This window comes from Rhizobium mulingense (assembly GCF_029194105.1).
Lineage (GTDB): Bacteria > Pseudomonadota > Alphaproteobacteria > Rhizobiales > Rhizobiaceae > Rhizobium > Rhizobium mulingense.
The window spans coordinates 1-56,687 of record NZ_JARFVE010000011.1 but is presented as its reverse complement, the minus strand read 5'-3'; the positions used below and the strand labels follow the sequence as shown (position 1 = coordinate 56,687).

Annotated in this window: 51 protein-coding genes and 6 pseudogenes (1 of these 57 running past the window's edge); 28 read left to right on the top strand and 29 right to left on the bottom strand. The window is 60.8% G+C overall.

All coding sequences use genetic code 11. The features are described 5' to 3' along the window. Together PYR71_RS22540 and PYR71_RS22535 are read left to right on the top strand one after the other, a co-directional pair. A protein-coding gene (locus PYR71_RS22540) for a putative bifunctional diguanylate cyclase/phosphodiesterase (protein WP_416340304.1) crosses the window boundary here: on the top strand, window positions 1-1,230 show its 3' portion. It extends 501 nt beyond the left edge of the window; only the last 1,230 of its 1,731 coding nucleotides appear in the window; the start codon falls outside the window, past its left edge; the stop codon is at window positions 1,228-1,230. 98 nt (window positions 1,231-1,328) lie between these two features. Next, window positions 1,329-1,993: pseudogene (locus PYR71_RS22535) on the top strand (helix-turn-helix transcriptional regulator). Window positions 1,994-2,016: 23 nt separating this feature from the next. Here PYR71_RS22535 and PYR71_RS22530 read toward each other — a convergent pair. Next, complete coding sequence (locus PYR71_RS22530; protein WP_010033371.1) at window positions 2,017-2,481, bottom strand: Lrp/AsnC family transcriptional regulator; 465 nt, start codon at window positions 2,479-2,481, stop codon at window positions 2,017-2,019. 125 nt (window positions 2,482-2,606) lie between these two features. On the opposite strand from PYR71_RS22530, the gene alr reads away from it, so the two are divergent. The 3 genes from alr to PYR71_RS22515 all read left to right on the top strand — a co-directional run bounded on the left by alr (window position 2,607) and on the right by PYR71_RS22515 (window position 6,141). Next, complete coding sequence (gene alr, locus PYR71_RS22525; RefSeq protein ID WP_275620893.1) at window positions 2,607-3,740, top strand: alanine racemase; 1,134 nt, start codon at window positions 2,607-2,609, stop codon at window positions 3,738-3,740. 29 nt (window positions 3,741-3,769) lie between these two features. Beyond that, window positions 3,770-5,038 (top strand): D-amino acid dehydrogenase, encoded by a 1,269-nt coding sequence (locus PYR71_RS22520; protein ID WP_275620892.1) that lies wholly within the window; start codon window positions 3,770-3,772, stop codon window positions 5,036-5,038. A gap of 83 nt (window positions 5,039-5,121) precedes the next feature. Then, window positions 5,122-6,141 (top strand): helix-turn-helix transcriptional regulator, encoded by a 1,020-nt coding sequence (locus tag PYR71_RS22515; protein ID WP_275620891.1) that lies wholly within the window; start codon window positions 5,122-5,124, stop codon window positions 6,139-6,141. A gap of 82 nt (window positions 6,142-6,223) precedes the next feature. On the opposite strand, the gene aptA is transcribed toward PYR71_RS22515, so the two are convergent. Beyond that, window positions 6,224-7,558, bottom strand: a complete 1,335-nt coding sequence (gene aptA / locus PYR71_RS22510) for an omega-aminotransferase AptA (RefSeq protein ID WP_275620890.1) — start codon at window positions 7,556-7,558, stop codon at window positions 6,224-6,226. A gap of 142 nt (window positions 7,559-7,700) precedes the next feature. Between aptA and PYR71_RS22505 the strand changes: the two genes are divergently transcribed. Beyond that, window positions 7,701-8,249: a cupin domain-containing protein gene (locus PYR71_RS22505; protein WP_085862028.1), complete on the top strand. Its 549-nt coding sequence runs from the start codon at window positions 7,701-7,703 to the stop codon at window positions 8,247-8,249. 89 nt (window positions 8,250-8,338) lie between these two features. On the opposite strand, the gene PYR71_RS22500 is transcribed toward PYR71_RS22505, so the two are convergent. The 4 genes from PYR71_RS22500 to PYR71_RS22485 form a co-directional block, all read right to left on the bottom strand. Then, window positions 8,339-9,526 (bottom strand): hypothetical protein, encoded by a 1,188-nt coding sequence (locus PYR71_RS22500; RefSeq protein WP_275620889.1) that lies wholly within the window; start codon window positions 9,524-9,526, stop codon window positions 8,339-8,341. A gap of 285 nt (window positions 9,527-9,811) precedes the next feature. After that, window positions 9,812-10,258 carry a DUF5086 family protein gene (locus PYR71_RS22495; RefSeq protein ID WP_275620888.1) on the bottom strand — a complete coding sequence of 149 codons (447 nt, stop codon included), beginning with the start codon at window positions 10,256-10,258 and terminating at the stop codon, window positions 9,812-9,814. 5 nt (window positions 10,259-10,263) lie between these two features. Continuing rightward, the gene (locus PYR71_RS22490; protein WP_275620887.1) at window positions 10,264-11,049 is read right to left on the bottom strand and encodes a pyrroline-5-carboxylate reductase; all 786 of its coding nucleotides are present in this window, start codon (window positions 11,047-11,049) and stop codon (window positions 10,264-10,266) included. Between the two features lie 4 nt (window positions 11,050-11,053). Continuing rightward, window positions 11,054-11,773, bottom strand: coding sequence for a GntR family transcriptional regulator (locus tag PYR71_RS22485; protein WP_275620886.1), 720 nt, complete (start codon window positions 11,771-11,773; stop codon window positions 11,054-11,056). A 202-nt stretch (window positions 11,774-11,975) separates the two neighbouring features. Between PYR71_RS22485 and PYR71_RS22480 the strand changes: the two genes are divergently transcribed. The 10 genes and pseudogenes from PYR71_RS22480 (at window position 11,976) to PYR71_RS22435 (ending at window position 21,338) form a co-directional block, all read left to right on the top strand. Continuing rightward, the gene (locus PYR71_RS22480) at window positions 11,976-12,806 is read left to right on the top strand and encodes a substrate-binding periplasmic protein (protein WP_275620885.1); all 831 of its coding nucleotides are present in this window, start codon (window positions 11,976-11,978) and stop codon (window positions 12,804-12,806) included. Between the two features lie 64 nt (window positions 12,807-12,870). Beyond that, window positions 12,871-13,653, top strand: coding sequence for an amino acid ABC transporter ATP-binding protein (locus PYR71_RS22475; protein ID WP_275620884.1), 783 nt, complete (start codon window positions 12,871-12,873; stop codon window positions 13,651-13,653). 9 nt (window positions 13,654-13,662) lie between these two features. Continuing rightward, complete coding sequence (locus PYR71_RS22470) at window positions 13,663-14,325, top strand: amino acid ABC transporter permease (protein WP_275620883.1); 663 nt, start codon at window positions 13,663-13,665, stop codon at window positions 14,323-14,325. Window positions 14,326-14,337: 12 nt separating this feature from the next. Then, entirely contained in the window at window positions 14,338-15,003 is a 666-nt protein-coding gene (locus PYR71_RS22465) for an amino acid ABC transporter permease (RefSeq protein ID WP_097664682.1), read from the top strand. Window positions 15,004-15,034: 31 nt separating this feature from the next. Further along, complete coding sequence (locus tag PYR71_RS22460) at window positions 15,035-15,913, top strand: dihydrodipicolinate synthase family protein (protein ID WP_275620882.1); 879 nt, start codon at window positions 15,035-15,037, stop codon at window positions 15,911-15,913. A 58-nt stretch (window positions 15,914-15,971) separates the two neighbouring features. Beyond that, a complete protein-coding gene (locus PYR71_RS22455; protein ID WP_275620881.1) occupies window positions 15,972-17,210 on the top strand; it encodes an NAD(P)/FAD-dependent oxidoreductase in 1,239 nt (412 codons plus the stop codon). 34 nt (window positions 17,211-17,244) lie between these two features. Continuing rightward, entirely contained in the window at window positions 17,245-18,735 is a 1,491-nt protein-coding gene (locus PYR71_RS22450) for an aldehyde dehydrogenase family protein (RefSeq protein ID WP_275621040.1), read from the top strand. After that, the gene (locus PYR71_RS22445) at window positions 18,732-19,745 is read left to right on the top strand and encodes a proline racemase family protein (RefSeq protein WP_275620880.1); all 1,014 of its coding nucleotides are present in this window, start codon (window positions 18,732-18,734) and stop codon (window positions 19,743-19,745) included. Before PYR71_RS22450 ends, PYR71_RS22445 begins: the two co-directional genes overlap by 4 nt. Before the next feature lie 9 nt (window positions 19,746-19,754). Further along, window positions 19,755-20,518 (top strand): annotated as a pseudogene (locus PYR71_RS22440) (SDR family NAD(P)-dependent oxidoreductase). Window positions 20,519-20,588: 70 nt separating this feature from the next. Continuing rightward, complete coding sequence (locus tag PYR71_RS22435; protein WP_275620879.1) at window positions 20,589-21,338, top strand: SDR family NAD(P)-dependent oxidoreductase; 750 nt, start codon at window positions 20,589-20,591, stop codon at window positions 21,336-21,338. Between the two features lie 108 nt (window positions 21,339-21,446). Here PYR71_RS22435 and PYR71_RS31035 read toward each other — a convergent pair whose 3' ends face one another. The 3 genes and pseudogenes from PYR71_RS31035 to PYR71_RS22425 all read right to left on the bottom strand — a co-directional run bounded on the left by PYR71_RS31035 (window position 21,447) and on the right by PYR71_RS22425 (window position 22,673). Beyond that, the gene (locus PYR71_RS31035; protein ID WP_416340303.1) at window positions 21,447-21,644 is read right to left on the bottom strand and encodes a hypothetical protein; all 198 of its coding nucleotides are present in this window, start codon (window positions 21,642-21,644) and stop codon (window positions 21,447-21,449) included. After that, window positions 21,641-22,404: pseudogene (locus PYR71_RS22430) on the bottom strand (Ldh family oxidoreductase). The gene PYR71_RS31035 and the pseudogene PYR71_RS22430 overlap by 4 nt, the downstream one beginning before the upstream one ends. Window positions 22,405-22,448: 44 nt before the next feature. Then, window positions 22,449-22,673, bottom strand: coding sequence for a hypothetical protein (locus tag PYR71_RS22425; RefSeq protein WP_275620878.1), 225 nt, complete (start codon window positions 22,671-22,673; stop codon window positions 22,449-22,451). An 89-nt stretch (window positions 22,674-22,762) separates the two neighbouring features. On the opposite strand from PYR71_RS22425, the gene PYR71_RS22420 reads away from it, so the two are divergent. Beyond that, entirely contained in the window at window positions 22,763-23,602 is an 840-nt protein-coding gene (locus tag PYR71_RS22420; RefSeq protein WP_275620877.1) for a hypothetical protein, read from the top strand. A gap of 135 nt (window positions 23,603-23,737) precedes the next feature. On the opposite strand, the gene PYR71_RS22415 is transcribed toward PYR71_RS22420, so the two are convergent. The 4 genes and pseudogenes from PYR71_RS22415 to PYR71_RS22400 all read right to left on the bottom strand — a co-directional run. After that, window positions 23,738-24,322 (bottom strand): TadE/TadG family type IV pilus assembly protein, encoded by a 585-nt coding sequence (locus PYR71_RS22415; protein WP_275620876.1) that lies wholly within the window; start codon window positions 24,320-24,322, stop codon window positions 23,738-23,740. 1 nt (window position 24,323) lies between these two features. After that, window positions 24,324-24,854, bottom strand: coding sequence for a TadE/TadG family type IV pilus assembly protein (locus PYR71_RS22410; RefSeq protein WP_183934486.1), 531 nt, complete (start codon window positions 24,852-24,854; stop codon window positions 24,324-24,326). Further along, window positions 24,851-26,206, bottom strand: coding sequence for a TadE/TadG family type IV pilus assembly protein (locus PYR71_RS22405; protein WP_275620875.1), 1,356 nt, complete (start codon window positions 26,204-26,206; stop codon window positions 24,851-24,853). The genes PYR71_RS22410 and PYR71_RS22405 overlap by 4 nt, the downstream gene beginning before the upstream one ends. Window positions 26,207-26,392: 186 nt before the next feature. Next, window positions 26,393-26,684 (bottom strand): annotated as a pseudogene (locus PYR71_RS22400) (carbohydrate ABC transporter substrate-binding protein); the annotation flags it as partial. 300 nt (window positions 26,685-26,984) lie between these two features. Here PYR71_RS22400 and PYR71_RS22395 point away from each other — a divergent pair. Then, the gene (locus PYR71_RS22395) at window positions 26,985-29,516 is read left to right on the top strand and encodes a sensor domain-containing protein (RefSeq protein ID WP_416340307.1); all 2,532 of its coding nucleotides are present in this window, start codon (window positions 26,985-26,987) and stop codon (window positions 29,514-29,516) included. A gap of 543 nt (window positions 29,517-30,059) precedes the next feature. Continuing rightward, a pseudogene (locus tag PYR71_RS22390) lies at window positions 30,060-30,240 on the top strand (HpcH/HpaI aldolase family protein); the annotation flags it as partial. A 45-nt stretch (window positions 30,241-30,285) separates the two neighbouring features. On the opposite strand, the gene PYR71_RS22385 reads toward PYR71_RS22390, so the two are convergent. From PYR71_RS22385 to PYR71_RS22370, 4 genes are all read right to left on the bottom strand, one after another. Continuing rightward, a complete protein-coding gene (locus PYR71_RS22385) occupies window positions 30,286-30,990 on the bottom strand; it encodes an RNA polymerase sigma factor (protein WP_275620873.1) in 705 nt (234 codons plus the stop codon). Between the two features lie 37 nt (window positions 30,991-31,027). Beyond that, entirely contained in the window at window positions 31,028-31,348 is a 321-nt protein-coding gene (locus PYR71_RS22380; protein ID WP_275620872.1) for a cupredoxin domain-containing protein, read from the bottom strand. Between the two features lie 7 nt (window positions 31,349-31,355). After that, window positions 31,356-31,877, bottom strand: a complete 522-nt coding sequence (locus PYR71_RS22375; protein WP_275620871.1) for a DUF4142 domain-containing protein — start codon at window positions 31,875-31,877, stop codon at window positions 31,356-31,358. A gap of 126 nt (window positions 31,878-32,003) precedes the next feature. Next, window positions 32,004-32,351, bottom strand: a complete 348-nt coding sequence (locus PYR71_RS22370; protein ID WP_275620870.1) for a DUF488 domain-containing protein — start codon at window positions 32,349-32,351, stop codon at window positions 32,004-32,006. A 623-nt stretch (window positions 32,352-32,974) separates the two neighbouring features. On the opposite strand from PYR71_RS22370, the gene PYR71_RS22365 reads away from it, so the two are divergent. Beyond that, window positions 32,975-33,997, top strand: coding sequence for a class I SAM-dependent methyltransferase (locus PYR71_RS22365; protein ID WP_275620869.1), 1,023 nt, complete (start codon window positions 32,975-32,977; stop codon window positions 33,995-33,997). A 259-nt stretch (window positions 33,998-34,256) separates the two neighbouring features. Continuing rightward, window positions 34,257-35,096, top strand: a complete 840-nt coding sequence (locus PYR71_RS22360; protein ID WP_275620868.1) for a PA3715 family protein — start codon at window positions 34,257-34,259, stop codon at window positions 35,094-35,096. A gap of 146 nt (window positions 35,097-35,242) precedes the next feature. Here the strand turns inward: PYR71_RS22360 and PYR71_RS22355 are convergent, their stop codons facing one another. Together PYR71_RS22355 and PYR71_RS22350 are read right to left on the bottom strand one after the other, a co-directional pair. Next, window positions 35,243-36,811: a PQQ-dependent sugar dehydrogenase gene (locus tag PYR71_RS22355; protein WP_275620867.1), complete on the bottom strand. Its 1,569-nt coding sequence runs from the start codon at window positions 36,809-36,811 to the stop codon at window positions 35,243-35,245. Then, window positions 36,811-37,248, bottom strand: a complete 438-nt coding sequence (locus tag PYR71_RS22350; RefSeq protein WP_183934479.1) for a DUF2231 domain-containing protein — start codon at window positions 37,246-37,248, stop codon at window positions 36,811-36,813. Before PYR71_RS22350 ends, PYR71_RS22355 begins: the two co-directional genes overlap by 1 nt. A 262-nt stretch (window positions 37,249-37,510) precedes the next feature. Here PYR71_RS22350 and htpG point away from each other — a divergent pair, with 262 nt between their 5' ends. After that, window positions 37,511-39,397 carry a molecular chaperone HtpG gene (gene htpG, locus PYR71_RS22345; protein ID WP_275620866.1) on the top strand — a complete coding sequence of 629 codons (1,887 nt, stop codon included), beginning with the start codon at window positions 37,511-37,513 and terminating at the stop codon, window positions 39,395-39,397. A 132-nt stretch (window positions 39,398-39,529) separates the two neighbouring features. Here htpG and PYR71_RS22340 read toward each other — a convergent pair whose 3' ends face one another. The 3 genes from PYR71_RS22340 to PYR71_RS22330 all read right to left on the bottom strand — a co-directional run bounded on the left by PYR71_RS22340 (window position 39,530) and on the right by PYR71_RS22330 (window position 41,688). Further along, window positions 39,530-39,865: a hypothetical protein gene (locus tag PYR71_RS22340; protein ID WP_275620865.1), complete on the bottom strand. Its 336-nt coding sequence runs from the start codon at window positions 39,863-39,865 to the stop codon at window positions 39,530-39,532. 225 nt (window positions 39,866-40,090) lie between these two features. Next, the gene (locus tag PYR71_RS22335) at window positions 40,091-40,477 is read right to left on the bottom strand and encodes a DUF1236 domain-containing protein (RefSeq protein WP_210314472.1); all 387 of its coding nucleotides are present in this window, start codon (window positions 40,475-40,477) and stop codon (window positions 40,091-40,093) included. Window positions 40,478-40,650: 173 nt separating this feature from the next. Beyond that, window positions 40,651-41,688: an aldo/keto reductase gene (locus PYR71_RS22330; RefSeq protein ID WP_275621039.1), complete on the bottom strand. Its 1,038-nt coding sequence runs from the start codon at window positions 41,686-41,688 to the stop codon at window positions 40,651-40,653. Window positions 41,689-42,280: 592 nt separating this feature from the next. Here PYR71_RS22330 and PYR71_RS22325 point away from each other — a divergent pair. The 3 genes from PYR71_RS22325 (at window position 42,281) to PYR71_RS22315 (ending at window position 46,885) form a co-directional block, all read left to right on the top strand. After that, window positions 42,281-44,209 carry a diguanylate cyclase gene (locus PYR71_RS22325; RefSeq protein ID WP_275620864.1) on the top strand — a complete coding sequence of 643 codons (1,929 nt, stop codon included), beginning with the start codon at window positions 42,281-42,283 and terminating at the stop codon, window positions 44,207-44,209. A 109-nt stretch (window positions 44,210-44,318) separates the two neighbouring features. Then, complete coding sequence (locus tag PYR71_RS22320) at window positions 44,319-46,613, top strand: FdhF/YdeP family oxidoreductase (protein ID WP_275620863.1); 2,295 nt, start codon at window positions 44,319-44,321, stop codon at window positions 46,611-46,613. After that, complete coding sequence (locus tag PYR71_RS22315; protein WP_275620862.1) at window positions 46,610-46,885, top strand: hypothetical protein; 276 nt, start codon at window positions 46,610-46,612, stop codon at window positions 46,883-46,885. Before PYR71_RS22320 ends, PYR71_RS22315 begins: the two co-directional genes overlap by 4 nt. A gap of 54 nt (window positions 46,886-46,939) precedes the next feature. Here the strand turns inward: PYR71_RS22315 and PYR71_RS22310 are convergent, their stop codons facing one another. From PYR71_RS22310 to PYR71_RS22280, 7 genes are all read right to left on the bottom strand, one after another. Beyond that, on the bottom strand, window positions 46,940-47,938 hold the full coding sequence (locus PYR71_RS22310; RefSeq protein ID WP_275620861.1) for an AraC family transcriptional regulator: 999 nt from the start codon (window positions 47,936-47,938) through the stop codon (window positions 46,940-46,942). A gap of 782 nt (window positions 47,939-48,720) precedes the next feature. Next, the gene (locus PYR71_RS22305) at window positions 48,721-49,056 is read right to left on the bottom strand and encodes a hypothetical protein (RefSeq protein ID WP_275620860.1); all 336 of its coding nucleotides are present in this window, start codon (window positions 49,054-49,056) and stop codon (window positions 48,721-48,723) included. Between the two features lie 46 nt (window positions 49,057-49,102). Next, window positions 49,103-50,182, bottom strand: a complete 1,080-nt coding sequence (locus tag PYR71_RS22300; protein WP_275620859.1) for a quaternary amine ABC transporter ATP-binding protein — start codon at window positions 50,180-50,182, stop codon at window positions 49,103-49,105. Then, window positions 50,175-51,062, bottom strand: coding sequence for an ABC transporter permease (locus PYR71_RS22295; RefSeq protein WP_183934469.1), 888 nt, complete (start codon window positions 51,060-51,062; stop codon window positions 50,175-50,177). Before PYR71_RS22295 ends, PYR71_RS22300 begins: the two co-directional genes overlap by 8 nt. Window positions 51,063-51,157: 95 nt before the next feature. Further along, the gene (locus PYR71_RS22290; protein WP_183934468.1) at window positions 51,158-52,159 is read right to left on the bottom strand and encodes an ABC transporter substrate-binding protein; all 1,002 of its coding nucleotides are present in this window, start codon (window positions 52,157-52,159) and stop codon (window positions 51,158-51,160) included. A gap of 68 nt (window positions 52,160-52,227) precedes the next feature. Continuing rightward, on the bottom strand, window positions 52,228-53,022 hold the full coding sequence (locus PYR71_RS22285; RefSeq protein WP_275620858.1) for a pyrroline-5-carboxylate reductase family protein: 795 nt from the start codon (window positions 53,020-53,022) through the stop codon (window positions 52,228-52,230). Window positions 53,023-53,035: 13 nt separating this feature from the next. Next, a complete protein-coding gene (locus PYR71_RS22280) occupies window positions 53,036-53,665 on the bottom strand; it encodes a TetR/AcrR family transcriptional regulator (protein WP_183934466.1) in 630 nt (209 codons plus the stop codon). Window positions 53,666-53,810: 145 nt separating this feature from the next. Between PYR71_RS22280 and PYR71_RS22275 the strand changes: the two genes are divergently transcribed. The 3 genes and pseudogenes from PYR71_RS22275 to PYR71_RS22265 form a co-directional block, all read left to right on the top strand. Further along, entirely contained in the window at window positions 53,811-55,847 is a 2,037-nt protein-coding gene (locus PYR71_RS22275) for an NADH:flavin oxidoreductase (RefSeq protein ID WP_275620857.1), read from the top strand. Window positions 55,848-55,906: 59 nt separating this feature from the next. Continuing rightward, entirely contained in the window at window positions 55,907-56,512 is a 606-nt protein-coding gene (locus tag PYR71_RS22270) for a dimethylsulfoniopropionate lyase (RefSeq protein WP_275620856.1), read from the top strand. A 98-nt stretch (window positions 56,513-56,610) separates the two neighbouring features. After that, window positions 56,611-56,687 (top strand): annotated as a pseudogene (locus PYR71_RS22265) (electron transfer flavoprotein subunit beta/FixA family protein); the annotation flags it as partial.

The window sequence follows — 56,687 nt, the reverse complement described above, 5'->3', positions numbered from 1 at the left end:
CTTGCCAGGCAGGAGAACGTCAAGGTTGCGCTTCTTCATATAGACGTGGACCATTTCAAGGAGATCAACGACCGCTTCGGACATGCGGTTGGCGACCTCGTTCTCTGCCACGTCAGCAAAATCCTGCTGGAGGCCATTTCCGCTGGTGACGTGGCGGCACGGCTCGGCGGCGATGAGTTCGCTGTCGTCATCACCGAGGATGAGTGTGACAGGATTATTGCGGTGCTCGATCATATTCAGAGACGTCTGGACAGCCCGCTTCCTGTCGGAGATCAGACGCTCATCGTGCGGTGTTCGATCGGCGTTGCAAGCGCCATGAGCGCCGATTTCGCCAGACTGCTCTCCCAATCTGATCTGGCGCTGTACCATGCCAAACGCAACGGCCGGAATCGGGCCGAGATTTTTTCCGACGAAATGGCGTCGACGCTTGCGAACGAAAGGCAGCTCGCCCAGGATCTACGGTCCGGGCTGACGCTCGGCCAGATCTGCCCATTCTACCAGGTGCAAGTCGACGCCCGATCTTTCCGGGTGAACGGTGTCGAAGCTCTGGCGCGGTGGCATCATCCCACCCGAGGAATTCTCGCCCCGGCGCATTTCCTTTCCATCGCTTCGTCTAATGGATTGGTCGCAGAGCTTGACGATATCGTTCTGAAGGCTGTTCTGTCGGACATGAAATCCGCCGCTTCCCCGCTGGAGGGCATCCGGGTGTCCGTAAATCTTTCCGCCGATCGTCTCGACGATCCCGAGCTGACGGCGAAGCTCACCGGCTATGACATCCCGCCCGGCCGGTTGAGCTTCGAGCTGATAGAGACGATCTTCCTGGACAGCCTGAGTGATCAGGTGCGGCAGAACATCCAGGCGATCAAGTCTCTCGGCATCGACATCGAGATCGACGACCTCGGCTCGGGTCACGCCTCCCTGTTGGGCCTCCTCGAGCTCAGGCCGGATCGCGTCAAGATCGATCGCCAGCTTGTGACGCCGATTTTGCAATCGGTGCCTAGCCGCCGGCTGGTCGGCTCATTGGTCGACATAGCAAGGGCGCTGGATATGGAGGTCATTGCGGAAGGCGTCGAAACGCTCGAGCATGCCAATGTGCTTGCCGCTCTCGGCGTCCACACCCTCCAGGGTTATGCGTTCGGACGGCCGCAGTCGTTTGCCGACCTGTCGGCGCGTTTGGAGCAGGAAATATTCGATTGCGAGCGGGCCGAAGTTTTCGGGGCCGGTCGATAACGTCGAAGCGATCAAGCGACGGCAGTTCATCGCCTGCCGGCCGAGTGGGCAACCTATTGGAAGCTCACATCTCGAGCCTTTCCTGGTTAGATTGAATCATGCAGGATCTGGAAACGACGCTGGACGAAGTCCGGCACATCTATGCGATATCGCACATGGTTTTGCATGTGACCCGCTCCTCGGGGATGGCGGACAGCAATCCATTACTGAGGCTGACCTACCCGCCCGAGTGGGTGAAACAATATCGTGACCGAGACTATTTCAGCATCGACCCTGTCGTGCGTCTCGGCCGGCGCGGCTTCCTGCCCGTGGAATGGTCCGCATCAAAATGGGATTCAGGCCGAGCCTATGGTTTCTTCAAGGAGGCGATGGCCTTCGGTGTCGGCCGGCAAGGCGTTACCCTGCCGGTGCGGGGATCTCAGGGGGAGCGATCGCTGTTTACCGTGACCTCCAATCATCCCGATGCCTACTGGCGGCAGTTCCGCATGGACAGCATGCGCGACCTCCAGTTTCTCGCCCACCATCTGCATGACAGGGCCATGGTGCTGTCGGGCATGAGGGAGATTGCGGATTTTCCGCAATTGTCGCGCCGCGAACTGCAATGTCTTGAAATGACGGCCAGCGGCCTAGCAAAGCAGATCTGTGCTCGACTGTCCATTTCGGTGAGTGCGGTGCAGCTCTATCTCGCCTCGGCACGCCGGAAGCTGACTGTCGCCACGAAAGCGAAGCGGTCGCCAAGGCCACGGCGCTTGAATTGATATGAGCGTGGGGACTGGGGACCGCGGTTCAGCGCCGGCCCCTGGTGCGTGTTGCCAGAACGTTGCGGATTGAGAAGCTGGAATGGATCCTGAGGACGCCGGGCAGGGTCGACAGGATCTCCTTGTGGATGCGTTCGAACTCGCCCGCACTGGCAACCTCGACGCGCAGGAGGTAGTCGGAGCCGCCCGTCATCAAAAAACATTCGCGGATCTCCGGATGCCGGCGGACCGCCGCCTCGAAACGGTCGAGATGGTCCTCCGTCTGCCGCTCGAGGGTAATGTTGATGATCACGGCAATCATCTCATCGGCATTGCCGGTGTCCACCAGCGCCGTATAACCACGGATGACGCCTGATTTTTCCATGATCTTGATGCGTCTGAGACAGGCCGACGGCGAAAGGCCGATCTCGGCGGCGAGTTTGGCGTTGCTCATACGCGCGTCAAGGCGCAACAGCCTGAGGATATTGCGGTCGACCGTATCGAGGGCGGGCATGACGGTTTCCTTCACATCTTGGTTGATTATGCGAACAGTGTGCAAAATTCGCAATAACCAACGACAAAATCATCGGCAATTTCGCTCATTATTTCATAAACTCCTGATATCGAGATGGGGTGGACATGGATAGCGATACTTTGGTTTCCCGCGCACGCACCGCTACGATCACGCAGGGAGCCACGGGCTATCTGACGATCGATCTTGCGGCACTCGGCCGCAATTATTCGAAGCTTGCATCGATGCTGACGCCGGTGCGCGCGGGAGCCGTCGTCAAGGCCGACGCTTATGGCCTCGGTGCCGAACGGGTCGCCCAAACGCTCCACGATCAGGGCTGCAGGCATTTCTTCGTTGCCCAGTTCGTCGAGGCAGTGAGGCTGCGGCCGGCCCTTGCTGAGAGTGCCCAGATATTCGTGCTGAACGGCTTGCAGCCCGGCAACGAGGTCGCCTGCGCAGAAAGCGGCATCGTTCCGGTTCTCAATTCGCTCGCGCAATGGCGGCAATGGTCGGCGACCGCGCGCCGGCTGAAGCGCTGCCTGCCGGCCGTTCTGCAATTTGATACCGGCATGTCGCGGCTCGGCTTTCCCGAGGAAGAGCGAGCCGAATTGGCGGCAGCCCTTCGCGACGGCGCCAATGTCGAAATCCTGTTCATCATGAGCCACTTAGCCTGCGCCGACGACCTGGAGAGCAGCCAGAACGGCGAACAGTTTGCCGAGATGGCGCGCATTGCCAATGGATTTCCGGGCTTCGACATCTCCTTCGCCAATTCCGGCGGCGTGTTCCTCGGCGATGCCTATCATGGCGTGCTCGCCCGCCCGGGCATCGCCCTATATGGCGGCGCACCGAATGCCGGCGGCACGAACCCGATGGAACCGGTCGTCAGGCTGGACGTCGCCGTCGTGCAGACGCGCACAGTACCTTCAGGCGCCAAGATCGGTTATGGCGGCGCGCATGTGACGCGCAGCGAGACCCGCCTTGCCACCATTGCCGCCGGCTACGCCGACGGCCTGCCGCGCAGTCTCGGCGACTCCGGCGCCGTTTTTCACAAGGGCATCCGTCTGCCGATCGTCGGGCGCGTGTCGATGGACAGCGCGACCGTCGATATCACGGCCTTGCCCGAAGGGGCGCTGAGCCTCGGCAGCCTTGTCGAAGTGCTCGGCCCCAACCAGACGCTTGAAGACGTGGCGAGCGATGCCGGAACAATATCTTACGAAATACTAACCGGTCTGGGCGATCGTTACGACAGGCACTATTGCTGAAGCCGGCCGGCCTTATTCTTGAGGAAATCATGAAAGTCATCGTTCTGGGTGCCGGCATCGTCGGCGTCACATCCGCCTATCAGCTGGCCAAATCAGGTCATGAGGTGACCGTCGTCGACCGGCAATCCGGGCCGGCGTTGGAGACGAGCTTTGCCAATGCCGGCGAGGTCTCCTTCGGTTATTGCTCGCCCTGGGCAGCTCCCGGCATTCCCGTGAAGGCTATGAAATGGCTGTTCATGAAGCATGCGCCGCTCATCCTGCGCCCGAAATTCGACATGGCCATGCTCGCCTGGATGACGAGGATGCTGTCCAACTGCACCTCCGAGCGCTATGCGATCAACAAGAGCCGCATGCTGCGCCTTGCCGATTACAGCCGCATCGCGCTCGCCGAGCTTCGCACGGAGACCGGCATTGCCTATGACGAACGCATGCAGGGAACCCTGCAGCTGTTTCGCACGCCGCAGCAGCTCGAGGCCTCGGCCAAGGACGTCAAGGCGCTAGCTGCAGACGGAATCCCCTATGAGGTGCTGGACCAGGACGGCTGCATTCGTGTCGAACCGGCGCTGAGACATGTGCGCGACAAGATCGTCGGCGGCCTTCTGACGCCGAAGGACGAAACCGGCGACTGTTTCAAATTCACCAATGCGCTGGCCGCCAAAGCCGAGGCGCTCGGCGTCCGCTTCGCCTATGGCACGACGATCAAGGCCCTGGACGTCGAAGCCGGCCGGGTGCGCGGGATCGTCACCGATCGCGATCCCGATCGCGAGCGCGAACGGATGAGCGCGGACGCGGTGGTGGTTGCGCTCGGCAGCTATTCGCCGCTGCTGCTCAAGCCGTTCGGCATTAGCCTGCCGGTCTATCCGGTCAAGGGCTATTCGCTCACCATCCCGATCACCGACACGTCGCGCGCGCCGGAATCGACCGTCATGGACGAAACCTACAAGATCGCCATCACCCGGCTCGGCGACCGCATCCGCGTCGGCGGCATGGCCGAGATATCAGGCTATACCAACGATCTCGGCCTCGCCCGCCGCGGCACGCTGGAACATTCCGTCACCGATCTCTTTCCCGGCGGCGATGTGTCCAAGGCTTCCTTCTGGTCGGGTCTGCGCCCGATGACTCCTGATGGCACGCCGGTCATCGGTCCGACGAAGATCGTCGGCCTCTTTCTCAATACCGGTCACGGCACGCTCGGCTGGACCATGAGCACCGGCTCGGCAAGACTCATCAGTGACCTCGTCGGCGCCCGCACGCCTGAGATCGACGCGCGGGATCTTGCGATCAGCCGCTACGCCTGAAATCCCACTAAGAGAACGCAAAAGAGAAGTGTTTATCTGCGGGAATCGACTATTACTCGCAGGAATTAAATTCGAGGTCGTTAATGTCCGTTAATTTCGAGGTACATGCCGCTGGCGGCTTCCTCCATCATCCGGCGGCGCAGAGCCCGATCTTTTCGGAAACGGCATACAGCGGAACGGACCCGGATGCCCTCTCGGAAATATTGTCGACCTCGACCTCTCCGATCAAGGCTGCGGCGCAAGCCAATGCCTCCATCGCCTATCGCTGCAATTTCGTCTCCGCCGGAGATCTGGCAATAGCCGATTGCGCCTATGAGGGCGCGATCTCGCTCAGGCGGGAGGCGCCGAGCGGCAAAGTGATCATATTCCTGCCGGTGGAGGGAGACGCGGTCTTCAATGCCGGGCAGGAGGCGATCCATTCAGTTCCCGGTCGCGGCGCCATTCTGGGAGCAGGTCGCGCCACCGGCGCCCGCCTGCTTGGCCGTCGCCGCCATCTCGGCTTGTTCGTCGATCAGGCGAGGATCAACGCGCACCTCACGCATATGTTCGAACGAATGATAACTGGTGACGCCGATTTTCATCCCCATATCGATCTGACGGCTGGCGCGGGGCTGTTGTTGCAACAACTCGTTACGAACCTGCATCGCGGACTTGGCGGGGGCGGGCTGCTGCAGGAGTCGCCGCTGGCCGTCAGCGCGCTCTGCGACGCGACGGTCTATCTGCTTCTCGAGAACTTTCCGCATCGCTACTCGAACGAGCTGACGCTTCCTGCACCGGCGCCGGCTCCACGCCATGTGAAATGGGCCATCGATTTCATGCACGCGCACATCGCCGAACCGATCTCGCTCAACGAGATCGCGACGGCAGCCAAGGTCAGCATTCGGACTTTGCAGCAGGGCTTCCGGCAGTTCAGGAATACCACTCCGATCGCCTACCTCCATGAAATCCGGATGGTCGCTGCCCGTCGTGACCTGCTCGAATCCGGTGCGAAGCAGGCCGTCGCCGATATCGCGCTCAGATGGGGATTTACCCATCTTGGGCGTTTTGCCGCCGAATACAAGAAGCGTTTCGGTGAGCTGCCCTCGCAGACCCTGAAGCGCTGAACTCCGCCTCGGCGGCCGGATGGCTCCATCGGCGACGGACCGGGCGTCCGATCGCCAACGGGATTATGCCTGGGATGCAGATCTAGGCTGCGCGTTTCAGGGCATCGGTAAGCGCCGAGACGAGCGTGTCGATCTGGCCCTTCTCGATGATCAGCGGTGGAGACAGCGCGATGATGTCGCCGGTCACGCGGATCAGCAGTCCCTTGTTGAAGCAGTCGACGAAGACGTCGTAGGCCCGCGTTCCGGGAACGCCATCTCGGGGCGCCAGTTCAATTGCGCCGACCAGTCCGAGGTTGCGGATGTCGGTGACGTGCGCCAGGCCCTTCAGAGAGTGGAGGGCGTCTTGCCAATAGTCGGCCAGCTCGGCTGCGCGCGTCAGCAGGCTTTCCTCCTCGTAAATTTCGAGTGTGGCGAGCCCGGCGGCGCAGGCGACCGGGTGGCCGGAATAGGTATAGCCGTGGAAGAGCTCGATCGCATTTTCCGGTCCGACCATCAGCCCGTCATAGACCTTGCGGCTGGCAAAGACCGCGCCCATGGGAACGGCGCCGTTGGTGAGGCCCTTCGCCGTGGTGACGAGATCGGGTACGACGCCGAAGTAATCCACCGCGAAAGGCGTGCCGAGACGACCGAAGCCGGTGATGACCTCATCAAAAATCAGCAGGATGCCGTACTTGTCGGCAGTGGCGCGCAGCTTCTCCAGATATCCCTTCGGCGGCAGGACAACACCGGCCGACCCCGACATCGGCTCGACGATGACGGCTGCGATGGTTTCGGCGCCGTGCAGTTGCACCAGGCGCTCGAGATCATCCGCCAGTTCGACGCCATGGGCGGGCAGCCCCTTCGAAAACGCGTTGCGCCCGATGTCGAGCGTATGGCGCATGTGATCGGCCGGGATCTGCGGGAAGACCCGGCGATTGTTGACGAGACCGCCGACGGAAATACCGCCAAAGCCGACGCCGTGATAGCCCTTTTCGCGGCCGATGATCCGGGTGCGCGTACCCTGGCCGATTGCGCGCTGGTAGGCGATGGCGATCTTCAGAGCCGTGTCGACTGATTCCGAGCCAGAGCCGGTGAAGAAGACCCGGTCGAGCTTGGCGTCAGCCCCGCCCGGTGCGTTGGCGGCGAGTTTTGCGGCGAAGTCGAAGGCAATCGGATGCCCCATCTGGAAGGTCGGCGCATAGTCGAGCGTGGCAAGCTGCCGCTCGACCGCCTGGGCGATCTTCCTGCGGCCGTGGCCGGCGTTGCAGCACCAGAGCCCGGCCGTGCCGTCCAGCACCCGGTTTCCATCGACGTCGGTGTAATACATTCCTTCGGCAGCGGCCAGCAGGCGCGGCGCGGCCTTGAATTGCCGGTTGGCGGTGAACGGCATCCAGAAATTTTCGAGTACGGGCGCATTCGTCTTGCTGATCTGGTCCATCCTGGCCTCCTTTGAAATCGCCTGGAGAATGGCAGTTTCTATCCTTCAAACAAGTCCTTTTCTTCGCGGCCGCAACTTATTGAAATGGAACAGATAAGAAGATAGGTTTTCGGATATTCTGGACAATGCAAACGGATCCATCATGTCAGTCGACATCGGCAGCCGCCTTCGTCACCTGCGCCTCGCCCACAAGCTTTCCCAGCGTGAGCTCGCCAAACGCACCGGTGTGCCGAACTCGACGATCTCGCTGATCGAATCCAACGCTTCCAATCCTTCGGTCGGCGCTCTGAAGCGAATTCTGGACGGCATTCCGATCGGGCTGGCGGAATTCTTCGCCTTCGAACCGGAGCGTCCGAAAAAGGCCTTCTACGCCGCCGAGGAGCTGGTGGAGATCGGCAAGGGCGCCATTTCCTACAAGCAGGTCGGCGAAACCCTGTTCGGGCGCAGCCTGCAGATCCTGAAGGAATGCTACCAGCCGGGTGCCGACACCGGAAAAATTCCCCTTGTTCACGAAGGGGAGGAGGGCGGGATCGTGCTCTCGGGAAGACTTGAGGTCACGGTTGACGACGAGCGGCGTATCCTTGGACCGGGCGACGCTTATTATTTCGAAAGCCGGCGCCCGCATCGGTTCCGCTGCGTCGGGCCGGTGCCGTGCGAGGTTATCAGCGCCTGCACGCCCCCGACGTTTTAACGCAACGCCAGAAAATGCGCGCAGTAGTTTCGGAAAGAGGATCCCGAAGGCGGATCGGGAAGGATCCGCCTTCGGCAGTTGATCTTGACTTAGTCGTTCGCCGATACCTTGACGCCGAGCACCGTAGGAATGGTGTTCGGCGCACCCATGGCAGCACCGACAATCATCGGCACGGGAACGGGCTTTTCCGGAGCGGCGCTGATCGTCAGGCTCTTCGGCCCGTCGAGATAGGTGTTGAGGGCCGCCGATATCTGGTTTTGCAGTTCCGGCATGTTGAGTTGCGCCATCATCATCGGAACCAGCGCCTTCAGCGATTGTGCCAGTTCGTCGCCCGTGACGCCCTGTTTCGCGCCGGCATAGTTGAGCGCCTTTTTGGTGATCGAGGCGTCGTCGAAGCGGATCGAGGCGCTGTTGAACGTCAGCTGCTGCATCAGGCCCAGCATCGCAAGTCCGGCGGCCTGGTTGGCCTCTTCCTTGTTCGGATTGGCTTCGGCTGTCTTGACCGCCTCCTGCAGCGACTTGATGAAGCCGAGCGTATAACCGGAGAAGTCGACGGCGAAGTTCAGCCGGCCGACATTCTTGAAATCGAAAGCATATTCGTCGAGAACAACCTTGCCGCTTTCGACTTCCCAGCTTCCCTTCATCGTCATGGTGCCGTCGAGCGTCGCCAGTCCCAGCTTCTCGATGGCCTCCTTCGCAGCCGCGTCCTCGACTTGCGACAGGTCGGCCTTGAAGCCGGCGACATTGGCGTCGTAGGCAAAACTGCCGTCCCGGCGCTCCATGTTTGCCTCGACGCCTTCGATCGCAAACACGTCCTTGCCCTTGATGTTGAGGGCGATCGGCCCGGTGCTGGCGGTTTCATAGAGGAGGATGTCGTCGAGTGTCTCGCCAGTCGCATTGGCGGGAATCGTCAGGCCGGTGAACAGAATATCCTTGGCGGAAAAGCGCCCTCCCTCCAGGCTGATATCGACATCCGGGAAGGAAAGGGTCTTGGCGTAATAGCCGCCGCCTTCCTTTTCCTCGACGCCCTCGAAGGTGAGGTCGCCGATCTTCAGCGTGTCGCCGGGCAGGTTCGCAAATCCCACCTGGACGCCTGTTGCCGTCACCGTGTCGCGGTCGACCTCGGCTTTCTCGAAGGTGATGACCGTGCCGCCGGCATTGGTTGCGGCGCTGAGCTTCTTCATCATATCCGCGCCGTCGAGGGCGAGCGCCGGGCCGGCCAGCGTCAGGAACGCGGTGCTTGCCATCATCAGGTGGAAATTGCGCATAGGCTTCATGGAGATGTCCTTGTGTTGAAAGGTGATGCAGGGAAATTCATGGAATATGCCCCGCCGCGCTCTGCTCGCAGAGCGGCCGGGACGTCACGGTTCGTCAGATCAGCTAATTGGGGTGACGCGATCGGGATCGGCCGGAGCCCGCAGGCCGGAGAAATTCGGCCACCCCGCCGCCGGGGGGCGGGCGAGGATATTTTCTCTAGCAAAAGTAGTTTTCCGACTCATCGCCAGAGCTAAATTGCATTTCTTCGATTTTTGCAACCGCGAATTCTTGTTGGTGGAGCGGAATCAGCCACCCTTGCCGGCGAGGCCAACGCATTCGAGGATGGTCGTGCGGCAAACACCCGCCTCCCGCTGTGGGCGAGGCTGCGCGCGCCAGTTCTGGTAGGCGATCCGGAATTCGATATCCTTGTAAAAATAGGTCCTGGCTTTTTGTCGCGAGCGGCTCCTGTTCAACGCATCGGCCGTGACCGCGACATGGATGGCAAGCCGTTTGAATTGCCACGGCGGCGTGCGTCGCTCCTTCTCGACCACCTCGACGTGGTAATAGGGGTCGTCTTCCCCGGGATCGGGAGCCTTGTGGACGGCGGCCCAGCGGACGGTCCATGGTGAGACGGAGAGGATGATGGCGGAAATGGTCGGTTGCTCCACCGCTTCGGCGCGCGCCCAAATCGTCTGGCCCGAAATCGCGGCGACAGTGAAAAGGACGGTAAGGGATTTTCGCCTGGGGTGCATGCGCTTTAGCTGCCGCGGCCCTCGATGCGGGCGAGCACGCCATCGAGCGCTGCGGTCAGCGCAGCAAGGCCGCCCTTCTTGTCGACGTCGGAAAGAACCTGCTCGTTCAATCCGCCCTTGGTGGCGAATTCGCGGCTTAGCGCGCTGAACGGCTCGGTGCCTGGGCTGTTGGCCTTCTGCGCCAGGCTTGCGAAAAGCGGCGCGATGTAAGCATTTGCTTTCGGCCTTTCCAGGCCGCTTTTTTCCAGCCAGACGGCTACGGTTTCCATGATGCCGAAATAGGTCGACATCATTGCGCTCGCCGCCGCGAGAAGATCGTATTCCTTTTTCGACTGGCACTGGACGGCGGTTCCGAGCGTGTCGAACAGCGCCGCGACGGCGGCATCGGGCGGGAGAATGGCGGTGACGCCCTGGCGCTGCGCGACGAAGGGCAGGGGGATGGCCTGGACGAGGTGCACGTCGGCGCCGATCCAATCGAGAAGAGCCTGGCGCTCGGTCGCCGCAACGAGGCTGACGACCACCTGGCCGGTTCTGAACGAAAGCGCCCGTACGACCTCCTCGGCGATCTGCGGCCGGATCGCCAGGAACACCATGTCGCTGCGGTCGACGACAGTCTGGTTGTTCCCGGCAATCCTGACGGCGGAAAACTCCTGGGCCAATGTCGCGGCAATGTGCGCGCTCCGCGGCGATACGTGGATCTCGGAGGCGTAGGCCGGTGCGGCCAGCAGCCCGCGAACCATCGCTTCGGTGATCGCGCCGGTACCGACGAATCCAATGCTGTTGATCATCACGTCGTTACTCCGCAGCCCGCAGCGGTCCCAGCGCGACATCCGTCGTGTAGTTCTCGCGCATGAAGTTGATGAAATTATCCTGGAACTGGCGCGTATGGGCGTGGGCGAGCTCGTCGGCCAGATCCACGTTCTTCTCCCTGATGGCGTCGAGCATCAGCGTGTGCTCGTCGGTCAGCAGATAGCCTTCGTGCGTCCGCTCCAGATATTCGAAATGCAGGTGCAGCATGCGCTGGCCCTGCGACAAAAGCTTCTCGTAGAACGAGGCCAGAAACTGATTTTTTCCGGCATGGGCGATTGCCATGTGGAACTCCTTGTTGGCTTCCGACATGGCGAGGTGATTGCCTGTCTTGACCGCTGCCTCAAACGACTTCAGCCGTTTGGTGATGATCTTCAGATCGGCTTCCGTCCTCAGTGCCGCGGCCAGCCGCGTATTCATCCGCTGCGCGATGTCGAGCGCCTCGACATATTTCGGAAAGGTCGCCACTTCGATCGGCGCGACGATCGTGCTGCGGTTGGAAAGCGTCACCACCAGCTCGTCGGCACCGAGCCGGATCAGCGCTTCGCGCACCGGCGAGCGCGACATGTCGAAACGTTCGGCGAGCGTCATCTCGTCGAGAAGCTGGCCGGGCGGCAGAGCGAGCGACAGAATCTCGTTGCGCAGCGTTTCATAGACGCTTTTCCAACCGGTCCCGCGGATGCGTTTCACTTCCGATTCTTCAGACACTTAAGTCCCTTTCTCTCGACGCCAGGTCCATTGGGCCAGAAAAACAGCGTGTCGGCAATGTAATTTTTCTGCTTGACTTTGTCGACACGCTGTTGACATGTTCTTGCCAGTCGACACGCAGCCGACAACAAAACAACAGAAACGGCTACAGCCGACGAGTGGAACCGCGCGCTTCGCGCACAGCAAAAAAGAGGAATGCCCGATGCTTTCTTTGATAACGTCCGCCCTGCGGGCGCTGCCCGCGCTCGCCCTGATGGCAGGTCTTTCCGCAACCGCCGCCCACGCCCAGACCGCCGAGGGATATTGGCAGGGCGTGCAGAAGGCCGGCGCCTTGCGCTGTGGCGCGGCTGTCGCGCCGCCCTATGTCATGCGCGGTCCGGCGACGGGCGAGTACACCGGCTTCTTCGCCGATCTCTGCAAGGAATTTGCCGACGTCCTCAAGGTGAAGCCTGAATTCGTCGATACGACCTGGGACAATATCGTCGCCGGTCTGCAGGCGGGCAAATGGGATCTGTCGCTCGCGCTCAACCGGACGCCGGCACGCGCGATGGCCGTGCAGTTCTCGATCCCGGCGATGGAATATCAGATCTCGCTCGCCTACAATAAAAACAATCCGAAGATTGCCGCCGGCGCCGCTTCGGTGGCCGATATCGACAAAGCAGGCGTAACTCTTGCGGTCATGTCAGGCACGGCCCAGGACAAGGCGATTTCCGCGGCGGTCAAGAACGCCACGATCATGCGCCTGCCCGGCAACGACGAGACCCGTCTGGCGGTCACCTCGAGGCGCGCCGACATCCTGGTCGACGCCTCCGACACCAACCAGCTCTTCACCCAGTCGAATCCGGATTGGGCGGTTGCGCTCAATCCGACGCCGGCCCTTGCCAAACAGGGTGTCGCTTTCGGCCTGCCGCATCAGCTTTCGGCCGCCGATGTCGAAGTGATCAATATCTTCCTCGAAGAGAGGGTCGCCACCGGCCATGTCGACGAGCTGATCCGCAAAGCCGTCGACGAAGTCCTCAAGGGCGCGAAGTAACCTCGCCGGGGCCGGTGCGACGATCGCCCCGGCCCTTTCAAGCTTCGATCATCGGAGATTGGCCATGACCACGTCCTTCAGCCCTCCCCTCGTCAAAATGCAGGCGCTCCACAAAAGCTATGGCGGCGGCGCAGTCCAGGTGCTGAAAGGCATCGACATCGAAATGAAGTCCGGCGAACGCGTCGTCGTCATCGGTCCGAGCGGCGGCGGCAAAAGCACGCTGCTTCGGGTGATGATGGGCCTGGAGCAGATCGACAGCGGCTCGATCAGTTTCGACGGCAAGGCCTATATTTCCTCCGACAGCGCTGCCAGGAAGACCCAGATCGACACCAATGTCCGCCGCTCGATCGGCATGGTCTTTCAGCACTATACGCTGTTTCCACATCTGAGCGTCATTCAGAACCTGATCCTCGCACCCTGCAAAGTGCGCGGAGAAAGCAAGTCGAAGGCGACCGCCCGCGCCCAGGCTCTGCTTGAGCGCTTCGGGCTCGGCGCCAAGGCCAATGCCTATCCGGCTCAGCTTTCCGGCGGCGAGAAGCAGCGCGTGGCGATCGCCCGCGCATTGATGCTCGATCCGAAGCTGATGCTGTTCGACGAGGTCACCTCGGCGCTCGACCCGGAGCTCGTCAGCGAGGTCGAGCAGGTGATCCTGCAGCTCGCCGCCCAGGACATGCCGATGATGATCGTCACCCACGACATGTGGTTCGCCAAGAACATCGCGTCGCGCGTCATCTTCTGTGCCGGCGGCGTGGTCGTCGAGGACGGCCCGCCCGAGCAGGTGCTCGGCGCTCCGCGCGAGGAACGCACCAAGGAATTCATCGACCGCGTCTTCCACATCAAGCAGTAGGAGGCACAGATGAACTACACGTTCGATTTCAACGCCGTCTCCATCGCTCCGCTTCTGCAGGGGCTGTGGGTTTCGCTGCAGCTGACGGCGGCTGCGAACGTCATCGGCATCGTTCTGGGCTTCGGATTGGCCCTGCTGATCATGAGCCCGATCAAGATCGTGCGGCTGCCGTTCATGCTGTTCGTCGAATTCTTCCGCTGCACGCCGGCCATCGTCCAGATCGTCTGGATATTTTACTGCGTGCCGATGCTGTTCGACGTCTTCCTCGACCCGATGATGATGGGCATCATGGCCCTCGGGCTCAATCTGATGGCGTTCAATGCCGAGGCCTATCGTGCCTCGATCCAGGCAGTGCCGCGCGAGCAGCTCGACGCCGGCATCGCGCTCGGCCTCAATCCGCTGCAGCGGGTGCTCTACATCGTCTTTCCGACGGCGTTCCGCGCCTCGATCCCGGTGCTTCTGACCAACGGCATCGTCATCTTCCAGCAGAGTGCGCTGGTTGCGATCGTGGCGATCCAGGACCTGATGTATCAGGGCAAGACACTGGCGACAGAAACCTATCGCCCGATCGAGACCTTCACGGTCGTGGCTCTCATTTATTTCGCCGTGTCCTTCCCGATAACCCAGATCGTCGGCCTGCTCGAACGCCGCCGCCAGACCCTCGTCAGCTAGGAGGCCAGCATGATGACGCTCGACTTCTCGATCCTGCTGCGCTTCGAAAACGCGCTCCTGCTCGGCCTCTGGATGACGATCAAGCTGACGATCATCTGCGTCGTGCTCGGATGCTCCCTCGGCTTCCTCGTCGGCCTTGCCCGCACGTCCCGCAACATCGTCCTTCGCGCCGTCGCGGGCGTCTACGTCGAATTCTTCCGCGGCACGCCGGTGCTCATCCAGCTCTTCTGGATCTTCTTCTGCCTGCCGCTGATCCTCGGGGTCGAGCTCTCGAACCTCACCTCGGGCGTCATCGCGCTGACGCTCTATATGGGCGCGATCACCAGCGAAACCTTCCGCGCCAGCCTCAAATCCATCGGCCGGGAGCAGCTCGATGCCTGCGTCGCCCTCGGCCTGCCGCAGAGGGTTCAGGTCGTCAACGTCGTGCTGCCGCAGGCGGTGCTGCGGGCCATCCCCACGCTACTGTCGAACTGCGTCAGCCTGTTCAAGGAGAGCGCGCTCGTCTCCGCCGTCGGCATGGCGGACCTGATGTTCGTCGGCCAGAACATCTCGAACAATACCGCCCGTCCGGTCGAAGTGCTGACGGTCGTCGCCCTGATCTATTTCGTCATCGCCTTCCCGCTCACGCGGGCGGTCTCCCTCATCGAGGGACGCATCCTCAAGAAGCTCGCAATCTGAAAACCGTCGTTCCCAGGACAGGAGACATCCCATGAAACTTTCCGGCGTCATGCCCGCCCTAATCACACCCTTCGACGCGGACAACAAGATCGACTTCAAGGCGTTCGAGAAGCTTCTGACGCATCTGCGCGAGGCAGGCGTCACCGGCTGGGTGCCGAACGGCTCGACCGGCGAATATTTCAGCCAGTCCAGCGAAGAGCGCCGTGACGTGCTGCAGTTCGTCAAGGAGTTTGCCAGGCCCGGCGAAATCCTGATCGCCGGCACCAATGCGCCAGCCACCCGCGAGGTGATCGAGCAGACGGCGATGGCGCGCGATATCGGTTATGACACGGTCTTGCTCGCACCGCCATTCTATACCCGCCCGACCCAGGCCGAACTGATCAGGCACTATGAAGCCGTGCTCGGGGCCGTCGATGTGAACCTGGTCCTCTATTCCTATCCGGCCAAGGATGGTTCAGACATCAGCTTCGAGCTGATGGATCATTTTGCCGACAATTCGCGGGTGATCGGCATCAAGGAAAGCTCGGGCGTATTGCAGCGCGCCATCGACATCGCCGGCCGCTATCAGGGCAGGATCCAGCTCGTCAGCGGTTCGGACGATATCGCGCTCGATTTCATGTTCTGGGGCGCGGAAAGCTGGATCTGCGGCCCCTCCAACTGCATGGCCAAGGCCTGCTGCGATCTCGACCGAACCTACAAGGCGGGGGACCTCAGCAAGGCGCGCGAGATGATGAAAACCCTCTATCGGGCGATGAACATCCTCGAGAGCGGCAAGTTCGTGCAGAAGATCAAGTATGGCTGCGAGCTTCAGGGCTTGCCCGTGGGGACGTGCCGCGCGCCGCTCGGCGACCTGACCTCGGAGGAAAAGGCCGAGTTCAGGGCGGCGATGGAGCCGATCCTCAACTGGTAACAGGAACAGGCCGGGGCGGCCGAACCGCCCCGGGATCTCTGAATTTACGAGGTTCGCCGTGTCATCCATCGTGATCGTCGGCGCCGGCATTATCGGCGCCACCATCGCCTATGAACTCCAGCGCCGGGGAAACGACGTCACCCTGATCGAGAGGGCCGCTCCCGGCATGGGCGCCTCCTACGGCAATATGGCGAGCATCGCGGTCACCGAATTCATGCCGGCCTCGCGCCCCGGCATCTGGGCGCAGATGCCGAAATGGCTGCTCGACCCGGAAGGGCCGGTGCGCATCCGGCCCGGTTACCTGCCGAAACTCGTGCCGTGGTTCTTGAGGTTCCTGGCCGCCAGCCGCCCCTCAAAATTGAGGGAATTGGAGGCGGCCGGTGCCGTGCTCTGCCGGCGCGTCTACCAAGACCTGGATGCGCTGCTGAAGGAGACCGGGCTGACGCATATGCTGACGGCCGAGGGGTGCCTGAGCCTTTATGCCGACGAAGCCGAGTTCAGGGCCGATCGCGAGCATATCGACATCCTGGAGCGCTTCGGCTTCCGGCACGACATCCTGGGCGGCAATGCCATCCGTGATCTTGAGCCGGCCCTGACGGCAAAGATCGGCAAGGCCGTGCTCTTTCCCGACAACCGGTCGATCACCGATCCGCACAAGCTCGTCCTCGCTCTTGCCGAAAAGTTCCAGGCGCTCGGCGGCAGGATGGTTCAAGGCGATGTCGCCGGTTTCGAGCAAAGCGAGGCCGGCGTCTCGGCCGTCCGCCTGGCGGATGGGCGGAGCGTCCCGGCCGATAAGGTGGTGCTTGCGGCCGGCGCCTTCACCGCGAGGCTTTCCGCCCTGCTGCGGGAGCCTATCCCGCTCGAAACCGAACGCGGCTACCACACGCAGATCATGGAACCCGGCATTTCAATGCGTCATTCGATCATCTGGCCGGCGCGCGCCTTCATGGTGACGCCGACGGCGGGCGGCATCCGTGTCGGCGGCACGGTCGAAATGGCCGGCCTCGACGCGCCGCCGGATTATCGGCGCGCAAAGATCCTGGTGAAGCGGGCTCGAGAAGCGTTGCCGGAGCTGAAGGCCGAAGGCGCGACGGAATGGATGGGGCACCGCCCGGCACTGCCCGACACCGTACCGGTCATGGGTCCATCCGCCAAGCGCCGGAACGTCTGGTACGCGACGGGTCATGGGCATCTCGGTCTGACTTATGCCGCCACGACCGGCCGCTTGATGGCCGACCTCGTTACGGGCGTCCAGCCGCCCGTGGACATGAAACCTTATCGCGTCGACCGCTTCTAAGCACGGCGCTGACGCAAGGCAAAAGGGAGTGAATATGCAAAGCGAACTCTACATTGATGGACAGTGGGTGAAGCCGGTCAAGGGCGGCACCTGCACAGTGACGAACCCGGCAACGGAAGAGGTGATCCAGACGATAGGCGCCGCAACGGCCGAAGACGTCGACCTTGCCGTCAAGGCAGCGCGCCGCGCCTTCGACGAGGACGGCTGGCCGAAGTTGACGGGCGCTCAGCGCGCCCGATATCTCCGGGCGATCGCCGATGGCATCCGCGCCCGCCAGGCCGAGATCGCCCGCCTCGAAGTTCTCGACAACGGCAAGCCGCTCCCCGAGGCCGATTGGGACGTCGCCGACGCCGCCGGCTGCTTCGATTTCTACGCGGGGCTTGCCGAACAGCTCGACAACAATCCCGAGGAGACGATCGCGCTTCCCGATCAGCGCTTTACTTCCAAGGCGGTGCGCGAGCCGCTCGGTGTCGCCGGCGCGATTATCCCCTGGAACTATCCGCTGCTGATGGCGGCATGGAAAGTCGCCCCGGCACTGGCCGCCGGCTGCACCGTGGTGCTGAAGCCTGCCGAGCTGACATCGCTGACGGCGCTTGAACTGGCGGCGGTTGCCGACGAAGCCGGGTTGCCGCCAGGTGTACTCAATATTTTGACCGGCGCGGGCTCGGTCGCCGGCCAGGCGATCATCGATCATAAACAAGTCGACAAGCTCGCCTTTACCGGCTCGGGGCCGGTCGGCTCGAAGATCATGGCGGCGGCCGCCCGCGATATCAAACGCGTCAGCCTCGAACTCGGCGGCAAGTCGCCCTTCGTCGTCTTCGAGGACGCAGATATCGACAAGGCTGTCGAATGGATCATGTTCGGCATCTTCTGGAATCAGGGCCAGGTGTGCTCGGCGACATCGCGAGTCCTCGTGCAGGACGCCATCTACGCGCGGTTGCTCGCGCGGCTGATCGAGGAAACGAAGAAGATCAAGATCGGCAATGGTCTCGACGAAGGCGTTCTGCTGGGGCCGCTGGTTTCCAAGCGCCAGCACGAGCAAGTCGTCGCGGCAATTGAGGCGGCGCGGCAGGCGGGTGCGACGGTCGCCTGCGGCGGGGCCCGCCCGGAAGGATTCGACAAGGGCTATTATCTCCAGCCGACCGTTCTGACTGACGTTCCGCTCGACAGCGCCGCCTGGGTTGAGGAGATCTTCGGCCCCGTTGTCTGCATCCGGCCGTTCAAGACCGAAGAAGAGGCGATCGAACTCGCCAATGATTCCCGCCTCGGCCTCGCCGCCGCCGTCATGTCGAAGGACGACATCCGGGCCGAGCGCGTCGCGGCCGCCTTCCGTGCCGGGATCGTCTGGATCAACTGCTCGCAGCCGACTTTCACCGAAGCGCCCTGGGGCGGCTACAAGGAATCCGGCATCGGCCGCGAACTTGGCCGCTGGGGTCTCGACAACTATCTGGAGACCAAGCAGATCACCCGCTTCGTCAGCGAGGATCCCTGGGGCTGGTACATCAAGCCGGAGGCGGCCGAATGAACTGGGACCGCAGTCTCGATCTGCTGCAGGTCCACTGCCAAGGCGAGATCGGCAAGGTCATCATGGCGGGAGCGCCCGAGATCCCGGGCGCGACCATGCTCGACAAGATGAACCACATCAACACGGTCGAAGACAGCCTGCGCCGCTTCGTCACCTTCGAGCCGCGCGCCAGCGTCGCCATGTCGGTGAACCTGCTGGTCGCGCCGACCCGCGCCGATGCCGACGCCGGCTTCATCGTGCTGCAGGCCGACCGCGCCCACCCGATGTCCGGCAGCAACTGCATTTGCGTGGTCACCGCCCTTCTCGAAAGCGGGCGGGTGCCGATTTCGGAGCCGGAGACGGCCGGCCTGATCGTCGCGCGCGCCACCTGCCGTGACAACAGATGTCTGTCGGTCAGCCTCGACAATGTGCCGAGTTTTGCCGAAGCGCTGGACAGGGAGGTGGAGACGCCGAAATGGGGCCGCATCAAGGTCGATATCGCCTTCGGCGGCGTCTATTATGCACTGGTCGATGTCGACCAGCTCGGCCTCGATATTGCGCCGGCCAATGCCCGGCTGCTGGCGGAGACCGGTATCGAGCTCAAGGCGCTTATGGCTGGCCAGGTCTCGGTCGCCCATCCCGTTTTAAGCGGCGTCAACGAGGTTGCCTATGTGATGTTCCGCGGGCGCGAATCCGATGGGGCGGTGAGGACCTGCACGACGCTGCAGCCGGGCCGCGTCGACCGCTCGCCCTGCGGCACCGGCAGTTCGGCCAATCTGGCGACCCTTTATGCTCGCGGCGAGGTCGCCGTCGGAGACTCAAGGACGTCGCGGTCGATCATTGGCGGCGAGTTCCTGGCGGAGGCGATCGGCGAGACTGAGGTGGGCGGCCGCCGCGCCGTGTTGCCGAGAATAACCGGCCGGGCCTATGTCTATGGTCGCGAGCAGCTGCGGCTGTCCGACGACGATCCCTTCGCCGCCGGCTTTGCGCTCTCTGACACATGGGGGCCGCAGGTCGGCCTGCTCGGATAGGAGCCTGCAATGTCTCACCCTCAACCTCTGGCCGGCCAGACTGTCCTCGTCACCGGGGCATCCGGCGGAATCGGTGCAGCCATCGTCGAGCGCCTTTCGGCCGAAGGCGCGCGGCCGGTCATCCACTACTGCCGCGACAGGCAGCGTGCGGAAGCCCTGCTCGGCAAACTCGGCGGAAACGGCTTGATCGTCCAAGCTGACCTCTCCAGTCCGGACGGCGCCTTCGTGCTTTGGCGCGACGCGCTTTCGGCGGTGGGACGGATCCATGCCGTCGTCAACAATGCCGGGGTCCGCAACGAGATTTCGATCAATGCCGATCCGGCCGATTGGCGAGCGGCCTGGCAGAAGGAGTTTCAGGTGAACTTCTTTGCGGCGGCGGATCTCTGCAAAGAGGCGCTCATACATTTCAAGCAGCATGGCGGAGGGCGGATCGTCAATATGGCCAGCCGCGCCGGTCAGCGCGGTTACGCAGCCGACGCCATGCCTTATGGGGCGACGAAGGCGGCACTGGTCAATCTCACCAAGTCGATCGCGAGGAGCTTCGGCTGCGACGGGGTGGTCGCCGTCTCCGTCGCGCCTGGAGGGTGCGCACCGATATGGCCGAGGATTTTGTGACAAGGCACGGCAAGGATGCTGCTGTCGGCGATATCCCGATCGGTGAGATGGCCGAACCGGCCGAGATCGCCGAACTGGTGGCCTTCCTGCTTCGCCCGTCACAGGCATCGGTGAACGGCGCGACATTCGACGTCAATGGCGGGAGCTATATCAGGTAGACGAATTCCAGCGGCAGCGGGCAGCGATATTGCATCCGCAATCGCGTGAGGACAAATGGAAGAGTTTGTTATGAAAAGATTTTTGGGCAGGGTCGCCGTCGTGACGGGCGGCGGAGGTGGCATCGGATCGGCCATCTGCAAGCGGCTGGCCGATGAGGGCGCCTTGGTGGTGGTGACGGATGCGAACGCCGAGGCGGCGGGTGACGTCGCCGCCGGCATAGAAGCTGCCGGCGGATCTGCAGTTGCCATCGGGGCCGATATTTCACGGAAATCGGAATGCGTCGACCTTATCGAGAAGGCCTTTGCGATCAGGGGACGGCTCGACGTGCTGGTCAACAATGCCGGCATCAACCGGCGCGGAAATTTGCTGTCGCTGTCGGACGAGGATTGGAGTACGAGCTTCGCCGTCAACCTGGATTCGATGTTCCATCTCTGCCGGGCCGCACTGCCGCATATGATCGCCGCCGGCGGCGGCGGGATCGTCAACACTGCCTCGCAATGGGGGCTCTACCCGGCGCCGAACCACATCGCCTACAACACGACGAAAGCGGCGGTCGCCGCCTTCACCCAGAACCTTGCCCGCGACTATGCGCCCGACAAGGTCCGGGTCAATGCGGTCTGCCCCGGGGAAATCCATACGCCGATGCTAGAAGCGGGCGTCACCCACTCCGGCCGGACAATCGCCGATCTCGACAAGCTCGTTCCCTATGGGCGCATCGGCAGGCCGGAGGAGGTGGCAGCGCTCGTTGCCTTCCTGGCATCGGACGAAGCGGCCTTCATGTCGCTGGTGGAAATCACCGGAGCGCAAGCCGTGGCTTGAAAGCCCTGATCGGCCTTGAGCAACGGGGATCGTCTACGATATCCCTCATCGAACATCTTCCGGCAAAAAAGCCTCGCTGAGCGGCACTCTGAAATCGATGCCGGTCCGTCAGGCGTCTGCGATCTGCTTGATGGTCTCGAAGACCGCGCGCGGTACTTTCAGGCTCTGAGACGGCGATTTTGGATATTCGATCCCATCGACGCCAGGTATGAACACGCCGTGTTGCTGGAGCCGGGCTGCCTGGCGATGCGCGCGCTCGACGAGGCCATCGTCAGGGCGTCCGGGCATCATTGCGATGACGGTCAATCCCACCGCCGGGCTGGCGCTTCCCGATCTGAACGATGGCGTGTCCAGTGACCAGGGCCTCCGGACAGGCCGGTCGACAGCATTTCCACCATCAGCGCCACATTGGCGCCCTTGCGCCCGCCGAAGGGAAGGAGGGCTCCGGCCAGTGCTCTTGCGGCATCTCGTGTGTCCATGCCCGTTTCGTCGACCGCCCATCCCTCCGGGATGCGCGCCCTTCGGCTGCGGCTGCGACGATGTTGACATAGGCCGTGGCGCTGGAGGCCTGGTCGATGATCAGCGGCAGCGAGCCTTCTCCCAGCGGAAAGCCGAAGGCCATCGGGTTCGTGCTGTAGACGGCGGGACCGCCCGCTTTGGCGACCACCATGGCATTTGCATTGGTCGCGACGATGTCGGCAAGCCCTGCAACGGCAAGCCGACGAACATAATAGCCCAGCTCTCCCGCGGTGTAGCTGTTCGTCTGCGTGAAGACTGCGACCCCGAAAGTGCGCGCCGCTTCGGCCAGATCGTCGAACGCCAGATCGAAGCCGAGCTGCGCGATGCCGCGGTCGGCGTCGGCGACGAAGAAGGCGGGAAACGGGCGCTCGAAGCTGGGGGTTGGGTTACAGTTGATGCGGCCTTCGCGAAAGCTGTCGAGATAATCCACCATATGCGGAAATCCGAGGGTGGCAAGTCCAAAGAGCGCGGCCGACAAGGTGGCGTCCACCAGGGAGCGGGCGGTGGATTGCGCTGCCCCGGCTGCCCGGCAGGCCCGTATTGCCAAGGTCTCGGCTTCAGCCTGATCGAGTAAAACCTCATTCCGACATCTCAGATCTCCATCCAGTTTTTTACGTGCGGATGCCTTGCAAGCATCAGCGCGGCCGCCTCGCGAGGGGAGGGTTCATGCGGCGTTCTAGCAAAAGTAGGCCAGCGCCAACAGACAAAATGTACAATGGTGTTCATGTCGGTCACTTTGATGATTGACAGGTTGATCCCTTCGCCGAAGGTTTCACCCCAGGCGAGATCTGGGCCTGAAGAAAGGCGGCGACGCATCGCCTGCGGCGATGATCCCGCTTTCGTTCTGGACGCTATATGTTTACAAGCGCAAGCTGTAAACATTCGTCCGAACGGAGGCATCGATCTTGCATATCCTGCGTCGCGCGCTGCTGGGGTCCTTGTGGACCATGATCGGCTGGAGACCGTCTTTCGCCGGGGAAGCGAGCGCGGAAACGGCGATGCGGGAGGAAGCCTCCTCGGTGACGCCCCGGCATGTTCTTTGTTTCCTCGGGAAGGATCGCGACCTCAGCCGCTTGTCCGAGGCAGCAGCGCAAGCTGTTCGGGACTTCGCCGATGGATTCAGCGTCGACGAGGAATATTCGCAGGCAGAGCCGGATGATCGCATGAGCCGATCGTTCTATGTCTGCTGGGATCGAGTCGAGGCCGATGTGTGGAACGAGGCGGATGAGAAAGCCGTCGCCGATCATCAATCCGTCCTCTATGTGCTCGGGCCGAGCATGGCGCAGGCGGAGACGGTAAAGGTGTCGATGACGGCGCTGCGCCTCGTCGAGCGACTGATCGCGGCGGGAGCGGTGGCCGTCAAAGGCGAAAGCGCCGGCATCGCCCATGGCCTCGATCGATGGAGAGCGCTGATCGGCCAAGGTGCTGAGGCGGTGAAAGCGGCAGATCCGCTCGCCCAGCAGCGCATCGGTCGGCTCGCATTCGCCAAGCGGCCGCTCTCGGCGCGGGGATATCTGGAGAGCGTCGGTTTCCATCTCGTTGGGTTGCCTGATGTCTGTGTGCCGGAGGCTATGGGCAGCGAAAGGCAGATCGTTGCCATCATCGATCAGGTCGCCGACGAGATCGCCGGGCATGGCCTGGATTCGACGCTGAAGAAGCGCCACGCCAGCCTCTCCTTCAATTCCACCTATGAGGTGGACGAATTCAAGTTCAATCCCTACGGCATCATCCGGCTTTCCGAATAAGCCCGAGTTTGCATTCACGATCATCGGTTGCGTTGCTGTGGGGGCAAACCGCCGGTCAGGCGATGCATGGACCATTGTCGGTCCGGCGACAACCGGTCTGATTGCCATAGGTCGCCGATCAAGACAGGCAGCAGGCTATTTGTAACTGATCGTGTCGCTGACGCGCGGGCGATTGAAGAAATGATGGTCGAAGCTGTAGCCGTTCTGTCCGGTGAAATTCGAGAAAAACGCCGAGACCGGGGTCGTCAATGTGTATTGCACCCGGGTCAGCACGACCTGGACGCCGGCATCCTGGATCTGCGAGGGGATGTCGATTGTGCTCGCCGTACCGGAATTCAGCGCCGAGGTGTTGAACGCCGCAGACCAGTTGACGGTGGGGTTGCCGCCTTTGCTGATATCGTTCACCGCGACGGTGATCGTAAGCCCGCTCGTATCATAGGGCTGCAGAATGAAGCTGGCGCCGGAAAGAAGCTTGGTAACATCGGACCTCGTCCAGGAACTCTGCTGTCCGATCAGATCGCCCGTCGTCGAGGCGATTTCGTCGATCTTGCGGCTGACCGTCAGCGCATGGCCGAGATCGACGGTGCCGAACAGCAGCATTACCAGGATCGGCAGCACCAGCGCGAATTCGACGCCAGACGCAGCCGTCCGCTCTTGCGCCAGACGATGTAGGCGAGATCGAGCGAAGCGGAAAAGGAAAAGGCTTCGTTTCTTGATCATGTCAGAAGGGCTCATTGCGGAACAAGACGGACGAGCCAAGAAGATAGCGACCGTCGGAAAGCTTGGCGCTCGACAGGGTGAGGAAATTGACGACGGGGTCCCAGGGCAGGAAGGTCTGAACCAGAATGTAATCGCTGCCCTTGCCGACATCGAAGGTCTCGGTGACGGCAAGATTGCCGCTATTGTCGATCGGGTCGGTGCTGGCCGCCGCCGACAGGTCGGAAAGCACGTTCACTTTGACCACGAGATCGCTGGAGCAGTTGAATGACAAAAGCATATCGTCGCAAATTTTTGCTTTGAAGCTTGCGAGCGTGATCTTAGACGATGCAACTTCGCCGGTACGGATCATTCGAGAAATTTTGTGAACCGAAGCATCCAGCGCAGAGTTGACGAAGAACATCAGTGACACTTCGATGATGCCGAACAACATGATGAAGAGCGGCAGGGCGAGGATTGCGAATTCGATCGCAGCCACCCCCTCACGATCGCCGAGCAGGCGGCGAAGCGATGCCAATCTTTTTCCGTGTTTCATTGAGTCAGCCGGACGGAAGAGAGATATTGGGTGAAGAGCGCCGAAAGCCCTGCCGTAATTTCCGTAGACGACGATGCCGATATGAACAGGCTCTTGGACGATGCGCAGTCGGCAAGCGCATAGGGGATATAGTCTCGTCTGGTGATGCTGCTTGAGACGTCGCTGTCCATGGTGCCGCCCCAGGTGTTCTTCCAGTTGGCGCTCGTCATGGTCGAGCCGACGGTGGCGTTGTAACCCCAGTCCGACGTGATCGGCAGATATTCGGTGTAGAGCACCGCCATCGTGTCGGATTGGTCTTTCAGATAGCCGCACCAATCAGGGTTGAGAGGCGCTACCTTATTCCAATAGGCCCCATACGTCCTATTCGTGTTTACCTTGTCGGTTACCCATTCGCGTTGCGACTGGACGCCGTCGGTCAACAACAGAACCAGCTTGAGCGGCGAACCCGAGGAAGTTCCATCCCCTCCGGCGCCGACTTTCTGTTTGAGCGTCGCAAGCGAGACGTCGAAATAGGTGGCGGCCTTGGAGGTCGCGCTGGTCAGGCCATAGTTCGCGTCCGCGAGGCGGTTTCGCGCCGTCTCCGTGTTCAGCGTCGGGGTCAGGACTTCCGTGAGAGTATCCCCGAGGCTGTATAATCCGACCTTGATCCGTTCGTGATTGCTGTCGGATTCGTCGATCATGTCGAGCACTTCGCGGACGGCGTCGCCGGCGACATCGGCACGCAGCTTTATGCCCTTTTCCGTGCTGTACTTATAGTTGTTGGCGTATGTCTTCTTGCCGATCGTGTGAGTATCGCCCGTGTGGCAGGCAAACTGGCATTTGATGCCGGAATACATAGCCGCCTGCCCTGCCGTCGTTGCCGCCAGAAGCATCGACGGAGAGGTGTCGATAACGATATAGACGTTGAGATAGGAGGTGGCGGGCCCTTTTACGGCGCTTGCGACGCTCACGGGAACGGTATCGATATTGGCGATCTTCATGAAGGTGGTCGGAACGGTGCCGCTCGCCGTCGCCGTTATGTTATGGTTGGTGGTATCGATCTCGATCTCGCCAAGCGCGTAGCTGTTTTCCACCTGTGCATGGAACCAGTCGGAGACCTTCTGTTCCAGCGCGTCGGTATCTTCGGTATTGTTGATCTGTTTGACCGCGGCGATCAGGGCTGAATCGAGGTCGCTCTGCATCCTCTGCCTGACATTGTAGCTGCGGATGTAGTCGAAGCTCGCGCCGACTGCGACGAGCATCGGCACCAAGCTGAGGGCAACGACGATCGCGACATTGCCGGTTCTGTCCCTTCCGAGACCGCGAAGCGTGTGCGAGCATCGACCCAATGCAGATAAAAAAACTGACTTCAAAAAACCACCAAAACGCCCGCAATGAAAATCGTAATGGCAAGATGTTTCAACGAAGCTTAAGTCTTTGTTAAATCTTGTGAGTTCCAGCCGCCAGCGGACTGGCGGCGCGCTATTTGCTGCGCTTATCGTACATCTCTGCGAATTATGGATACTCGTGCCGTGCTGCGGTGCCGGCCATCCGCGCCCTCAGCGCTGCATCAGCAGATTGTGCAAGCGCTTCTGAACCTCTTGCGGCCACAGGTTCCTGTTGTTGAAGAAGTCGCCGGCCACGGCGATCTAGCCTTCCGACATCAGGGACGGCATGGCCTGGGACTGGGCGCTGACTTCGCCCTTATGCGCCTTGATCATCTCCAATCCCAGTTTGCCGCAGCGATCGAGCCCCGATGGATCGACATCGGTGCGGACGGGCAAAGAGCCCTTGATCCGGCTGAAGGCAACCCTGGTTGTCGCGATCGAGCACCATGCGCGTGAAAGCCTGCCCGACCTTTCGGACGTAGCGTTTGAGATCACGAGAATTATGAATATCCATAATGCGCCGATCCGATCCGCTTCGCGTGGAAAATTGCTGGGCTGCCGAAGACCACAGCGATCTCTTAATTTTCTGACCGGAATATCCAATGCCAAGCCGACATGCTCGGATCGCGGCGGACCGGTGCCTTTGCGATCCGATCGTCAGGCCATAAATTTCCCCTCAAATGACTTGGGCGGCCTTTGCTAAAGATTCTCGACCGGGTGAATGAGACATCTGGTTGTTTCCCATGGTTGAGGAAGATCCATGATGACGTTGTCCCAGTCGCTTCAGCAGCCGGCCCTTCCTGCGCCGGAGCATGACCACGGGCGAACCGGAGAGCAGCATCAGGACACGGCAATCGATCGGGAAGCCCTGCTCGAAGCCTTGCTCGGCGCCTTTCCTCTTCCGGTTTTCTATAAGAACAGGCACGGGCGTTACCTCGGTTGCAACAGGGCCTTCGAGAACCTGCTTGGACATGCGCGCGAGGAGATCATCGGGAAAACTGACGCCGATCTCAATCCGGAACATCAGGCGGAATGGCATTTGGCGCAAGACGAGGCTCCCTCGGAAAGAGGCGGAGACCGCCATTGCGAGACTAAGATCACGACGGCGGGCGGGACGGTGCGCGACGTCGTCGTCAACAAGGTGGTGTTGCCGGGAAAAGATGGCGATGCCGCCGGCATGATCGGCGCCATCGTCGACATTACCGAGCACAAGCGGGCGGAGCGAGATCTCACGAAGGCACTTGAATTCGCCGAGGGGATCATCACCGCCATTCCCGACGTCCTCTTCGAGGTGGATGAGGACGGCCGGTATCTTCAGGTCTGGACACGAAATCCGGAACTGCTGGCCCAGCAGAAAGAGATGTTGCTCGGCAGGACGGTCAACGACGTCCTTGCGCCCGATCAGGCCGCCATCGCAATGGAGGCGCTGCGCGAGGCGGGCAAACAGGGCGTTGCCTACGGCCGATGCATATGCATCGGCTTGCCGAACGGTCAGATGCGGTGGTTCGAACTCTCCGTGGCCAGACGGCCGAGCGCCGATTTTGCTGCCACGACCACGCTCCTGGCGTTCTCGCGCGACATTACCGAGCGGAAGCAGGCGGAGGACGCCATCAACCTCGTGCGAATGCAGTTGCTCAGCGTGCTTCAGACGATGCCCGATATGGTGTGGGTCAAGGACACGGACGGTGTCTATCTGCTGTGCAACCACGCCTTCGAGCGGCTGACGGGATTGGCGGAAGCCGACGTTGTCGGGAAAACGGATTTCGAGCTGTTCGACATCGAAAGAGCCCGGTTTTTTCGGAAATCGGACAAGGCGGCTGTCGAGGCTGGAGAGTGCATCCTCAGCGATGAGGAATGGGTCATATCCCGGGAGAACGGGCAATCCGTTCTTCTTGAAACACGCAAGGTGCCGGTCATGGATGCGGGGGGAGGCGTCGTCGGGGTTCTCGGCGTGGCGCGCGACGTTACCGAATTAAACGTCTCGCGCCAGAAAATCCACCAGATGGCCTTTTACGATCCCCTGACCTCGTTGCCGAACCGATCGCTGTTCAACGACCGGCTCCGGCAGATGATCACCTCGGCCGTGTCGCGCGGTCAGCGGGCGGGCGTGGCGCTGATCGACATCGACCATTTCAAGGTGGTCAACGATACGATGGGGCATCCCGTCGGCGATGAACTGCTCTGCCAGGCGGCGGCCCGCCTCAAAGCGAGTGTTCGCGACTACGACACCGTCGCCCGTCTCGGCGGCGATGAATTCGCGATCCTGTTGCCGGATATCCGTCAGGGCGACGACCTCGGCCGGATTGCCGGCACGATTCTCGAGAGATTCAAGGAAGGTTTTTTGCTGGATGGCAAGGAGGTATTCATATCGTGCAGCGTCGGCATCGCGCTCTATCCCGATGACAGCGCCGACGTCAACGATCTCGTGAAATACGCCGACTCCGCAATGTATCTCGCCAAACGCTCGGGGCGAAACAGCTTTCGATTCTATTCAAAGGACCTGACGGCGAGCGCCGAAGAGCGCATGCGGCTGGAATCCGACTTGCGCCGTGCCATCGAGCGGGGTGAACTGGAGCTGCACTACCAGCCCAAGGTGCTCCTGGACAGCGGCGCCATGATCGGATCCGAGGCCCTGTTGAGATGGCGTCACCCGGTGATGGGCATGGTTCCCCCCGTCCGCTTCATTCCGGTCGCGGAAGATACGGGGCTGATCGTGGAGCTCGGCCGATGGGTGCTGCGCGAGGCGTGCCAGACGGCCGCCGAGCTGAATGCCGACGGCCGAATACCGCACAAGGTGGCAATCAACCTGTCGGTCAAGCAGTTTCAATCCGCCGGATTGATAAAGTCGATCGCCGAGATTCTTGTGGAGACCGGCTGCCGCGCGGAATGGGTTGAAATCGAAATCACGGAAAGCCTGTTGCTGGATCAGAAGGATGAAACGTTGCATATGCTTTCTGAGCTTCGGAGCATGGGATTTTCGATCGCCATCGATGATTTCGGCACGGGCTATTCGGCGCTGAATTATCTTGCCCGTTTTCCCATCGACACGCTGAAGATCGACAGGTCTTTCATCAACAGTGTCGACAAGCGTAACGAGGAACTTGTCAAGGCGATCCTCTCCATCGCGCGCTGTCTCGGCCAGAGCGTAGTGGCGGAAGGCGTCGAAACCGCCGAACAGGCGGCCTTCCTTGCCGCAAACGGATGCGGTACGGCGCAAGGTTTCCTCTACAGCAAAGCCGTGCCCAAGGCCGATATCATGGCTCTGTGGCGGCGTTCGCCGGCCAATGGTTTTTGATCCAGCCAAGATCGAGTTTCGCGGATGAACGTCATTGCGGGAAAATGATCGTCGCGCCGCGTGCAATTGGCGATCCCCCCGGCACCGTCAGCCTCCTCCAGGCGCGTGCTGTCCGTTTGTCGCAGCTCTGTCCACTTGGCGCAGCAACGGTCTAACGCGAGCTGTCCCAAGCGTTAAGACAGGAATTGTTAAGGCTGATGCGGCGTTTATCACCTGACGAACACACGCACTCGCTGAAATGAATAGCGACGATGTTCCGGTCGATCGGCAATGAACACGCCGCATCCCTTAGGCCATCAGCGCTGGAGACTTGAACGTTTCCTGTCCGCCACAGCAACGAAACAAAGAATGCAAATGGCTGAAATCATCGTCTTTCGAATCCGGTTTCCACCGCTTCGAATGATATTCGTGACCTGCAGATCGCAGGCGAATGATCCCACGATCCGGAGTTGCTCCAGGCGCGGGCTCGGATCCGGAGTGTTTTGGACGAACTCGATAGATTGAGCGGTGCGCTGCAAGCCTGCTGCTCGCCGGCGGGGGCGTAGGATCGTAGCTGTGATGAACGGGGTCGCCCGCGCCGTCGCCAAGATTCGTGCGGCGGGTAGGATTGCCGGCTGCCGAGGAATTGCCTGGCGGGAAAAGGGTGTCCAGTTCTTCTGCATTCACTCGGACCCCGTTCCTTCGCTGCCGTCTCGCCGGCATCAGCCACGCGCCTGCCCGGTAGTGCCGGCGGATAGGCCCAGGAGGGATATGGCGGCATTCTTCCTTATCAGGACGTCTGCCGCAGCGCCGTGACGACGCGGTCGGCCATGAAAGCGCAGCGGGCACCATCGAAGGGGAACAGCGCGGAGAATGCGCCGGAGAGCCGTTTTTCGATCGACTGGCGCATCATCTTCCGCGCCCGGTGCAGCCGGGTCTTGGCGGTTTCGGGTCTTATGCCGAGATAGGATGCGGCCTCGTCGGTGCTCATGCCCTCGACATCGCGCAGCACGAATATGGCGCGAAAGTCATCCGGCAGTTCGTCGACCGCATGTTCGAGGAAATGCCGTGTCTGGCTTCGCGACAGCTCGGCTTCCGGATCTGTCGCCGATAGCGAGGACGGAAACTGCACGACCTGGCCACCCGCCGACGTCGCATGCATGTCGATTTCCTCCAGTCCGGTGGTGTTCTTTTGCGCGCGTAACCGGCCCAGCGCCTCGTTCAGCGTAATTCGGGTCAGCCATGTCGAAAGCTCGGACTCACCCCGGAATGCCGACAGGTTGGCGAAGGCTTTGATGTAAGACGCCTGGACGACATCTTCCGCCTCCGCATCGTTGCGGATGATGGCGCGCGCGGTGCGGAACAGTCGCTGATTGTGACGCTGGACGATGGCGCGGATGGCGGGCTCGTCGCCGATTTTTGCCAGCGGCACGAGGTCCGCGTCGGTGAGCCTCGATAGAAGCGGTCGATGTCGTGTGTTCGGAATGGCCGTCATGAAAAACCTCCGCTACCCGTCTTTCCGGGAGCCCGGCCTATGGCCGGATCCCCAGTGTGCCCGTCATGGCGGGATGAAAGCGGCAGTAGAAGTCGACCGCTCCCGCTCGGCTGATCGTCATGCGGCCTACCGATTTCGGCGGCAAGTCGATGTCGAAGCTTTTGTCGCGCGCCGTTGCCGTATGCCGGAATATATCATCGTTTCGCCAGACGATCACATCGCCGACATGCAGTTCGGCAGGCGGCGCACTGAATTTCATTCCTGCAATGGTGAGCTGATATTCCGCGGCGGAGGCAGCGTCGCTGCCTGTCCAGAGCAGCATAAACACCAGCGGTAGCGCTTTTATCAGCGGGTTCATCGCAAGCCTACTTCATCATCGACGCAAGATGTTCGGCATGCATCTGGTGCTGTTTGAACAGAGTCAGGCCCGTTTCCAGCAGCGACTTCAGCTCCTTGTTCTGAGCCGAAGGGATCAGCACCTTGGCAAGCGCATCGTTGACCGACTTGTGATAGGCGACTTCGTTTTCGACATAGGCCTTGTCGAAAGCCGCGCCGTCGAGAGCGCTGAGCGTTGTCAGTTCCTTGTTCGCCTGTGCCGATAGCGACTGGCTGATGGCATTGTCTTCAGGCGTCACCTTGAGCTTCTTGACGAGGGCGAGGGCCTGATCGTTGACGGCCTTGTGGTCGCGCTCCATCGTCTTGGCGAATTCGATGACTTCGGCATTCTTGCTTTTCTTCAACGCCTGTTCCGCGGCGGTGACGTCGATCTGGCCCGCCGTATAGGCGATATGGGCGATTTGCGGGTCGGTCGGCTTGGCATCGCCGGCGATCGAGATGGTGCCGAGCGAGGCCGCTATCAGGGCTGCGCCGAGAATTCGTTTCAACATGATCTGTCTCCCTTATGTCACAGGACGGAACGTCTTCCGGCGACGATGGTGCGCTTGGGAAGCGAGCATTGGATGCAGATCGGATCAAAAGGTTCCCGGATTCTTGGCTTCGGCAAAAACGGCTCGTCAGCGCCTGCCGATAAAATGATGAAGCACGATCGCGTGGTTGTGCTCCGTGTCTTTCGCCGCATAGAGAAGCGTTGCGGTCGATTTCCCGATATGGCGTTTAAGGTCTTCCACGGCGGATGAATTCTTTTCGAGTTCGTCGCGGTAGCGGCGCTGGAATTCAGTCCATTTGGCCGGATCGTGGCCGAACCATCGGCGCAGCGCCGGGCTCGGAGCGATATCCTTCAGCCAGATATCGACCGCCGCATCCCGCCTGCTCAGCCCGCGTGGCCAAAGCCTGTCGACCAGGATGCGCGTGCCGTCCTTGTCGTCCTTTGGCTGGTAGATCCTTTTGATGTGCAAGGCCATTTAATCATCCGCAATGACTCGAAAGGCGTATTCCTGACGAACAGACCGGCTGAGGATTTGGTTCCGCCGCAAGGGTTGCCAATTGGCCACAGCGGTGCGCCTCTGACCTGTCACGATTGATTGTTGCGTGCAATTGGTATTGCTCTGTCATTCTTGCTCTGGCGGTGGCAGTTGATGCGATCAGTTTTCCGCGTTTAGTCCGGCTCGATAGAATCGCGGACCGGTTCGCAGAGGTGGAGTTCCCGATGGTCGCCCGCTCAGTCACACCCAAAGAGCATTTGCCCGATGGTCGATCTAGGTCCTCGACCGCATAACTCAGTCCTCTGCCTGCGTTGAAGCGTACCCATCGCAATGGTGGATGACAGGATGACAGGGTGCACATGTACGGACGTGCCTACCACGGCCAGCGAGGAATTTCGTCGAGCGCGATCCAGGAGAGCATTCCGAGCGGCATTGTCGTCTGAAGCACCCGTCAGCATAAAGCCGAGGGGCGGCCTGGTTCGGTCGGCAGGGCAGCACCCGATCGGGTTAGCTGGGTGCGTATTGTAGAATATGGGAATGTACGCATAATTTCTGCGGCTGGCGCTGCCAGGCAAGATCAGTCGAGTGCTCCGGGGGAAGCTATGGTCACAGATGTCGAAGACTCCCATGCTGGCATCGTGTCGCCCGAACTCGTGGTCGATGCACTCTTTGCATGCCGGAAGACGGCGGCGATCAAGGCGGCCATCGAGCTCGATCTATTTACGCATCTCGGCGAGGGCAAAACGGCAGCATTGCTGGCGTCGGCAATGAGCGCCTCGGAGCGTGGGACGCGCATCCTGTGCGACTATCTCGTGGTCCATGGTTTCCTGACAAAGAAGAGCGGTGAGTACCGAATGGCGCCCTCAACCAGAATGTTCCTCGATCGCAATTCGCCGGCCTATATGGGCTCCGCCGTCGAGTTCGTCGCCGCTCCCGAAGTCCTGGACAATTTTCTGCGTGATCCGGCCGCGGTCGTGCGAAATGGCGGATCGGCGGGGCTTGCGAACCTGTCGGCAGACAACCCCGTCTGGTTGAAGTTTGCGCGCGGTATGGGCTCCTTTACCGGGCTCAGTGCCAAAATACTGGCTGGCGAAATCTCCGGTTGGGGAAAGCCTCCCAAAAAGGTTTTGGACATCGCTGCAGGTCCGGGCGTCTTCGGGATCGAAATTGCCAAGGTCTTTCCGTCGGCGGAGATCGTCGCGGTCGACTGGGCCGCCGTATTGGAGCTGTCGCGGCAGAATGCGGAAAGAGCCGGTGTTGCTGACCGATATCGGACGATCGCCGGCAATGCCTTCGAAGTCGAGTGGGGCACGGGTTATGATCTCGTCCTGCTTCCGAACTTCCTGCACCACTTCGATATGCCGACATGCGCTCAATTGTTGCGAAAAATCATCGCGAGCCTCGCAGAGGATGGTCGGATCGTCGCGGTTGATTTCGTGCCGAACGAAGATCAGGTGTCACCGCCTTTTCCCGCGGCGTTTTCCTGGGAGATGCTCGCTAGCACGCCGGCGGGCCAGGCTTACACGCAAGGTGAGCTGACTGAGATGGCAAAGCTGGCCGGCCTTGCCGCTGTAATTGTCAAACCGATGCCGCCTACTCCGGCAAGCGTCATTGTCTTTGCATAGCCGGCCAACCACGTCTCGCTACCGGCCGACCCGCCGGCGGCTTCATCGAATGTCTGGGCGTTCTTTCGCAGATGGGATCCTTTACGCTCGCAACGCTACATCGATCCGAAGGAGGGTGGTCGAGGACCCTTTGGCCATTTCGAAGCTGTTCGCACGATCAGACGCGATCGTCTGGTCGAGAATTGACGTGCGCCTGGCTTTGGTGGAATCGGTATGCTGGAGGTCACGCTTTGCATGGCTGGTTTTGCTGAGGATCAATATGAAGCGGTTTTCGAACGTCCGAACCTTGTTCTTCGCGCCGATCGTCCTGATCGGGCTCGGCGCTCCGGCGGCATCGGCGGAACAGAATGAATGCGCCGGCCGTGCGGCAGACATCATTCGGCGAGCCTATCCGAGCGCGACAAACGCCGATGATGGTACTCTTCTGTTCGAGGGGACAACCATCACGCTATCCAAGAGGGATAGTGTTGATGGCGATCCGCATGCGGTGATCTGCCGGGTTTGGCCGGCTCAGCCCCAGCTGACGCTGATTGCGGTTCCGTTGATGACAAAGCAGTCGGATTCGGAAAACGAAGGTGATATCGAACTGCTCGTCGTCGACAGCAGCAACCTGCAATTAAGGCAGCGGCTGCGTCTTGGCGGCCTGATGTCCGACGACGCCGTTCGGGTAAGAAGCGTCGCCTTCGATACCGCACGCTATCAGCTCGCTCCGAAGAGAACGGCTTTCGGCCTGCGTGTTTCGCTGGAAGGCAGCTCGCGTGCCAATCCATTCGGTGAAACGACCTTATGGCTCTTCGCGATCGAAGGTGATGGGCTGAAACCGGTTCTCGACAACATCGTCGTCGGTGAAAATCACGGAGAATGGGATACCGTCTGCGCCGGTGAGTTTAGCGAAACCACGCGCATGCTTTCGATGGTTCCATCAGCGAAAGCCACGGTTGCCGACATCGTTGTCACCGAGAAAACGACGACATCCGTCAATAGGGTCGGAACGAATAATGATTGCAACAGAGAAGATAAGACGACGATCGACAAGCACCGGCTGCAGTACGGCGGATCGGGATATGGCGTTCCCAAAGACCTGAAGCGGGTCGATTAGGAGGAGCTGACCGGGACGGGATCCTTCCGCCTGCGTGACCCATATGCGGCTTCATCATCGAAGCGTTGAAGTGCTGCGCGGCTGATGCCGGTGAACGCCGCCCACGTCTTGTGCTATGTCACATCCCTGTCACCTACTACGTGCCGTCAGAGTTCGGGACCTGTCGCTGGGGCGATCTGCATCTGCGGAGGCTGGAGCGCGTCGTCTTTCCCGGGGTTCATTTCGGTATCGGTTGACGGAGCTCCGGGCGCAGCCAGCGGCGTCCGGGGTTGAGCAGTTGATCCTGTCGTTTCCGTTCCGACCGCAGGATTGTTGCCAATAGGGGTCGCTGCGGCGGAATTAATCGAAACCTGATCTGTACCGATCGGTTGAGGGGTGACCTTGCCGTCGGCCGAAGCGACGCGCCATACGGTGCTGCCGCTGTCATCGGCCACAAGCAGTGCTCCTGTACCGTCGATGCCGACGCCGACTGGCCGTCCCTTCGCCTTATCTCCCTGGATAAAGCCCGTTACCACATCCTGCGCTTTGCCTGAAGGCTGGCCATTTTCGAACGGCACGTAGACCACCTTGTAACCGTTGAAGCTGTCCCGGTTCCAACTGCCGTGCTCGCCGATGAAGGCGCCGTTGGCGTAGGCGGCCGGCAGCGCCGAATTCTTGGAGAAGGTCAGCCCGAGGGCCGCGACGTGGCTGGACAAGGCATATTTCGGCGGGATCGCCTTATCGACCATCTCGGGGCGCGGCGGGTGCACGCGCGGATCGACGTGCTTGCCATAATAGCTCCAGGGCCAGCCGTAGAAGCCGCCATCCTCGACCGACGTCATGTAGTCGGGAACGAGGTTCGGACCCAGCTCATCACGTTCATTGACGACAGTCCAGAGGACGCCGTTATCGGGGTTGAAGGTGAGGCCGTTTGGATTGCGCAAACCGGAGGCGAAGACGCGCGCGGCGCCGGTGTTCCGGTCAACCTGCCAGATCGCGGCGCGACCCTTCTCCGCTTCGAGACCATTTTCGGCGATGTTCGAATTCGAACCAACTGAAACGTACAGCATCTTTCCGTCCGGGCTGAGCGCAAGATCCTTTGTCCAGTGATGGTTGATCGGGCCGCCTGGCAGAGGCGTCAATAATTTCGGCGGGGCGGTTATCTCATTCTGCCCGAGTGAATAGGGATAGGCGAGAATGGCGCTGGTCGAGGCTACATAAAGCGTATTGTCTATCCAAGCCACGCCGAAGGGCGACTCCAGTTTTTTCAGGAGATCGTGCCTCTCATCTACAATGCCGTCACGGTTCGTGTCGCGCAGCAGCGTGATCAGATTGCTTTCCTTCTGCTGGCCGCCACTATCGCCATGAGCGATCGACATGATCCAGCCCCGTATGAAATCCTTTGGCCGTGATCTTGGCTCACCGGATGGACCCCGGGATTGAATGACCAGCACGTCGCCATTCGGCAGGGTGTGCACGGTGCGCGGATTGGCGAGGTCCTTGGCAAACGCAGTGACTTTCAATCCATCCGCGACCGCCGGCGTCTCGCCTTCTTTCCAACCAACGACCTCCGCCACCTTCAGATCAGCGAGCAGAGACGTGGCCGGCTCGGGCAGCACTGGATTAGGTCCGATCTGCGTGGAAATATCGAAATTTTCGCTCTGCGCATAGGCCGCGAGGCCGATGCTACTCGCTATCGACAGGATCGACGCGGCGAGGATATGGGTCTTCATCATCACACTCTCCAGGCCAGTCGGGCATACTTGCGAGCAGACACGGCCGCAGTCACCAGGCACAACAAGAAGGTAACAGCCGACAGCGCCAGCCCGTAGGGGACCACCGCGGTCCAGCCATCGCCGGCATGCACAAGGCTGTTTGTGACCGCAAGCACCAATATCAAGAGGTATAGGAGGGCGGACAGGAAGGTCGGCCGCAAAGGCCGAGTCCGCGGACGCAGCAGATCGAAGACTCCCACCAGAATTGCAAGCGCTCCGAAAACGAGGCCGGCAAACAGCAGCCAAGCTGAGAAGTTTTGCCACATCAGATTGCCGCTTTGCCAGAAGGCGATATCGGTCGCCAACGCGAGCGTAAAGCAGACGAAGGGAAATGGGATAAAGAGCGACTGTATGGGATAGGCGGCCGCGTCGCGACTTCTGGCGGAAAAGATAGCCATGGCATGCTCCTTGGCGAAGAGAGCTTCGACTTGCCTACCAACCGCACAACGCCGAGTTAGTTCCCACCGCAGCCACGGCCAATCGGCGCGATCCAAGAACAACATATCAACATATGCCATTGGACCGTCTGTCAGAGGCTCGGCAGTGCAGCGGCGCAGCATGCTTCGCGTGCTTTGCATCCGCTTCAGCCCTTGAATTTTGCGCCCGGTTTCGCCAATTGATCGGCGGAAAAATTCCGTATCTTGTGGGGAATCCAAGCACATGACGACAAGTGTCGAACAGAATGTCGAAAGCCACGTCTTCGAGGCCGATGTCGCCCGCCTTTTGCATATGATGGTCCACTCCGTCTACTCGGACAAGGACGTCTTTCTGCGCGAGTTGATCTCGAATGCAGCCGATGCCTGCGAGAAGCTTCGCTACGAGGCGATCGAGACACCGGCGCTGCTGGGATCTGATGCCGAGAGCCGTATCACGCTGTCGCTCGACGAAGAGAACCGACCGCTCGTCGTGGATGACAACGGCATCGGGATGCAACGCGACGAAATGATCGAGGCCCTCGGGACGATTGCGAGGTCGGGAACCCGGGCTTTCATGGATCGCATAGCAGCGAGCAAGGGCGGTGAAGGCGCTCAACTGATCGGGCAATTCGGCGTCGGCTTCTATTCATGCTTCATGGTTGCGGATCGGGTCGATGTTGTCTCCCGCCACGCCGGCTCGGATCAAGCCTCGAAATGGTCCTCCGACGGCAAGGGCAGTTACAGCGTCGGCCCGGTAGATCTTGCCGAGGCGCCGGAGCGCGGCACGCGCATTGTCCTGCATCTGATGGAAGATGCCAAGAAATACACTTCCAGGTGGACCGTCGAGCGGATCGTCAAAGAGCAATCCGGTCATGTTCCCGTCGCAATCCGCCTTATCGAAAAGCCGGACAGCGAACCCGTCCAGATTACCGACGGCACTGCGCTATGGACAAAATCGAAGAGCGAAGTCAGCAAGGAAGAATATACCGACTTCTACCGCGGGGTGTCCGGTCAATACGACGAGCCTGCCCTCACCGTGCACTTCCGTGCCGAAGGCCGGCATGAATACACGGCTCTGGCGTTTGTGCCGGGAACACAGCCGTTCGATATGTTTGACCCGGAGCGCAAGGGGAGGATGAAGCTTTATGTCAAGCGCGTCTACATCACCGACGACGCGGAACTGATGCCGAGATATCTACGCTTTGTCCGGGGGCTGGTCGACACGGCCGATCTGCCGCTCAACGTTTCTCGCGAAATGATCCAGGAAAGCTCGATCCTGGCGGCGATCCGCAAAGGCGTCACGAATCGGGTCATCACCGCGATCGAAAAATTGGCCGATAGCGAGCCGGAGACCTACCTCAAGTTCTGGGAGAACTTCGGAGCTGTCTTGAAGGAAGGCGTTTACGAAGACTACGAACGGCGCACGCAACTGATGGCGCTTGCGCGCTTTCGCACCTCGACGTCGGTCGACGGCTACCGTTCGTTGGCCGAATACGTCAAAGACGCCAAAGAAGGCCAAAATGCCGTCTACTATCTTGCCGGTAGCAGCCTCGACCAGTTGAAGGCATCGCCACAGCTGGAAGGCTTTCGGGCGCGCGGCATCGAAGTGCTGCTGTTGACCGACTCGGTCGACAGCTTCTGGGTGGTGAACGCACCGGAGTTCGAAGGCAAGGTATTCAAGTCCATCACGCAAGGAGCTGCGGATCTTTCACGCTTTCCAACCGCCGATGGTCAAATACCGCAGGAACAGGATAGCGCCGGCTTGGCGACGTTCATCGGCTTCGCCAGGGAGAAACTGGCCGCTCAAGTCGCCGATGTCCGTGCATCCGACCGGCTGACGGAGAGCGCGGTCTGCCTCGTTGCGCCGGAGGATGGTTATGACAGGCAGATGGAAAAGATTCTGCAGAATGCAGGTCGTCTCCAAGGCGCCGCCAAGCCTATTCTGGAAATCAACCCGGCACATCCTTTGGTCAGAGCTGTTGCTGCGGTCGAGAACGATGCCTCTTACCAGGAGGACGCAACATTCTTGCTGCTCGACCAGGCGCGCATTCTGGACGGCGACCGGCCGGAAGATCCCCGCAAATTCGCGGAACGGCTGGCGAGAGTCTTCCAGAGGTCTGTTCGATCCTAAACTGGGCTTGTTCGGCGCACAAGCTCGAAACAGGCGCCACTCGTCGCGGCTGTCGCCAGGAGTCTCCCGGCGACAGCGCCGCCGACAAACGCGGTGGAAATGAAGGCCGCGGAGCCGGGTCTTGCCAGCCCTTCACGGCCAAAGTCCGACTGGTTCGCTGTCGCGGTCAATGCAGAGAATGAGAATCTCCGGATAGTTCTTTTCGTTACTGGCCTTAGGATCGGTTGTTGACAGCAGGAGTTCCGTCAATACTCCAAAGCGCTCGTGTGCCTTTCTCAGGATATCGGCGCTGGCAATGGGAAGATCGATTACGGTCTCAAGCGTACGAACGACACGCCGGGCGGCTCGCCGGATCTCGCGAGACGACATGTCAGATTTCACGATCTCCGTCGCCAGCTTGAATTTGGCGCGGTAACTTGTCGCGTTTTCGGCGGAGATCTGCCATCGGCGGTAGGTCTGTTGCTGCATAGCGCGTTAACGCGTCAACCGCCAAAACGTCTCTTGTCACCTGCAAACAGAGTGAATCGTATTTTAACTAAAACTTAAGCGTAAATTAGATGAGGCTTACTAAACTGCAAAAGCTCCATCGGAGGTCGCACTGAGCCTCCCGCTCGTCAAAAATGAGCGGGCGCCGGCTAAGCCGACGCCCGCAAGCATCCGGGGGAGTTGTCACTCTTAAACCGCCGGATGACACTACTCGATGATCTGCACCACCCTGCGGGTCTGCGGCTCGACGATCACGCGCTCCTGGCCCATGACGACATAGCCATACTTAGGATTGTCGGGGACCGGAGTGACCACGACGTCAGCAGGCAGCGCAACGCCCACCTTCACCGGTTCCCGGACGATAACCTGCTCCGCCGGGGCCGGAGCCTGCTGGACATAGGTTACCACCTGGGCGGGCGGAGGATCGATCACGCTGCCCGTTACGCCACCTACCACGGCGCCAACCCCGGCGCCGATCGGGCCGCCGACGATGGCGCCGGTCGCGGCACCGCCGACCATGCCCGTGACCGCACCGTCGGCAAAGGCCGAGCCAGCGATGCAGCTGATTGCCGCTGCGAGAATAATGCTTTTCATAATGCTTCTCCTTGTTACAGGTGGACCAGAAAAGCGGCACGGTCCGCTTTGTTCCGCGCATCGGACCTAGGTCGGATGTTGCGGCAGGGCTTCGGGAGGCGCGGTCCTCTGCGCGGGCAGGGGATTGCGGTCGTCCTTGGTGTTACCGCGGCAATTCCCTGGCCTCTGTAAAGTCAGCGCCCGGAGTCTTCGCGGACGGGCGCGTCAACCCGCATCAAACCCAGCGCTTTCAGCTCCTCCCACAGCTCGCAGGGAATGGGCGTGTTTCGCGCGCGGTGGTTTGATGTTACCTGATCAACCGACTGACCACCCGGGATGACCGAAACGACGGCTGGATGATTGAGCGGAAAATTGAGAGCGGCGTCTGCCAGAGCGACGTGGTGTTCTCGGCAGACCTGTTCTATTCGCCGAACTCGGTCGAGGATCTCTGACGGGGCGTCGGAATAATTGTATTGTGCGCCAGAAATCGGTCCTGTGGCCAGAATGCCGGAATTATAGGGAGCGCCGAGCACTATACCGATATCGCGGGCTTCGCACATGGGGAGAAAGGATTCCAAGGCGTCCTGCTCAAGCAATGTATAGCGTCCGGCAAGCAGGAACAGATCAAAATCCCCTCGCTCGGCGAGCGTCTGACACATCTCCCACTCGTTGATCCCGCCGCCGATGGCCTTCACGACGCCCTGATCGCGTAACGAGATCATTGCGTGATATCCACCGGTCATGAATTGCTCGACGTAATGGTCGCAGGCTTCCGGCGTGCCGTGATTGAAGACGTCGAGATCGTGCACGAACAGAATATCGAAGCTGTCGAGACCCGTGCGTTCGAAGGATGCTTCCAGCGATCGCATGACTCCATCATAGCTGTAGTCGAAAATCTCCCTGCGATTGGGCGTATCAAAGAATTTGCCGATGCCGGTCCGCTCATCGGGTCGGCAGACCTTCATGATGCGGCCAACTTTTGTCGAAACCACGAAGTCTTCGCGCTTTTTCCTCGCAAGGAAACGGCCGACGCGCCTTTCCGCAAGGCCAAGCCCGTAGAGCGGTGCGGTGTCGAAGTAACGGATGCCATATTGCCACGCTGCATCCACCACGGCTGCTGCTTCCTCATCGCTTATAGCCCGATAGAGATTGCCGAGCGGCGCGGTGCCAAATCCGAGTTCGGTAAAGGTGAGGCCGCCGTTTCCCCTGCGATCCCAATGTCGCGTCTTCATGTCGTCCGCGCTCCTATGTTCATCTTGCCGTTCCCGCTCGAACAAATGCGCTGTGCCTGAACGGCTTTGGTTGGTCGGCGACGCCATGGATCAGCCATGGCATACCGGACCATGGCGAGGGTGAACCTCGGTAAACCGCGGCACACCATGGATCGCCACGTGGGCAGAAATTGTCGGTCACGCACGAGCGCCGGTGTCGGCATCATGCCCGCAAGAAGATGATGGAGAACTCCTCAGCAATATTGTGGGTACCATTTCTCGCCGCCGCCGCGCGCTCCGCTGCATTCTAGATAATAACGCATCTGGAGTGGAATCGAACCGCAGGTTGGAAATTTCATCCACTACGTGGCCGCCCTCAGCGGCGCGGCGCCGGGCGCTTTCGCCGGCAACGACTTGCAAGAGGCGGGCATATTGGATGGCGGCAGGCAAGCGATGGGCTCGCGCTCGGCAGGAACCCTTCACCGCCAACCTCGCAGCAACTGATTCTAGTTGTGCCTTCCTTATGCGTCGAAAGCTTGAATATTTCGGTGCATTTGCCAGCGAACGAGGCGTCGGCCCTCAGGTTTAACGAAGCTCAAACCAGTATCGTCGTATGACAGGTTCGTTACATGGTTTGGAAGGTGGATCCAACGCAGTGAATGGCATCTGGACACATTTTGGTGGCAACCTTTCCTTCGTATCCTTGGCAATGTCGCTCTGGGCGCTCTTTTCGATTCAGTTTCAGCGTCGGTCCTTCATGCAGGAGAGGATCGCCTTCGGAATCATAGCCGGCGGCGCCTCCATCGGATCCACATTGCTCGCCATCGAATTTGATCCCGGGATCTATATCGATCTGCGATTTGCACCGCTTGCATTGGCCGGCATGTTCGGGGGGCCGATCGCTGCGGCCTTTGCAGCTTCACTGGCCGCCGCCTTTCGCTTTGCCGTCGGCGGCACGGCAATGATCGACGGGATCGTCACAATCGCTATCACCGCCGGCATCGGTGTGGCCGGTCATGTTTGGACGCGCAAGAGATCTCCCGGTTTCACGGACGTTGTTGTGGTGAGCCTTGCCCTCGGCGGCGCGCTGGTCGCATCAATGGCCCTACTTCCCACTCTCGTGACCGCTCATGTGCTGGCCGGCGTCGGTTTTCCGCTGACGGCTTTGAATTGTCTGGCGACCGTGCTGGGCGGTTTCGTCCTCTTGAAAACGCGGCAATGGGAGTTGGAACGCAGCATTCTGGTCACAGCATTTTCGCAATCGCCCGACTATCTCTATGTGAAGGACCGAAACAGCCGGTTCATCACCGTCAATGAAAACATGACCCGCCTCTTCCGTTTCAGAACGACGGCGGAGATGATCGGATTGTCGGATTTCAATCTGATGTCGCGGCCGCTCGCCGAGGAACTCTATTATCTCGAGCAGCAGGTCATAGACACTGGATTGCCACTGATCGATTCCACCGAATATATTGAAGGCAGATTCCTGCTTGCCTCCAAGGTGCCGCTCCGGGACAGGCAGGGCCGGGTGATCGGCCTTGCCGGCGTGACACGTGATGTGACCGAACGCACGGCGCTGGAGCGGGAATTGCGCGAAAGCAAGAACCTCTTGTCGCATGCCATGGCCGGCATGTCCGATGGTATCGCCATGTACGATAGCAGGGGTTTTCTTGTCTTCTGCAACGATCAGTACCGCAGCGCCTTTCCGCTATCTGGAGATGCCCGGGTGGTCGGCGCCCATATCAGCGACATCCTGCGCCGCGTCGTCGAAACCGGTGAGCGGCAGGGTATCCCGGAAGGCGATGTGGAAGAGTGGATCAAGGCCGCCACAGCTTCCCTGCACAGCAACAAGGACGAAGAGGTTCAGCTTCACAACGGCGACTGGCGCAGCATCCGGACACGACTTGCAGATGACGGCACGGCGATGGCTGTCGTCTCGGACATCACGGCGACGAAGCAGGCAGAAATCGCGCTCAGGCTGACGGCGGAACAGCTAAAGAATCTGGCCGAGACCGACGGGCTGACCGGCATCGTCAATCGCCGCACCTTCGATGAAATCTTCGCGCGTGAGACCGCGGGCAGCGCCCGGAGAAACACGCCGTTCAGCCTGCTGATGGTCGATATCGACCGCTTCAAGGCCTATAACGATACCTATGGGCATCCGGCCGGAGACCAGTGCCTGCGCGTCGTCAGCAAATGTCTGCGCCAATCGGTCAGCCGGCCGGCGGACATCGTCGCGCGCTATGGTGGCGAGGAATTCGTGGTGTTCCTTCCCGATACCGGCGCCAAGGGGGCAATGATCGTCGCCGAGCAATTCGCCCGTCGCCTGACCAACGAGAATATCCTTCATTCCGGCAGCGAATTCGGGCGGGTCACAGCCAGTATCGGTATATCCTGTGCGACCGGAGCAACACTGCGCGCCAGCCCGAACCGGCTGCTCGCCGAGGCCGATACCGCGCTCTACGAGGCCAAGACACAAGGCCGCAATCGCATCCTGGCCCATTCGCGAGAGAACGGGCATGCGCTGAAGGAAACCGGTTAGACCGAAATCCTGTTCACCTCCCCCGACTGCGGGGCGCTCGATAGGATTTTTCTATCAAACCATCGCTTGTATGGCCTTGATGGTTGTCCCGCTTCGACAATACACGGGCATGGACACAAAATTCATTGGCAAGAAATCGGCGGCGGCCGGAGGCTGGGGTGCTTTGAAGAGCTGCGGGAAGCAGTTGCTTCAAAGCGGGATGCCGATCGCCGGGGCGCGAACGATGCTGAAAGCGAACCAGCCGGATGGGTTCGATTGCCCGGGCTGCGCCTGGGGCGATCCGGAACACGGATCGTCGTTCGAGTTCTGCGAGAACGGGGTCAAGGCCGTCGCCTGGGAAGCAACGGAGAAGCGGGCAACGCCGGCTTTCTTTGCGGAAAACACGGTATCCGAGCTTCGCCGGCTGTCGGATTACGAGCTTGAGCTCAACGGCCGCCTTACCCACCCCATGCGCTACGATTCAATAAGCGACCGCTACCTGCCGGTGGCATGGGAGGATGCCTTTGCCGAGATCGGCAGCATTCTCAAGGGCCTCGATAATCCCGATCGTGCGGAATTCTATACATCAGGCCGGGCCAGCAACGAGGCCGCCTTCCTCTATCAGTTATTCGTGCGCGTCTACGGCACCAATAATTTTCCCGATTGCTCCAACATGTGCCACGAGGCCAGCGGCATCGCCATGCGCCAGGCGGTCGGCGTCGGCAAGGGCACCGTTCTGCTGGAGGATTTCGAGAAGGCCGACGCGATTTTCGTGATCGGACAGAACCCCGGCACGAACCATCCGAGAATGCTCGGCGACCTGCGCCGGGCAGCGCTTCGCGGCGCGTGCATCGTCGTCTTCAATCCGATCCGCGAGCGCGGCCTGGAGCGCTTCTCCGATCCGCAGGACAAGATCGAAATGCTGCGGGGCGGTTCGACCGATATCGCCAGCCATTATCTACAGCCGCAACTCGGCGGCGACATGGCTGCGGTGCGGGGGATGGCGAAGGCCGTGCTGGCTGCGGAAGACGCGGCCGTCGCCTCCGGTCTGCCGCCGGTTCTCGATCATGCCTTTCTTGTCGAACATTGCGCAGGTTTTGCCGAATACCGGGCGGCAGTGGAGGCGACGAGCTGGGCCGACATCGAAGATCAATCGGGGTTGAGCCGAGAGGAGATCGAACGGGCGGCCGATGTCTATATCGCTGCCGACCGGGTCATCTGCACCTGGGCGATGGGCGTGACGCAGCATCTGCATTCGGTGGCGACGATCCGAGAGATTGCCAACTTCATGTTCCTGCGCGGCAATATCGGCCGGTCCGGCGCCGGCCTTTGCCCGGTGCGCGGCCATTCCAACGTGCAGGGCGACCGAACTGTCGGCATCAACGAACAGCCGTCGGACGATTTCCTCGATGCGCTGGAGACGCATTTCCGCTTCACTGTCCCGCGCCGGCACGGCCACAACGTGCTTGCCGCGATCGGGGCGATGCTCGACGGCTCGGCCGAGGCCTTCATCGGGCTTGGCGGCAACTTCGCTCGCGCCACACCCGACAGCACCCTCGTCGAGAAAGCGCTTCGGCGGCTGAAACTGACGGTGCATATCGCTACCAAGCCGAACCATTCGCATCTGATGCCCGGCGAGGCGGCCTTTATCCTGCCGTGCCTCGGACGGACCGAGATGGACCTCAACGCTGCCGGCAATTCCCAGCTCGTGAGCGTCGAGGATTCGATGAGCATGGTGCATGGTTCCGCCGGCATCAATCGTCCGGCTTCACCGCATCTTCTCTCGGAAGTCGCCATCATTGCCGGCATTGCGCAAGCGACGGTCGGCCCTTCCGTGGTCGACTGGGCGGAACTTGCCGAGGATTACGATCGCATCCGCGATCATATCGAGGCGACCATTCCCGGCTTCGAGGACTACAATAGGCGCCTGCGCAAACCGCGCGGTTTCTATCTGCGCAATGCCGCCGCCCATCGGCAGTGGCAGACGCCCACTGGCAAAGCGTCATTCTCCTGCCAGGCGCTTCCCGAGCAGACGGTGCATCAGCGCGCGCGAAAAAGCGAGAGACGCTTCGCCCTGCAGACGTTCCGCTCGCACGATCAGTACAATACCACGGTCTACGGCCTCGACGATCGATACCGCGGCGTCTACGGAGAGCGGCAGGTCATCTTCATAAATCCTGAAGATCTGAAGGCGATGAATGCCGAGGCCGGCGACCGCGTCGATGTGGTCGGCGAGCACGATGACGGTATCGAGCGCATCGCGCCGGATTTCCGCTTCGTCCCCTATGACATTCCGCGGGGCAGCATCGCCGGCTATTATCCCGAGCTGAACGTGCTCGTGCCGCTTGGCAGCGCCGGCGAGGAAAGCGACACGCCGACCTCGAAATCGATCATGGTTTCCTTCCGTCGGCGAAATGCCGCGTGAGCGAAGAGGCATCCGACGCCGGCCGATTTCTCGACCTTGTCGCTGCAGCGCAAGACAGGGATGCCGGGCTGACCTCGATACAGGCCGGCCTGCTCGTCGCAGCGGAGCTCGAGGTCGCATCCGACAGCCGCTCTTTCGCACGCGCTCTGGGGATCGCGCATGCGCTCGTGCTGCGGGAACTCAACGCGCTCGCCGAGCGTGATGACACGCTTGAGATCGTCAAGCGGGATCCGAGGACGATGCGAGCGTTCTACAGATTGGCGAAGTCCTGAAGCAGGTCTCGCAATATTTTGCAGCGAGTTGCGATGTCGGCGATACCGGCCGGCTTATCGACCGCTCACGCGCTTCCTCGTGTCTGAGGGGTATTCCCCATAGGTCGTTTTATAGACCGCGGAAAAGCGGCCGAAATGAAAGAAGCCCCATTTGAGGCAGACGGCCTTCATCGTCTCCTTGCTTTCGGGATCGAGCAGGTCCTGGCGCGCCGCGCGCAGGCGAAGCATCAGCAGATAGGCGGCGGGAGACGTTCCCTTGAAGGCGCGGAAACCCGTTTCGAGCGCCCTGCTCGAGACGCCGGCCGCTTCGGCCACCTTCGGCATGGTGATCGGCTGATCGATATTGGCCTGCATGAACTCGATTGCCCTGCGCACATGTCTCGGAGCGATCAGCGCCGGCCCCTTGTCGAGGAAATGCGAAAGCCGGTGCGGCACCATGCGCACGACCAGATCGGCCAGCGCCTGCGTCATGTGCGCCATGGCGATCGGCGATTGCAGTAAGGGGCCGTCGTCGCGCATCCCTGATATGATCGTTTCGGTGAGATTGCCGATCGTCCGGCCGACCGGTGTCGACAGGTCCAGTTCCGGCAGCAGGTCGAGCGATCCGCTGAACGGCATTTCGAACGTCTGGCCGATTGTCTGAAGGATAACGGGCCAGTTGATCAGCAGTTCGTCGATGACGTTCCCTTGCCCATGCATGAGAACGCTGTCGGGTTCGAAATTGTTGTATAGAAGCAATTTTCCTTGCCCGGCCTCTGCCTTGCGCGCCCCATAGGTCACCCCCATGCCGCCGCGACGCGGGACGACCAGCGACAGATATTCGGCCGTGCTGGCAGTCGGCTCGATGTTGAACTGGAACTCCGCCTCATGATAGCCGGTCAGCAGGACCGCGCTGTTCGCCACCGAAAAATCCAGTCCCCAATGGAAGTCCTTGGCGCGGCCGACGGGCTCGGCATCAAACGCGCCAAACGCACCGCCGAGCGTTTCCACCATGTTGTCGAAGGACGAACCATGGAATCGAAAGGAGAATGGCTTTGCGCTGTTTTCCGTCATGCTGTTCCCGCAAATTCTTCTGATCCAATATGACGCGCGAGGCGTCGGTAATATGGAGATGATGTACGTCCCTCTTTCTGGTCACAGTTGCTGACATCGCCTTTTCCTCCGCGCTTTCGTCAGGGCCTGATGGACGGACGGAAGGGCGAGCCCGGTTCGTATATTAGCGAAAATGAGGGCTCAGCGCAGCAGGTGGCGGCGCAGCGGCGAAGCTTCGACCTGATGCGGACGTCGAAAGCTGTTCGGCCAAGCGAATTCGAGTCCGCACCCAACCTGGCAGATGCTGGAAAAGGGAAATTTTCTAATGCTTTATCGACAATGCCCATCGGTCGGACTTTCCTGGCCGGTCGGCAGGATCTGACAGAACCGGCAGTCCTTGGCAAGCCTTGGCGCTGCCGCTTTTGGTGATAATCCGATGGTGAAACGATTAGCCAGCTTGCGCAGACGGCGCTCCGACGCGCCATGCGAAAGTCGCCTGCCGAAGGTTCTAAAGTGGACCGCTCGAGATAGCCTTCGGCAGGCTGACAGGCAGTTGTCATACGCACGGGATGGAGTGCGTATGGATGAGCCCCTCCCATCGTTTGGGGTTATCGACAGGGGGGGTTGCTTCAGACCGTCGACCATCATGGCCCCGGTCACGATTACTTTAGTGTTCGGCTGCCATGGAGCAATTGTCGCGCGTCGATATTGTCGGTCGATCGGCTTTTCGCTACGCAGTCTGGACTGGTCCTGCGCAAAATGTATAGGCCCGCGCATTGCTCTGGCGACTTTGCCACTGGGCATCAGAGCTCCAATGCGACTCGCCGGCCTCGTAGAAAGCAGAGGTTGCCTGGTGCGGTACGAATTGCTGAATCGCCATGCGCGCCGACGTGGTAGAGCTGGCGACCGCACCAGTTTGCCTGATTGCGGTCGTTGCCTTTTTGAATGAGGAATAACGCTGTTGTCGCCGCGACAAAGCACAGCGGCGGTAGAACCGGCATCGGCTCGGCCAAGACTATCCCGGCGCCGCCCGATGACGCGATCGGCATAATAGGCGACGTGCTGGTCACCAAGCACGCCGTGCCCTGTTTTGCCAAATGCGCTCCGAAGACGATCCGGTTGTATGCATAGCGGCGCACCGAATATCGGTGTCGCCGACCGAGCCGAGAGACGCCGCGCTAAGCTTCAGAGTGCGACCGAAAGAGTGTTGTCGCGCCGGACGGCCACCTCATGCGAGTTCACCATCGCGCCGGCTAGTTGGCGGAAGGTGACGAGCCCCAGGGTTTCTCCCGATGGTGAAACCACCCTGGCATCGTCGGCCGGCGTCGAGGCTAGCATCCGGACGGCTTCTTCGACCGTCGTTCCGGCCGCAATCGCCAAGCCGACGGGCGCCGCACCGGCGTGCACCGGCGTCATGACGGCTTCGACTTGGACGACCCGTCCCCGGTTCACTTCCTTGACGAAATTGGCGATGTATTCGTCGGCCGGGCGCAGCACGATGTCCTGGCTGGTGCCCTGCTGGATGACTTCGCCGTCGCGCAGGATGGCGATCTGGTCGCCGAGGCGCAGCGCCTCGTCGAGATCGTGGGTGATGAAGACGATGGTCTTCTTGATTTCCTTCTGGATGTCGAGAAGCACCGTCTGCATATCCGTGCGGATCAGCGGGTCGAGGGCCGAATAGGCCTCGTCCATCAGAAGCACCGGCGCATCGTTGGCAAGCGCCCGCGCCAGGCCGACACGCTGCTGCATGCCGCCGGAAAGCTGGTTGGGATAGCGCTGCTCGAAGCCCTTGAGCCCGACCCGCTCCAGCCAGCGCATGGCGATATCGATGGCTTTGGCCCGCTCCATGCCCTGCACTTCGAGGCCAAAGATAGTGTTGTCGAGGACGTTGCGGTGCGGCAGAAGCGCAAACTTCTGAAACACCATCGCCGTCTGCTGCCGACGGAACGTCCGCAATTCGGTTTCATTCATCTTCACGACGTCGACGCCGTCGACCAGCACTTCGCCGGATGTCGGGTCGATCAGCCGGTTGATGTGGCGGATCAGCGTCGATTTGCCCGATCCCGAAAGGCCCATCACGACCTGGATGCCGCCGGAGGGGATCTCGATATTGATATCGCGGAGGCCGAGGACGTGGCCGTACTTCTGATTGAGCTCGGTCTTCGTCAGGCCCTTCTGCACCGCCTCGACATGGGCGGCGGGGTTGGGGCCGAAGATCTTGTAGAGGTGGCGGATCTTGATGCCGCCGAAATGCTGCTCAGCCATGGACGGTCTCCCGATGCTTCTGGAGCCTTTTGCCATATGCTTGGCTGACCCGGTCGAAGATGATGGCGATGCCGACGATGGCAAGGCCATTGAAAATGCCCAGCGTGAAGTACTGGTTGGCGATTGCTTTCAGCACCGGCTGGCCAAGGCCCTGGACGCCAATCATCGAGGCGATAACCACCATGGCGAGCGCCATCATGATGGTCTGGTTGATGCCGGCCATGATGGTCGGCAGCGCCAGCGGCAGCTGCACCTTGAACAGCTTCTGCGACCGCGAGGTGCCGAAAGCGTCGGCAGCTTCGAGCACGTCCTTGTCGACGAGCCGGATGCCGAGATCGGTCAGGCGGATCATCGGCGGGATGGCGTAGATGACGACGGCGATCAGGCCGGGCACCTTGCCGATGCCGAGCAGCATGACGACCGGGATGAGGTAGACGAAGCTCGGCATGGTCTGCATGACGTCGAGGATAGGATTGACGATGCGCTGCAGCCGGTCGGAGCGGGCCATCAGGATGCCGATCGGGATGCCGATGGCGATGGAAAGAACCGTGCAGACGAAGATCATCGAGACCGTCCGCATCGTGTCGTCCCACATATCGAAATAGCCGATCAGCATCAGCGTCACCAGACAGCCAGCGACAACCTTCAGGCTGCGGCTGGCAAACCAGGCGATGGCGAGGATGATCGCGGTGATGATCGGCCACGGCGTCTGCGTCATGAAGCGCTCGGCGGCGATGAGGAAATGCTGCAGCGGCACGAACAGGCTTTCGATGCCGTCGCCATAGCTGCGGGTAAATCCGCGAAAGCCGTCGTCGATCGCCTTCTTCAGATTGCGAAGCGCGTCATCATTCATGTGCGGGAATTTGTAAAACCATTCCATCTCGGTTCCCCTTTCGTCAAACAGCCGTGGCAGTCTTTTTGATTTTGTCGGCGCGTGAGAAGCGGTGCGCTTTTGGCGCACCGCAATTTTTGGCTTTAGAGAGCAGCTTCGATCTTCGCGGCGGCCTCCGGCGAGACCCACTTGGTCCAGATGTCCTTGTTTTCTTCCAGGAAGTGCTTGGCACCGTCTTCGCCGGTCGCCTGGTTGTCGGTCATCCACGCCATCAGCTTGTTGACCGTGTCGTTGCTCCAGGAGCGCTTCTTCAGATAATCCATGACCTCGGGCCCGACCTTTTCAGAAAAGGGCTTTGCGACGAGGGTCACGACGTGATCGACAGGCCACGAAGCGGGCTTCGGATCGGGGCAGTCGGCGACGGTGATGCAACGCTTCCATTCGGCCGAATCCTCCGGCACGCCGGCTTCGAGCTTGACCATCTGATACTTGCCGAGCAGCGCGGTCGGTGCCCAGTAGTAGCCGACCCAGCCTTCCTTGCGTTCATAGGCCTTGGCGATCGAACCATCGAGGCCGGCGGCAGAGCCGGTGTCGACGAGCGTGAAGCCGGCCTTCTCTGCGCCGAAGGCCTTATAGAGCTGCGAGGTGACAACCGTGCCGCCCCAGCCCTGCGGGCCGTTGACGATGGCGCCCTTCTTCGGGTCCTCCGGATCAGGGAAAAGTTCCGGATGCTTCAGCACGTCGCCGATGGTCTTGATGTCGGGATGGGCGTCGGCGAGATATTTCGGAATCCACCAGCCCTGCACGCCGCCGTCCGGCAGCGGCGAGCCGACCTGCACGATGCGGCCTTCTTCCGTGCCCTTCTTGACGACATCAGGCAGCAGATCGATCCAGGCTTCAGGAGCAATATCAGGCTGACCCTTTTCGGCCATGGACGTGATCGTCGGGACGGTGTCGCCGACGGTGATGTCGGCGCTGCAGCCGTAACCTTCGTTCAGGATGAACTTGTCCAAGTTGGAGAGAACTTCGGCGCTCTGCCAGTTCATGCTGGCGATGGTGACGGTGCCGCATTCGGCAGCGCTGGCAAACGACGCGCCGCCAAGCAGGCCGAACGTCAAACATGTCGATGCAAGTAGTTTCTTCATTCTCGTTCCCTCTATTTAGCGGCTGATCGAGCCAGGTGGGGTGCCGCAGTACCCACCCTCAACGGTCGTCAGGAAGCGTCTCCCATACTCACCGATTTCTTGAATGCTGCCGATAGTCCATCTGCCACCGCAGCCTCGAACCCGGCGTCGCGCATGCGTACGATGGCTGCCGCGGTGGTGCCGCGATAGTCGAGAAAGGCCGCAACGGTATCGTCAGGAGATTCGTCGCGACGTTCCAGCAGGTGGCCGGCGCCGACCACCGCCGTATTGACGGCGCGCCGCGCAATCTCGGCCGAAAGGCCATGGGCGACGGCGTCGCTCATCATGGCGGCAGCGAGCAGCGCCGGAAATGCCGGACCGGATCCGGATAGGCCCGTGAGGTAGTCGATGTCGCTTTCGCTCGCGACTTCGTCCTGTGCCCCGCAAGCCTCGAAAATGGCGCCGACAATGGCCCGGTCATCTGCCGTGACACCGCTCGCGCCGATCCAGGGCGTATAGGATCTGGCCACTTCGGCGGCAGCGTTCGGCAGCGCGCGGACGACGCGACCGGTGTTATGGCGTTCTGAGAGGGCGTCCAGTCGGATGCCTGCCATGACTGATACGACCAGTTTGCCGCCGGCATCGACCCTCAGGCCATGCCAGTCAGCGGGGCGAACGGAGAGAATGATCACGTCGGAGCGGTCGACAAGCGCCTGATTGTCCGAAGTCCAGGAGGAGTTCGGGAAGCGGCACGGCTGCTCGCCGCGATAGGAGAGGCAAAGATTTCGAGAATCAACCAGGCCGGCATCAATGATCGAGCCGGCGATTGCCCCGCCAAGCCAGCCGCCGCCACCGATTATACCGATCCTCAAGGAAACGCTCATCTCCGGCCTTCCTCTAACTGGGCCTATAGCCGTGCCGAGAGAAGAAGCGGTCAAGCTCTCTCTGCTGTGGCACTTCGCCCGTGTAGATCGCAATATACTCCGGAATCCGTTTCATGCGGACGGCGATATCCTCCCTCGACTGCATGGAGATGTACCCGATCTGCACGAGGTATGTTGTTCGCGCTCTGACATCTGATGTCGTTTCTGGTATCCCGAACCGCATAAACATGCGCTTCAGCGCCTCGAGTCGGATCTGGTCGGCCTGCTGAACCTCAGCCAAGAGCTCGTCCGACTGCAGCGCCCAGCTGCGGATGGCGAACTCGAATTTCGCGTCGAAGAGATCGGTGTTGAGCCAGCAATCGAAGACGTTGAGCATCGCCTCGGCCAGCGATTCCGCGTAAGCCTCGGACTGCTTGATGATGTTGCCGGTGTTTTTGTCGCGCCACCGCGCCACCAATGCGCTCAGCAATTCCTCCCGATCCTTGAAGAACCAGTAGAAGCTCGTTCGCGAGAGATTGAGCTTCTTCGCCAGCGGCAGAATTTTCACCGAGTCAACGCCCGATTCGAGCAGGGAGTGGTAAGCTGCTTCCAGCCACCCCTCCTGCGATCCGCGCCAGCCAGTGTCATTCAAAGCCTGATCCATGAATTATCTCCTATCAAATCACGAGGCGGCGCACAAGAAAAATGTACATATGTGTCCAAAACAGCGACCAGTGTGTTTTCTGCGTTGACACATATGTACATTGCGCTTAGCGTCCCCCTGTCGTTTTTAATCGGAACCACGGCCCATGTCGAATGATCCTCTCCTTCAGCCCTACCAGCTCAAGCATCTGAAGCTGCGCAACCGTATCATCGTCACCTCGCACGAGCCGGCCTATCCGGAAGACGGGATGCCGAAGGAAAGGTATCGCGCCTATACGGTGGAACGGGCAAAGGGCGGGGTAGCCCTGACGATGACGGCAGGTTCGGCGGCCGTTTCCAAGGACAGCCCGCCGGTTTTCAATAACCTGCTCGCCTATAAGGACGAGATCGTGCCCTGGATCAGGGAAATGACCGATGCGGTGCACGAGGTGGGGGCGGCGATCATGATCCAGCTCACCCATCTCGGCCGGCGCACGCGCTGGGACAAGGGCGATTGGCTGCCGGTTGTGGCGCCGTCGCATCATCGCGAGGCCTCCCATCGCGCCTTCCCGAAGAAGCTGGAAGACTGGGACATCGAGCGCATCATCAAGGATTTCGCCGATGCGGCCGAGCGCATGAAGGCGGGCGGCATGGACGGTGTCGAACTCGAGGCCTACGGCCACCTGATCGACCAATTCGTGTCTCCGCTCACCAATGAGCTCGATGGCCCCTATGGCGGTTCGCTCGACAATCGTCTGCGCTTCTGTTTCGACGTGTTCAAGGCGATCCGGAAAAGGGTGGGTGACGATTTCATTCTCGGCCTGCGCTATACTGCCGACGAATGTCTTTCCGGCGGTACGGGCAAGGCCGAAGGCATCGAAATCTCCAAGCGACTGAAGGAGAGCGGCCTCATCGATTACCTGAACGTGATCCGCGGCCACATCGATACCGACGCCGGTCTGACAGACGTGATCCCGATCCAGGGAATGGCGAATTCCCCGCATCTCGATTTCGCCGGCGAAATTCGCGCCGCGACCGATTTTCCGACCTTTCATGCGGCGAAAATCCCGGATGTCGCCACGGCCCGCCACGCGATCGCGGCCGGCAAGGTCGACATGGTCGGAATGACCCGCGCCCACATGACCGACCCGCACATCGTTCGCAAGATCATCGAAAAGCGGGAAGAGGAAATTCGGCCCTGCGTCGGCGCCAATTACTGTCTCGACCGCATCTATCAGGGCGGAGCCGCCTACTGCATCCACAATGCCGCCACCGGCCGCGAACTGACCATGCCGCATATCCTGGCGAAGGCCGATGTGAAGAAGAAGGTGGTTATCGTCGGCGCCGGTCCGGCCGGTCTTGAGGCCGCGCGTGTCGCCGGGGAACGCGGTCACAAGGTCGTCGTTTTCGAAGCGGCGAACAATCCCGGCGGCCAGATCCGCCTCACCGCCCAAAGCGAACGCCGCAGGGAGATGATCAGCATCATCGACTGGCGCATGAGCCAGTGCGAGAAATACGACGTGACCTTCCACTTCAACACCTGGGCGGAAGCCGACACGATCGAAGCCGAAAACCCCGATGTCGTCGTTATCGCGACCGGCGGCCTGCCGCATACTGAAGTTCTTTCGAGGGGCAACGAGCTGGTGGTCTCCTCATGGGACATCATCTCCGGCGACGTGAAGCCTGGCACCAACGTCCTGATTTTTGACGATGCCGGCGACCATGCCGGCCTCCAGGCGGCGGAATTTCTCGCCAAGGCGGGCGCCAAGGTCGAGATCATGACGCCCGACCGGTCCTTTGCGCCGGAGGTGATGGCAATGAACCTCGTGCCCTATATGCGCTCCCTTCAGAAGCATGACGTGACCTTCACCGTCACCTATCGCCTGGACGCGGTCGAAAAGAGCGGCAATCAGCTTGTCGCCCATGTCGGCAGCGATTACGGCGGGATTGCCAAGCAAAGCAGCTACGATCAGATCATTGTCAATCACGGGACCATTCCGCTCGATGAGCTCTATTTCGAGCTGAAGCCCAGTTCGAGTAACCTCGGCGAGATGTCGCACGACCAGCTTCTGGCCGGCGAACCGCAGTCGGTCGTTCGCAATCCCGAGGGCAAATTCCAGCTGTTCCGGATCGGCGACGCTGTCGCTGCGCGCAACACGCATGCCGCCGTCTATGACGGCCTGCGTCTCGCAAAAGATATATGATTGCAGCAGAGGCCACCGGCTGGCCGGGCTAAGATCGTCTGTTCTAGGGAGGGGATGGCATGAGTTTACGCGGGGAGAGCCTGCAGCTTTTCCTGGACGCAGCGTCTCAGACTTTCCAGAGGTTTGCGACAGCCCCGGAAGCCCGGCGCTCGATCCGGCAGTTTCTCGTGGCGCTGGGGCACCCGGGGATCGCACGTGCGGGCGGCGGAAGCCGGTTGCCGGTCTGCGCTTACCTTGATGTGGCGCTCGCGATTGATAGCTCCTATGATCCTTCGCTGGGACGATTGATCGAGGCGTTCAAAGGCATCGAGCCAATGCTTGAATGGCGTCGGCGCACCAAGTATGACCACTCGGCGAGCGACAATTTTGCCGATGGGCATGCCAATGCGATGATCATCGGCCCCGGCGGATTGGAGGAGCGGAGCGACTTGTGGCTCGGGGTGACCTTGATGGCGCCGCATGTGCGTTATCCGGATCATGATCATGCGCCGGAGGAGGTCTATCTCGTGCTTTCCGAGGGGGAGTTCAGGCAGGGGGATGGGAACTGGTTTTCGCCTGGCATCGGCGGATCGTTCTATAATGTCCCAGGGATCAAACATGCCATGAGGTCGGTCGACACGCCGCTCTTTGCCTTCTGGGCGTTGCTTGCCGAACGGCCGCACTAGCGCGATGCGCAGATTCAACCTTGCAGGGTCCTGTGCGCATCTGAAAAGACGTCCGGCGCTATAGGGATCAGCATTCGGAATAACAAAGGGGATTGCAGATGAAGATTCTCGTGCCCGTCAAACGGGTTGTCGACTACAACGTGAAGATCCGGGTGAAGCCGGATGGCACGGGTGT

Coding starts and splice junctions, on each gene's coding strand:
- PYR71_RS22530 (WP_010033371.1), bottom strand. CDS start 2,481: ATGCCCGCCCTCGATACGGTCGACCGCAATATCCTCAGGCTGTTGCGC.
- alr (WP_275620893.1), top strand. CDS start 2,607: ATGGATAGCGATACTTTGGTTTCCCGCGCACGCACCGCTACGATCACG.
- PYR71_RS22520 (WP_275620892.1), top strand. CDS start 3,770: ATGAAAGTCATCGTTCTGGGTGCCGGCATCGTCGGCGTCACATCCGCC.
- PYR71_RS22515 (WP_275620891.1), top strand. CDS start 5,122: ATGTCCGTTAATTTCGAGGTACATGCCGCTGGCGGCTTCCTCCATCAT.
- aptA (WP_275620890.1), bottom strand. CDS start 7,558: ATGGACCAGATCAGCAAGACGAATGCGCCCGTACTCGAAAATTTCTGG.
- PYR71_RS22505 (WP_085862028.1), top strand. CDS start 7,701: ATGTCAGTCGACATCGGCAGCCGCCTTCGTCACCTGCGCCTCGCCCAC.
- PYR71_RS22500 (WP_275620889.1), bottom strand. CDS start 9,526: ATGAAGCCTATGCGCAATTTCCACCTGATGATGGCAAGCACCGCGTTC.
- PYR71_RS22495 (WP_275620888.1), bottom strand. CDS start 10,258: ATGCACCCCAGGCGAAAATCCCTTACCGTCCTTTTCACTGTCGCCGCG.
- PYR71_RS22480 (WP_275620885.1), top strand. CDS start 11,976: ATGCTTTCTTTGATAACGTCCGCCCTGCGGGCGCTGCCCGCGCTCGCC.
- PYR71_RS22475 (WP_275620884.1), top strand. CDS start 12,871: ATGACCACGTCCTTCAGCCCTCCCCTCGTCAAAATGCAGGCGCTCCAC.
- PYR71_RS22470 (WP_275620883.1), top strand. CDS start 13,663: ATGAACTACACGTTCGATTTCAACGCCGTCTCCATCGCTCCGCTTCTG.
- PYR71_RS22465 (WP_097664682.1), top strand. CDS start 14,338: ATGACGCTCGACTTCTCGATCCTGCTGCGCTTCGAAAACGCGCTCCTG.
- PYR71_RS22460 (WP_275620882.1), top strand. CDS start 15,035: ATGAAACTTTCCGGCGTCATGCCCGCCCTAATCACACCCTTCGACGCG.
- PYR71_RS22450 (WP_275621040.1), top strand. CDS start 17,245: ATGCAAAGCGAACTCTACATTGATGGACAGTGGGTGAAGCCGGTCAAG.
- PYR71_RS22445 (WP_275620880.1), top strand. CDS start 18,732: ATGAACTGGGACCGCAGTCTCGATCTGCTGCAGGTCCACTGCCAAGGC.
- PYR71_RS22435 (WP_275620879.1), top strand. CDS start 20,589: ATGAAAAGATTTTTGGGCAGGGTCGCCGTCGTGACGGGCGGCGGAGGT.
- PYR71_RS22425 (WP_275620878.1), bottom strand. CDS start 22,673: ATGCGTCGCCGCCTTTCTTCAGGCCCAGATCTCGCCTGGGGTGAAACC.
- PYR71_RS22415 (WP_275620876.1), bottom strand. CDS start 24,322: ATGATCAAGAAACGAAGCCTTTTCCTTTTCCGCTTCGCTCGATCTCGC.
- PYR71_RS22410 (WP_183934486.1), bottom strand. CDS start 24,854: ATGAAACACGGAAAAAGATTGGCATCGCTTCGCCGCCTGCTCGGCGAT.
- PYR71_RS22395 (WP_416340307.1), top strand. CDS start 26,985: ATGACGTTGTCCCAGTCGCTTCAGCAGCCGGCCCTTCCTGCGCCGGAG.
- PYR71_RS22385 (WP_275620873.1), bottom strand. CDS start 30,990: ATGACGGCCATTCCGAACACACGACATCGACCGCTTCTATCGAGGCTC.
- PYR71_RS22380 (WP_275620872.1), bottom strand. CDS start 31,348: ATGAACCCGCTGATAAAAGCGCTACCGCTGGTGTTTATGCTGCTCTGG.
- PYR71_RS22375 (WP_275620871.1), bottom strand. CDS start 31,877: ATGTTGAAACGAATTCTCGGCGCAGCCCTGATAGCGGCCTCGCTCGGC.
- PYR71_RS22370 (WP_275620870.1), bottom strand. CDS start 32,351: ATGGCCTTGCACATCAAAAGGATCTACCAGCCAAAGGACGACAAGGAC.
- PYR71_RS22365 (WP_275620869.1), top strand. CDS start 32,975: ATGGTCACAGATGTCGAAGACTCCCATGCTGGCATCGTGTCGCCCGAA.
- PYR71_RS22360 (WP_275620868.1), top strand. CDS start 34,257: ATGAAGCGGTTTTCGAACGTCCGAACCTTGTTCTTCGCGCCGATCGTC.
- PYR71_RS22355 (WP_275620867.1), bottom strand. CDS start 36,811: ATGATGAAGACCCATATCCTCGCCGCGTCGATCCTGTCGATAGCGAGT.
- PYR71_RS22350 (WP_183934479.1), bottom strand. CDS start 37,248: ATGGCTATCTTTTCCGCCAGAAGTCGCGACGCGGCCGCCTATCCCATA.
- htpG (WP_275620866.1), top strand. CDS start 37,511: ATGACGACAAGTGTCGAACAGAATGTCGAAAGCCACGTCTTCGAGGCC.
- PYR71_RS22340 (WP_275620865.1), bottom strand. CDS start 39,865: ATGCAGCAACAGACCTACCGCCGATGGCAGATCTCCGCCGAAAACGCG.
- PYR71_RS22335 (WP_210314472.1), bottom strand. CDS start 40,477: ATGAAAAGCATTATTCTCGCAGCGGCAATCAGCTGCATCGCTGGCTCG.
- PYR71_RS22330 (WP_275621039.1), bottom strand. CDS start 41,688: ATGAAGACGCGACATTGGGATCGCAGGGGAAACGGCGGCCTCACCTTT.
- PYR71_RS22325 (WP_275620864.1), top strand. CDS start 42,281: ATGACAGGTTCGTTACATGGTTTGGAAGGTGGATCCAACGCAGTGAAT.
- PYR71_RS22320 (WP_275620863.1), top strand. CDS start 44,319: ATGGACACAAAATTCATTGGCAAGAAATCGGCGGCGGCCGGAGGCTGG.
- PYR71_RS22310 (WP_275620861.1), bottom strand. CDS start 47,938: ATGACGGAAAACAGCGCAAAGCCATTCTCCTTTCGATTCCATGGTTCG.
- PYR71_RS22300 (WP_275620859.1), bottom strand. CDS start 50,182: ATGGCTGAGCAGCATTTCGGCGGCATCAAGATCCGCCACCTCTACAAG.
- PYR71_RS22295 (WP_183934469.1), bottom strand. CDS start 51,062: ATGGAATGGTTTTACAAATTCCCGCACATGAATGATGACGCGCTTCGC.
- PYR71_RS22290 (WP_183934468.1), bottom strand. CDS start 52,159: ATGAAGAAACTACTTGCATCGACATGTTTGACGTTCGGCCTGCTTGGC.
- PYR71_RS22285 (WP_275620858.1), bottom strand. CDS start 53,022: ATGAGCGTTTCCTTGAGGATCGGTATAATCGGTGGCGGCGGCTGGCTT.
- PYR71_RS22280 (WP_183934466.1), bottom strand. CDS start 53,665: ATGGATCAGGCTTTGAATGACACTGGCTGGCGCGGATCGCAGGAGGGG.
- PYR71_RS22275 (WP_275620857.1), top strand. CDS start 53,811: ATGTCGAATGATCCTCTCCTTCAGCCCTACCAGCTCAAGCATCTGAAG.
- PYR71_RS22270 (WP_275620856.1), top strand. CDS start 55,907: ATGAGTTTACGCGGGGAGAGCCTGCAGCTTTTCCTGGACGCAGCGTCT.